This is a genomic window from Streptomyces sp. SID13666, from assembly GCF_010548325.1.
In the GTDB taxonomy this organism is placed as follows: Bacteria; Actinomycetota; Actinomycetes; order Streptomycetales; family Streptomycetaceae; genus Actinacidiphila; species Actinacidiphila fildesensis.
Window position 1 is genome coordinate 1 of the sequence record NZ_JAAGLX010000055.1, and the last position, 44,041, is coordinate 44,041.

General features: G+C 71.5%; 51 protein-coding genes and 2 pseudogenes. 30 read left to right on the forward strand and 23 right to left on the reverse strand.

Annotated elements, in window-relative coordinates; all coding sequences use genetic code 11:
• A pseudogene (locus G3I60_RS38455) lies at positions 1-745 on the forward strand (hypothetical protein); the annotation flags it as partial.
• A gap of 16 nt (positions 746-761) precedes the next feature.
• On the opposite strand, the gene G3I60_RS38460 reads toward G3I60_RS38455, so the two are convergent.
• On the reverse strand, positions 762-2,024 hold the full coding sequence (locus G3I60_RS38460; protein WP_343241829.1) for an MFS transporter: 1,263 nt from the start codon (positions 2,022-2,024) through the stop codon (positions 762-764).
• 476 nt (positions 2,025-2,500) lie between these two features.
• Between G3I60_RS38460 and G3I60_RS44795 the strand changes: the two genes are divergently transcribed.
• Entirely contained in the window at positions 2,501-2,674 is a 174-nt protein-coding gene (locus G3I60_RS44795) for a hypothetical protein (protein ID WP_244808988.1), read from the forward strand.
• Positions 2,675-3,052: 378 nt separating this feature from the next.
• Here the strand turns inward: G3I60_RS44795 and G3I60_RS38465 are convergent, their stop codons facing one another.
• Positions 3,053-3,601, reverse strand: a complete 549-nt coding sequence (locus tag G3I60_RS38465; protein WP_164298096.1) for an SRPBCC family protein — start codon at positions 3,599-3,601, stop codon at positions 3,053-3,055.
• 232 nt (positions 3,602-3,833) lie between these two features.
• Here G3I60_RS38465 and G3I60_RS38470 point away from each other — a divergent pair, with 232 nt between their 5' ends.
• Positions 3,834-4,295, forward strand: a complete 462-nt coding sequence (locus G3I60_RS38470; protein WP_164298095.1) for a universal stress protein — start codon at positions 3,834-3,836, stop codon at positions 4,293-4,295.
• On the opposite strand, the gene G3I60_RS38475 is transcribed toward G3I60_RS38470, so the two are convergent.
• Together G3I60_RS38475 and G3I60_RS44800 are read right to left on the reverse strand one after the other, a co-directional pair.
• Positions 4,279-4,863 carry a winged helix-turn-helix domain-containing protein gene (locus G3I60_RS38475; protein ID WP_164298094.1) on the reverse strand — a complete coding sequence of 195 codons (585 nt, stop codon included), beginning with the start codon at positions 4,861-4,863 and terminating at the stop codon, positions 4,279-4,281. The genes G3I60_RS38470 and G3I60_RS38475 overlap by 17 nt on opposite strands.
• A 373-nt stretch (positions 4,864-5,236) precedes the next feature.
• A complete protein-coding gene (locus G3I60_RS44800) occupies positions 5,237-5,473 on the reverse strand; it encodes a hypothetical protein (RefSeq protein ID WP_203674920.1) in 237 nt (78 codons plus the stop codon).
• Positions 5,474-5,640: 167 nt separating this feature from the next.
• On the opposite strand from G3I60_RS44800, the gene G3I60_RS38485 reads away from it, so the two are divergent.
• The 4 genes from G3I60_RS38485 (at position 5,641) to G3I60_RS38500 (ending at position 9,373) form a co-directional block, all read left to right on the forward strand.
• Positions 5,641-7,716 (forward strand): FUSC family protein, encoded by a 2,076-nt coding sequence (locus G3I60_RS38485; protein ID WP_164298093.1) that lies wholly within the window; start codon positions 5,641-5,643, stop codon positions 7,714-7,716.
• A 46-nt stretch (positions 7,717-7,762) separates the two neighbouring features.
• Positions 7,763-7,951, forward strand: a complete 189-nt coding sequence (locus G3I60_RS38490; protein WP_164298092.1) for a hypothetical protein — start codon at positions 7,763-7,765, stop codon at positions 7,949-7,951.
• Positions 7,952-8,004: 53 nt separating this feature from the next.
• A complete protein-coding gene (locus G3I60_RS38495) occupies positions 8,005-8,553 on the forward strand; it encodes a flavoprotein (protein WP_138354550.1) in 549 nt (182 codons plus the stop codon).
• 178 nt (positions 8,554-8,731) lie between these two features.
• Positions 8,732-9,373 carry a hypothetical protein gene (locus tag G3I60_RS38500; RefSeq protein ID WP_164298091.1) on the forward strand — a complete coding sequence of 214 codons (642 nt, stop codon included), beginning with the start codon at positions 8,732-8,734 and terminating at the stop codon, positions 9,371-9,373.
• A gap of 85 nt (positions 9,374-9,458) precedes the next feature.
• On the opposite strand, the gene G3I60_RS38505 is transcribed toward G3I60_RS38500, so the two are convergent.
• Positions 9,459-10,685, reverse strand: coding sequence for an acyl-CoA dehydrogenase family protein (locus G3I60_RS38505; RefSeq protein WP_164298090.1), 1,227 nt, complete (start codon positions 10,683-10,685; stop codon positions 9,459-9,461).
• A 147-nt stretch (positions 10,686-10,832) separates the two neighbouring features.
• On the opposite strand from G3I60_RS38505, the gene G3I60_RS38510 reads away from it, so the two are divergent.
• A complete protein-coding gene (locus G3I60_RS38510) occupies positions 10,833-11,477 on the forward strand; it encodes a TetR/AcrR family transcriptional regulator (RefSeq protein WP_164298088.1) in 645 nt (214 codons plus the stop codon).
• A gap of 61 nt (positions 11,478-11,538) precedes the next feature.
• Here the strand turns inward: G3I60_RS38510 and def are convergent, their stop codons facing one another.
• A complete protein-coding gene (gene def, locus G3I60_RS38515; protein ID WP_138354546.1) occupies positions 11,539-12,084 on the reverse strand; it encodes a peptide deformylase in 546 nt (181 codons plus the stop codon).
• A 180-nt stretch (positions 12,085-12,264) separates the two neighbouring features.
• Here def and G3I60_RS38520 point away from each other — a divergent pair, with 180 nt between their 5' ends.
• From G3I60_RS38520 to G3I60_RS38545, 7 genes are all read left to right on the forward strand, one after another.
• Entirely contained in the window at positions 12,265-13,503 is a 1,239-nt protein-coding gene (locus G3I60_RS38520) for a MurT ligase domain-containing protein (protein ID WP_138354545.1), read from the forward strand.
• Positions 13,504-13,524: 21 nt separating this feature from the next.
• Positions 13,525-14,253: a type 1 glutamine amidotransferase gene (locus G3I60_RS38525; protein ID WP_138354544.1), complete on the forward strand. Its 729-nt coding sequence runs from the start codon at positions 13,525-13,527 to the stop codon at positions 14,251-14,253.
• A gap of 128 nt (positions 14,254-14,381) precedes the next feature.
• Complete coding sequence (locus G3I60_RS38530) at positions 14,382-15,407, forward strand: 6-phosphofructokinase (RefSeq protein WP_138354543.1); 1,026 nt, start codon at positions 14,382-14,384, stop codon at positions 15,405-15,407.
• 185 nt (positions 15,408-15,592) lie between these two features.
• Positions 15,593-16,552: a cytochrome c oxidase assembly protein gene (locus tag G3I60_RS38535; RefSeq protein WP_138354542.1), complete on the forward strand. Its 960-nt coding sequence runs from the start codon at positions 15,593-15,595 to the stop codon at positions 16,550-16,552.
• Positions 16,553-16,578: 26 nt separating this feature from the next.
• A complete protein-coding gene (locus tag G3I60_RS38540) occupies positions 16,579-17,610 on the forward strand; it encodes a hypothetical protein (protein ID WP_138354541.1) in 1,032 nt (343 codons plus the stop codon).
• Between the two features lie 82 nt (positions 17,611-17,692).
• The gene (locus tag G3I60_RS44805; RefSeq protein ID WP_187144749.1) at positions 17,693-17,854 is read left to right on the forward strand and encodes a hypothetical protein; all 162 of its coding nucleotides are present in this window, start codon (positions 17,693-17,695) and stop codon (positions 17,852-17,854) included.
• Positions 17,855-18,011: 157 nt separating this feature from the next.
• Positions 18,012-18,761, forward strand: a complete 750-nt coding sequence (locus G3I60_RS38545) for a lysophospholipid acyltransferase family protein (RefSeq protein ID WP_164298084.1) — start codon at positions 18,012-18,014, stop codon at positions 18,759-18,761.
• Here G3I60_RS38545 and G3I60_RS38550 read toward each other — a convergent pair.
• Positions 18,758-19,369 (reverse strand): DUF1707 domain-containing protein, encoded by a 612-nt coding sequence (locus tag G3I60_RS38550; RefSeq protein ID WP_164298081.1) that lies wholly within the window; start codon positions 19,367-19,369, stop codon positions 18,758-18,760. The two genes, G3I60_RS38545 and G3I60_RS38550, sit on opposite strands and share 4 nt — an antisense overlap.
• 212 nt (positions 19,370-19,581) lie before the next feature.
• Here G3I60_RS38550 and G3I60_RS38555 point away from each other — a divergent pair, with 212 nt between their 5' ends.
• The 3 genes and pseudogenes from G3I60_RS38555 (at position 19,582) to G3I60_RS44815 (ending at position 21,287) form a co-directional block, all read left to right on the forward strand.
• Positions 19,582-20,412 carry a TIGR02452 family protein gene (locus tag G3I60_RS38555; protein WP_164298079.1) on the forward strand — a complete coding sequence of 277 codons (831 nt, stop codon included), beginning with the start codon at positions 19,582-19,584 and terminating at the stop codon, positions 20,410-20,412.
• A pseudogene (locus G3I60_RS44810) lies at positions 20,409-20,912 on the forward strand (YbaK/EbsC family protein); the annotation flags it as partial. The gene G3I60_RS38555 and the pseudogene G3I60_RS44810, both read left to right, overlap by 4 nt.
• Before the next feature lie 48 nt (positions 20,913-20,960).
• Positions 20,961-21,287: a cupin domain-containing protein gene (locus G3I60_RS44815; protein WP_138354567.1), complete on the forward strand. Its 327-nt coding sequence runs from the start codon at positions 20,961-20,963 to the stop codon at positions 21,285-21,287.
• A 108-nt stretch (positions 21,288-21,395) separates the two neighbouring features.
• Here the strand turns inward: G3I60_RS44815 and G3I60_RS38565 are convergent, their stop codons facing one another.
• On the reverse strand, positions 21,396-22,001 hold the full coding sequence (locus G3I60_RS38565) for a DUF1772 domain-containing protein (protein WP_164298075.1): 606 nt from the start codon (positions 21,999-22,001) through the stop codon (positions 21,396-21,398).
• A gap of 164 nt (positions 22,002-22,165) precedes the next feature.
• Positions 22,166-23,833 carry a discoidin domain-containing protein gene (locus G3I60_RS46965; protein WP_203674922.1) on the reverse strand — a complete coding sequence of 556 codons (1,668 nt, stop codon included), beginning with the start codon at positions 23,831-23,833 and terminating at the stop codon, positions 22,166-22,168.
• A gap of 170 nt (positions 23,834-24,003) precedes the next feature.
• Between G3I60_RS46965 and G3I60_RS38575 the strand changes: the two genes are divergently transcribed.
• A complete protein-coding gene (locus G3I60_RS38575; protein ID WP_164298073.1) occupies positions 24,004-24,756 on the forward strand; it encodes a Mut7-C RNAse domain-containing protein in 753 nt (250 codons plus the stop codon).
• A gap of 174 nt (positions 24,757-24,930) precedes the next feature.
• Here the strand turns inward: G3I60_RS38575 and G3I60_RS38580 are convergent, their stop codons facing one another.
• Together G3I60_RS38580 and G3I60_RS38585 are read right to left on the reverse strand one after the other, a co-directional pair.
• Positions 24,931-25,356: a PPOX class F420-dependent oxidoreductase gene (locus tag G3I60_RS38580; RefSeq protein ID WP_138354535.1), complete on the reverse strand. Its 426-nt coding sequence runs from the start codon at positions 25,354-25,356 to the stop codon at positions 24,931-24,933.
• A gap of 127 nt (positions 25,357-25,483) precedes the next feature.
• A complete protein-coding gene (locus G3I60_RS38585) occupies positions 25,484-26,539 on the reverse strand; it encodes a LacI family DNA-binding transcriptional regulator (RefSeq protein ID WP_164298071.1) in 1,056 nt (351 codons plus the stop codon).
• A gap of 203 nt (positions 26,540-26,742) precedes the next feature.
• On the opposite strand from G3I60_RS38585, the gene G3I60_RS38590 reads away from it, so the two are divergent.
• The 3 genes from G3I60_RS38590 to G3I60_RS38600 all read left to right on the forward strand — a co-directional run bounded on the left by G3I60_RS38590 (position 26,743) and on the right by G3I60_RS38600 (position 27,919).
• Complete coding sequence (locus G3I60_RS38590) at positions 26,743-27,210, forward strand: RICIN domain-containing protein (protein ID WP_343241828.1); 468 nt, start codon at positions 26,743-26,745, stop codon at positions 27,208-27,210.
• A 165-nt stretch (positions 27,211-27,375) separates the two neighbouring features.
• A complete protein-coding gene (gene rpmG, locus G3I60_RS38595; RefSeq protein WP_138354532.1) occupies positions 27,376-27,540 on the forward strand; it encodes a 50S ribosomal protein L33 in 165 nt (54 codons plus the stop codon).
• Positions 27,541-27,649: 109 nt separating this feature from the next.
• A complete protein-coding gene (locus tag G3I60_RS38600) occupies positions 27,650-27,919 on the forward strand; it encodes a type B 50S ribosomal protein L31 (protein ID WP_164298067.1) in 270 nt (89 codons plus the stop codon).
• A gap of 98 nt (positions 27,920-28,017) precedes the next feature.
• Here the strand turns inward: G3I60_RS38600 and G3I60_RS38605 are convergent, their stop codons facing one another.
• The 3 genes from G3I60_RS38605 to G3I60_RS38615 are packed head-to-tail and all read right to left on the reverse strand — an operon-like array spanning position 28,018 to position 30,609.
• Positions 28,018-28,482, reverse strand: coding sequence for a VOC family protein (locus G3I60_RS38605; protein WP_164608339.1), 465 nt, complete (start codon positions 28,480-28,482; stop codon positions 28,018-28,020).
• Between the two features lie 42 nt (positions 28,483-28,524).
• The gene (locus G3I60_RS38610; RefSeq protein ID WP_343241827.1) at positions 28,525-29,496 is read right to left on the reverse strand and encodes a helix-turn-helix domain-containing protein; all 972 of its coding nucleotides are present in this window, start codon (positions 29,494-29,496) and stop codon (positions 28,525-28,527) included.
• 48 nt (positions 29,497-29,544) lie between these two features.
• Positions 29,545-30,609, reverse strand: a complete 1,065-nt coding sequence (locus G3I60_RS38615) for a Ku protein (protein WP_164298063.1) — start codon at positions 30,607-30,609, stop codon at positions 29,545-29,547.
• 33 nt (positions 30,610-30,642) lie between these two features.
• Here G3I60_RS38615 and ligD point away from each other — a divergent pair, with 33 nt between their 5' ends.
• Positions 30,643-31,530 (forward strand): non-homologous end-joining DNA ligase, encoded by an 888-nt coding sequence (gene ligD / locus G3I60_RS38620; RefSeq protein ID WP_164298061.1) that lies wholly within the window; start codon positions 30,643-30,645, stop codon positions 31,528-31,530.
• 24 nt (positions 31,531-31,554) lie between these two features.
• Positions 31,555-32,457, forward strand: coding sequence for a DNA ligase (locus G3I60_RS38625; RefSeq protein WP_343241826.1), 903 nt, complete (start codon positions 31,555-31,557; stop codon positions 32,455-32,457).
• A 35-nt stretch (positions 32,458-32,492) separates the two neighbouring features.
• On the opposite strand, the gene G3I60_RS38630 is transcribed toward G3I60_RS38625, so the two are convergent.
• Positions 32,493-32,990: a GbsR/MarR family transcriptional regulator gene (locus G3I60_RS38630; RefSeq protein ID WP_164298060.1), complete on the reverse strand. Its 498-nt coding sequence runs from the start codon at positions 32,988-32,990 to the stop codon at positions 32,493-32,495.
• 137 nt (positions 32,991-33,127) lie between these two features.
• Here G3I60_RS38630 and G3I60_RS38635 point away from each other — a divergent pair, with 137 nt between their 5' ends.
• The 3 genes from G3I60_RS38635 to G3I60_RS38645 all read left to right on the forward strand — a co-directional run bounded on the left by G3I60_RS38635 (position 33,128) and on the right by G3I60_RS38645 (position 35,955).
• Positions 33,128-34,030: an ABC transporter ATP-binding protein gene (locus tag G3I60_RS38635; RefSeq protein WP_164298058.1), complete on the forward strand. Its 903-nt coding sequence runs from the start codon at positions 33,128-33,130 to the stop codon at positions 34,028-34,030.
• Positions 34,027-35,670, forward strand: a complete 1,644-nt coding sequence (locus tag G3I60_RS38640) for an ABC transporter permease (protein WP_203674924.1) — start codon at positions 34,027-34,029, stop codon at positions 35,668-35,670. Before G3I60_RS38635 ends, G3I60_RS38640 begins: the two co-directional genes overlap by 4 nt.
• A gap of 72 nt (positions 35,671-35,742) precedes the next feature.
• Positions 35,743-35,955, forward strand: coding sequence for a hypothetical protein (locus G3I60_RS38645; protein WP_138354526.1), 213 nt, complete (start codon positions 35,743-35,745; stop codon positions 35,953-35,955).
• Positions 35,956-36,006: 51 nt separating this feature from the next.
• Here the strand turns inward: G3I60_RS38645 and G3I60_RS38650 are convergent, their stop codons facing one another.
• Positions 36,007-36,342 (reverse strand): DUF1330 domain-containing protein, encoded by a 336-nt coding sequence (locus tag G3I60_RS38650; protein ID WP_164298056.1) that lies wholly within the window; start codon positions 36,340-36,342, stop codon positions 36,007-36,009.
• Positions 36,343-36,632: 290 nt separating this feature from the next.
• Between G3I60_RS38650 and G3I60_RS38655 the strand changes: the two genes are divergently transcribed.
• Positions 36,633-37,199 (forward strand): hypothetical protein, encoded by a 567-nt coding sequence (locus tag G3I60_RS38655; RefSeq protein WP_138354564.1) that lies wholly within the window; start codon positions 36,633-36,635, stop codon positions 37,197-37,199.
• 39 nt (positions 37,200-37,238) lie between these two features.
• On the opposite strand, the gene G3I60_RS38660 is transcribed toward G3I60_RS38655, so the two are convergent.
• Entirely contained in the window at positions 37,239-37,436 is a 198-nt protein-coding gene (locus G3I60_RS38660) for a cold-shock protein (protein ID WP_138354524.1), read from the reverse strand.
• A gap of 169 nt (positions 37,437-37,605) precedes the next feature.
• Here G3I60_RS38660 and G3I60_RS38665 point away from each other — a divergent pair, with 169 nt between their 5' ends.
• Entirely contained in the window at positions 37,606-38,046 is a 441-nt protein-coding gene (locus G3I60_RS38665; RefSeq protein ID WP_138354523.1) for an SHOCT domain-containing protein, read from the forward strand.
• 82 nt (positions 38,047-38,128) lie between these two features.
• Here the strand turns inward: G3I60_RS38665 and G3I60_RS38670 are convergent, their stop codons facing one another.
• A complete protein-coding gene (locus G3I60_RS38670; RefSeq protein WP_138354522.1) occupies positions 38,129-39,727 on the reverse strand; it encodes an alpha/beta hydrolase in 1,599 nt (532 codons plus the stop codon).
• 94 nt (positions 39,728-39,821) lie between these two features.
• Positions 39,822-40,616, reverse strand: a complete 795-nt coding sequence (locus G3I60_RS38675) for a hypothetical protein (RefSeq protein ID WP_164298054.1) — start codon at positions 40,614-40,616, stop codon at positions 39,822-39,824.
• 76 nt (positions 40,617-40,692) lie between these two features.
• Between G3I60_RS38675 and G3I60_RS38680 the strand changes: the two genes are divergently transcribed.
• The gene (locus G3I60_RS38680; RefSeq protein ID WP_164298052.1) at positions 40,693-41,565 is read left to right on the forward strand and encodes a LysR family transcriptional regulator; all 873 of its coding nucleotides are present in this window, start codon (positions 40,693-40,695) and stop codon (positions 41,563-41,565) included.
• Positions 41,566-41,615: 50 nt separating this feature from the next.
• Here G3I60_RS38680 and G3I60_RS38685 read toward each other — a convergent pair whose 3' ends face one another.
• From G3I60_RS38685 to G3I60_RS38700, 4 genes are all read right to left on the reverse strand, one after another.
• On the reverse strand, positions 41,616-42,077 hold the full coding sequence (locus tag G3I60_RS38685) for a type II toxin-antitoxin system PemK/MazF family toxin (RefSeq protein ID WP_164298050.1): 462 nt from the start codon (positions 42,075-42,077) through the stop codon (positions 41,616-41,618).
• Positions 42,074-42,937 (reverse strand): urease accessory protein UreD, encoded by an 864-nt coding sequence (locus G3I60_RS38690; RefSeq protein WP_164608340.1) that lies wholly within the window; start codon positions 42,935-42,937, stop codon positions 42,074-42,076. The genes G3I60_RS38685 and G3I60_RS38690 overlap by 4 nt, the downstream gene beginning before the upstream one ends.
• The gene (gene ureG, locus G3I60_RS38695) at positions 42,934-43,626 is read right to left on the reverse strand and encodes an urease accessory protein UreG (RefSeq protein ID WP_164608341.1); all 693 of its coding nucleotides are present in this window, start codon (positions 43,624-43,626) and stop codon (positions 42,934-42,936) included. The genes G3I60_RS38690 and ureG overlap by 4 nt, the downstream gene beginning before the upstream one ends.
• 62 nt (positions 43,627-43,688) lie before the next feature.
• Positions 43,689-44,041: urease accessory UreF family protein (locus tag G3I60_RS38700; RefSeq protein ID WP_275419011.1), on the reverse strand; the 353-nt coding region annotated here is incomplete at its 5' end.

The following is a 44,041-nucleotide window of genomic DNA, read 5'->3' on the forward strand; positions in this document are numbered from 1 at the left end:
CCTGCCGTTCGGCGGCGGAACGCCGCGGCGGCTGCCGCGCGGACGCGTCGCCGCGCTGGTGGGCGGCAGCGTCGCCCTGCTGGCCCTCGCGACGGCCGGCACGGTCGTCGCCCTCGCCGGCACCGGCAGGGCCCCGCACCACACCGACGGCCTCTCGGCCCCGCCCTCCGTCACCACACAGCTCACCGGAACCAGCGAGCCACCCGGCACCACGCCCCCGGGCGGCGCGACGGTCGGCCCGAGCCTCACACCGACGACATCAGCGTCGACGTCCACCACGCCGACACCGACGGACAGCACGACGGGCCTGACGACCCCGCCCACGACACCGCCGACGACCGCACCGACGGACCCGCCGACGACGGTTCCGACGACGGCGTCGACCACTACGTCGAAGCCGCCGCCCCCGGTGGTCAAATCCGCCTCGGTCGACACGTTCATGGCTACCCGTGGGTCGAACGCGACGGCCTCGTTCTCCATCGGCAAGGGCAGCACCGGCACCTTCACCATCACGTTGACGTGGTACGACGCGGACAGCAAAGGAAATCCCGTAGCGCAGGATGGGCCCTCGGAGACGTTCACCTTCACGGGGGAGTACAACTTCAGCAGGTCCCACACCTTCGACGGCCTCAACTGCAACCGACAGTGGGGTGTGCGGATCTCGACAAAGCCTGCCGCCGCTGCCCAGAGCATCGCCTACCGGTCCATCACGCGGGGTGCCTGCACTCCCCCACCCGTGGGCTGACCGCCCAGCGCGAGCGTTACGGCACGGGGTTGCGCGAGTCGTAGCGCGCAAATCCCGGCTGCAGGGCCGCCAGCGTGATGACGACCGCGATGCACGCCAGCCCCCCGCCCACGATGGCGGTGCCCGGGGAGAAGAGATCGGCGGCCGATCCGGCGAGGAAGTCGCCCAGGCGGGGGCCGCCCGCGACGACGACGATGAAGACGCCCTGGAGGCGGCCGCGCATGTCGTCGGGGGCGGCGGCCTGGAGCATGGTGTTGCGGAAGACCATGGAGATGGTGTCGGCGCATCCGGCCAGTGCGAGGAAGACGAGTCCGAGCCATAGGTTGCGGGTGAGGCCGAAGACGGCGACGGCCGCGCCCCAGCAGGCGACCGAGACCAGGACGACGAGGCCCTGGCGGTGGATGCGGCCGAGCCAGCCGGAGAAGAGGCCGCCGAGCAGCGCGCCGACGGCCGGGGCGGCGATGAGCAGGCCTACGGTCTTGGCGTCGCCCGCGAACCAGATGACGGCGATGGCCGGGAAGAGCACGCGCGGCTGAGCGAGCACCATCGCGGCCATGTCGGTGAAGAACGTCATCCGCAGATTGGGCCGGCCGGCCAGGAAGCGCAGTCCGTCCAGCACCGAGGCCCATCCGCGACGGGTGCCTGCGGCCGTCGACGCGTCGTGTTCCGGGGTCATCGAGGGCAGGCGCCACATGGCGTAGAGGGAGGCGGAGAAGGTGACCACGTCGATCAGGTACGCGGCCTGGTAGCCCCACAGGCCGACGAAGACGCCGCCGAGCATGGGCCCCGCCATCGTGCCCAGGCCACCGGCGAGCGAGGCCAGGGCGTTGGCTGCGGGCAGCTGCTCCGGCGGGAGCAGGCGCGGGATCATCGAGGAGCGGGCCGGGGAGTTCAGGGCGAAGCAGACGGACTGCAGGGCGACGATCGCGTACAGCAGCTCGACCTGTCGCAGGTCGAGCAGGGCGGCGCCCGCCAGGACACCGGACAGGACGGTCGCGCCGAGGGCGCTGGCCAGCCCGAGCTTGCGGCGGTCCACGGCGTCGGCGATGGCGCCGCCGTAGAGCCCGAATATGACGAGCGGGACCAGGGAGCAGAGGCCCACCAGCCCTACCGAGAAGCTGGACCCGGTGATCGCGTAGACCTGCAGGGAGACCGCCATCGCGGTCATCTGCTGGCCGATCCAGGAGACCATGTTGCCGAACCACAGCCGGCGGAAGTGCGGGGACTCGCGCAGCGGCGTCAGATCCGCGAACACACGACCGGCGGTACGGCGGGATATCCCGGCGGGTGGTGGGGTGGCGGCCGTGCCTGATGCGGTCTCCCGGGGTTCCCGAGGTTCCGCCGAATCGTCGGATCGCTTGCTTCGGAGCACCCGGCACGGTAACAACCGCTCTCCCGGCCCCTGAGCGGCGGGGTCGGACACCTCACGGGTGCCCAGGGCCCGCAACCCTTGAGGAGCCCTTGAGTGGCGCGCATGTGGACTGGGGTTCTCTTAGGGGTGACCCAGAGAGGAAATCGGCTGGTCGGAACCGTTCGGCGGGCTTACTCTGAGCGGAACGAACAGGCTCATAGGGCAGCAACCGGCGCCCAGAGCCTGTCCCGGGAAGCGTCCAGTCACCATGGCCGCCCTTCCGGCTCCGCACCAGGCGCCACCGCGTCCGCACCCGCTCGATACATATGCCCCACCGGGTGTCCGATGCCCGGTCGTAGGCCGCGTCGGCGCATCCGGTTCACTCGAAATGAATGGAGTGCGCGGTGACACCCGAGAAGACCAAGCAGCGCAACCAGGCCACGCCGGGACTAGGTGAATGGCCTCCGCCGCTGAAGGAAGTGCGAAACCTCGACGTCTGGGCCCGGTCCGCGCCGATCAAGCTGGCGGGCTACGAGGACGACGTGGCCGAGTCGCACATCCTGCGGAGCATCGACTAGATCTGCTGGATCGACCGGATCGACGAGTTCGACCTGGCGGACGGACAGCCGCGGTCGCAGGTGGCGTGGGAGCGGATCCCACGCCACCGCCGCATGTGTGGGGCCAGGAGCGGGCACGGAGCGCGACGCGGGCCCGGGACGCAAGCAGGCCCGGGACGGCAGCAGGCTCGGGACGGCAGCGGATCCCGGACGGCAGCAGGTCCGGAACAAAAAGGAGCCCCGGCCAGGACGGGGGGACCGGGCCGGGGCAACACGGGGGAAAGGGGCGGTTTCGCGCCACCCTTCGGACTTAGTTTAACACTCAATGAGTGATGTTCGACTCCACTGTTTCCTGCAATTCCGCCGCCTGCGGTTCCCCCGCTTCCCGCTCCGGGGGGTCTACGCTCCGACGCCGGGCTGGAACACCCGGGCGGCCGGGGCGTAGTCGAACGGCGGCTCGGGAGCCGGCACCGCCGGCTCGGCCGTGCGTACCGCCTCCAGCGCGCGCGGCGCGGCGTGCAGACCGCCGAGGGCCTCGCAGAGCTTCCGGGCGTCGACCGGCAGGTCCCGCCGCCAGGCCATCGCCACGACCGGCGAGAACAGCGCCATCCCGGCCCCCAGCGAGCTGTGCACCGAGAGCCGCACCAGCGTGCCGGCGCCGTACGGCAGCAGGTCGAAGCCGTACTCGGGGACCTGTGTGCCCAGCGGGCTCCACATGCGCTGGCCCCGGAACACGATGTGCCGGCAGGGCTCGTAGCCCGCGCACACCAGCCGGTGCTCCCGGTGCCGTCCGGGATAGCGGTAGCGGTACTCGGCGTTCGCGCCCGGCGGCACGGCATCCCCGTCGACCCCGGCCACGCCCGAGCTCCACAGCGAGAGATTCCGGGCGTCGGCAAGGAAGTCGAAGACCTCTGCGGCCGGCCTCGACACGATCACGCTTGTGGTCACCCTCGGCATCGCAAACCTCCCCGTTGCCGGCCGTGCCGGCTTTGGCTGTTGGCTCAGAGATGCGGGCGGCACGTCGGCGGCCCGGGAGCCACAGGACTGCAGGTTCTCTCTGGGACTCCTCACCGAAATCCTGCATCCCAAAAGCCCGCGTGTCGTGGCAATGCGGCCATTCGGGTGATCAAGGAAGCGGGGGCGCCGAACGGGGCCGTAAGGCGAGGGCTAGCCTCGAGACGTGGTGGACAAGGAACCCGCGCCGTTCGAGCGCGGAACGGACGGACCCAAGGTCATCGTCGTCGGAGCGGACGGCTCCGATTCCTCGTGGCGGGCGGTGTCCTACGCCGCCGGCCTGGCGCGGCGGCAGAACGCGCTGCTCGCCGTCGTCTATGTACAGCCGCTCATCGTCACCGGCACACTCCTCGGCGCCCCGGTGGCCGAGGTCACCACCGAGGTCGCCGACGAGCTGATGGCCGAGATCCGCCGGTCGGCGGAGCGGCTCCAGGGGATATTCGCCGTGCGCTGGGAATTCCACACCGTCCGCGGCGACCCCTACAACGGGCTGGTCACCGCGGCGGACTCACTGAAGGCCGACGCGGTGGTGGTCGGCGCCTCCGAGCACGCCGGACACCGCATCGTCGGTTCGGTCGCCATCCGGCTGGTCAAGGCCGGACGCTGGCCGGTCACCGTAGTGCCGTAGCCGCCACCGGTGCGTACTTGTAGCCCACCCGGCGGACGGTCACGATGCTGCCGCGGTGCTCGGCACCGAGCTTGCGGCGCAGCCGCGCCACATGCACGTCGACGGTACGGCCGTCGCCCACGTGACCGTAGCCCCAGACCGTGGTGACGAGCTGGTCGCGGGAGTGCACGCGGTGCGGGTTGGCGACGAGATGGGCGAGGAGTTCGAACTCCAGGTAGGTCAGGTCGAGGGGACGGCCGTCCACCGCCGCCGTACGGCGCTCGGCGTCGATCCGTACCCGGGCGCCGGGTTCGTGCGCGGGTTCGGGGACCGCCTCCACCGCGACCGGTCCCACTTCCGCGGGAACCAGGACCAGGTAGCCGACCATCCGCTGCTGGCCGGGAACGGTCGGCAGTACGTGGCCGGGCGCCGGCATCCAGGTGGCACCGGGCGGCAGGAAGTCGGGGGCGGGCGGGACCTCGTCGGGCCGTACGGCACGCAGCCGCGAGCGCAACGGGGTGGTGGTCCCGCCGGACCGCTGCTGGGAGAGGCTGACGGCAGGGAGGTTCAGGGACTGGGTGTTCGACATGGGTTCGGCTCTTTCGCGCGAGGGGTCGTTGGCTGGACGACGTATTGCGCGGTACCGGAATCCGTACTGCTGACGGCGACGGCCGGAGGCCGTGGTCCGCAGGTCAGCGGGGAGTGCGGGTCCGCGCGGTGATCGCGCGGCAACACTCTCGGTCGAAGTGGTGTCCCTGCCGGGACGGCCAGAAGGGCTCGAGGTCGGTGCGACCTGTCGCGATGTCAGTGTGGCTGGCCATGAGCCCTATTGAACCAGAAGCCACGCCCCGCGCGGCAGGGGGATGCCGGCGGAACGTGGATTCCGGTCATTTCGGGGCCACTACGGGGTCGCTACGGGTGCGTCACACGGCCTCGCGCGGCTCCACGCGCCTCGCAGGACCTCACATGGGCAGCGGAGCCGGGTCGGGCACCGGCTCCGGATGCGGTGTCGGCTCGGGCTGCGGCAGGGGTTCGGGCGACGGCAGCGGCGGGCCGGGCGGCATGGGACCCGGGCCGGGCTGCGGCGCCGGGCGCGGCACCGGGTCCGGCTGAACGGGGTCCGGGGGCTGCGGCGTCGGTTGCGGATCGGGCACCGGGGGAACGCTCGCCCGGATGACGGTCCGGTCGGGACAGTCCATGGACTTCTCCTTCGCGTCGTGTCGTTGTATCGCTCTGTCGGTTTGTCGTCGTTACCGACGCGGCCGCTGCCCGCGCCTACCCAACGGCCGGGACGCTACGCACGCGTACGCCCGCCCCGTCGACAGGGAAAGCCGGTTCTCCGGCGTTTCCACCTATCCTCTGGATCATGACCTGGTTGCGCGCGCTGAAGGAGACCGGGCGCTCCGGGTTGAGCGTCGAGCGGACCTGGCTCGAACCCCTGGTGGCCGTCCGTGGTGCGGCCGGGGTCGCGATCGTGATCGCGCTGTCCCTCTGGCTGTCCTCCCCCGCGGTGGCCGCGTCGTCGGCGTTCGGCGCCTTCGCCGCGGGCACCGCCACCTTCCAGCGCAGCTGGCGGTCCCGCCCGGTGCTCTCCCTCGCCGCGGGCACCGGCCTCGCCATCAGCACCTTCGTGGGCTACCTGGCCGCTTCCCATCTCGTTGTCTTCGTCCTGCTGCTGGCCGTGTGGGCCTTCCTGGCCGGGATGGCGTGGTCGCTCGGCCCGACATCCGGCATCGTCGCGGCGCTGACCGTCGCCGTCATGATGGTCGTCGTCACGCTGCCCACGTCCGTCAAGGACGCCCTGGGACATGCCCTGGTGATCGCCTTGGGCGGGCTGGTGCAGGCGGCGCTCATCCTGCTCTTCCCCATCCGCCGCTGGGGGAGGCAACGGGACGCTCTCGCGGACGCGTTCGCCGCCGAGGCGGCCTACGCCCGGCGGCTGCGCCAGGATCCGCACGCCCCGTTCGATCCCGAACCGCTGATGACGGCCCGCAGCGCGGCCGCGGTGACACCGTGGCAGGCCCGGCGCCGTCCGGAGGAGCTGCACGGCAAGCGGGCGCTGGCGGAGCGGATCCGGCCGGTGCTGGCATCGCTCGCCGACCCCGCGGTCGGCGCCGCGGAGGAAGGCCCGGAACGGGATCGGGCGCGTGAGCTGCTGGCGGCGGCCGCCACCGTGCTGGACGCGGTGGCCCGCGCGATCCGGCACGCGAAACCGGTGAAGCTGCCGAAGGAGGTCGACGCCTTCCTCGAAATCCCCGAGCCGGAGGCAGAACTGACCGGCTCGGCCCGCCGGGCCGCCGCCCGGCTGATCAGCCTGCTCGCCGCCGCTGTGGAGAGCGCCAACGGCTCGGGCCCCTCCGACACCACCGAGTCCGCACACCTGCTGCGCCCCACACTGCCGCGGCTCGTCCCGCTGGCCGCGCGGGCCATGCGCCATGAGATGCGCTGGAAGTCGGCGGTGTTCCGGCACACGGTGCGGCTGTCCGCGGTCGCCGCGACGGGCTACCTGATCGGCGCGGCGCTGCCGCTGGGCCATGGCTACTGGGCGCCGATGGCCTCGGTCATGATCATGCGTCCGGACTTCTCCCAGACCTACGCGCGCGGCGTGGCCCGCTTCGTCGGGACGCTGGTGGGAGTGACCGTCGCCACCGGAGTGATGCAGGCGGCGTCTCCGGGCGTCTATCTCTGCGCGGCCCTCGCCGTGGTGTGCATCGCCCTGATGTACCTGCTGATGCGCACCGGCTACATCGTTGCGCAGGCCTGTGTCTCGGCCTACGCGGTCCTGCTGCTGGGCATGGGCGGCAGCCTGTGGACCCAGACGGTTCCCGAACGTGTCCTGCTGACGCTGCTCGGCGGGGTGCTGGCGATGGCCGCCTATGCCGTGTTCCCCGCCTGGGAGACCCCGCGGCTGCGCGACCGGCTCGCGGAGCGGCTGGAAGCCACGGCCGGCTACACGGCCGCGGTCCTGGAGGGTTTCGCGGATCCGGCGAAACGGCGCTCCTCGACGGTCCGGGAGGCGCTGCTCGACGCCCGCGCGGCCAGCGCCACCTGGGACCAGGCCGTCGCACGCGCCGACGCCGAACCCGTCCGGCACCGCGGGCTGTCCCGGCGGGCCGCGCAGGACGCCGACACGGTCCTCTCCGCGATGGGCCGGGTGGGCATGCTGATGGAGGCCCATCTGCCCGGCCGGGACGCCGACCCCCTACCGTCCGCAGCGGAGTTCGCCCGCGTACTCCGCGAGGCCGTCGCCGAATCCGCGCAGGCGGTCCGCGACGGTGCGCCGCCGCGCTGGGACGCGGTCCGGGCCGTCCTCGACGGCTGGCAGGGCGACACCACCCGGGAACGCATGGTCCGCCGGGGCGCGGAACTGCAGATGGAGACACTCGACGAGTTCGAGGAGGCGTTGCGCTCCCGCTCCGGCACCCGGCCCCCGCCCCTGTGACGCGGATCCGGCTCCCCCGCGGCGGGTTGGTCCGTAAGGTGAGCGGATGGCCGTCCAGAACTGGAAGTTCGTCCTCGCGGCGGTGTCCGCGCTGCTCTCGCTCAGCGCCGTCGTGCTGGTCCTCCCGGCGCTGACGGGCGCCGTCGGCTGGACCTCCGTCATCGCCGCGGGCGCCCTTGCCGCGGTGACGGGAACGGTGGCCCTGCTGTCCGACGGCGGCGAACACCACAGCTGAGGCCGGTCCAGGGCTGGTTGCGCAAGATCGTCCGGCCAGGGTGTGATGGGACCATGGACTCTCGCACCCTGTACCTGTTCGGCTCGGCCGCCCCGCCCGTTTTCGACATAGCCCGGGTGATCGACGACGCGCAGGCCGACGGCTGGGACGTGTGTCTGGGCCTCACCCCCACCGCGGCCCACTGGCTCGGCGACCACCTCGACGGCCTCGCCGCACTGACCGGTCACCCGGTGCGGTCGCAGTACAAACTCCCGGGCGAACCGGACGTCTGGCCGCCCGCCGACGTGATCCTCTTCGCACCGGCCACGTTCAACACCATCAACCAGTGGGCTCTCGGGATCACCAACCACTTCGTGGTGGGCGTCGCCGCCGAGGCCCTGGGCAAGGGCATCCCCACGGTGGCCATGCCCTGCCTGAACTCCGCCATCGTCCAGCACCCGCAATTCGAGCGGTCCCTGGGCGAGTTGCGACTGGCCGGCGTGACGGTCCTGCACGGCGAGGGCGGCTTCGTCCCGAACCGCCCGGACGAGGACCAGCCGTCCGCGTACCCCTGGCACCTGGCCCTGGCAGCCGCAAGGAACGTCGCCCCCGCCATCCGCTGACCCATCGGCCGGGCCGGGGGCAGCGCTCGTGGGTCCGCACACCAGGCACTCATCGACGCCGAAGCCGGCTGCGTGAAGGGCGCCCGGCATCGTAAGGGACACGAATTGCCGCTCCACCCCATGGCGACGCACCGTAGCGCTACGGTCACGCGACCACCGTGCAGCACCAGGGGGACCCATGCGCATCCGCACCATCGCCGTTACCGCCGCCGTCATCATCAGCACCGCGGCGCTCAGCGCCTGCGACCCCAAGGCCACCGCGCCGGCCGGTGCCCCGGCCCCGTCCGGCGCGGCATCCGTCCCGTCCGCCTCAGCGGCATCGTCCGCCGCGGCTCCCGCCAAGACGGCGACCGTCCCCGTCTTCATCGGCATGGGGCTCCAGTCGGCGCAGGACGCCGCCCAGGCCGCCGGATTCGCCGGCCTCACCTCGCATGACGCCCTCGGCCGCGCGCGCCACCAGATCCTTGACCGGGATTGGCGGGTCTGCTCGCAGAACCACGCGGCGGGGAAGAGCATCCCCGTCGACACCACCCTCGACTTCGGGGCGGTCAAGCTCGAGGAGAAGTGCCCCGGCACCGACCGGACGCCGCCGAAGGAGGCCGGGGAGACCATGCCGGACTTCGTCGGCAAGTCCGTGAAGGCGGCGCACCAGGCTCTTCCTTCCAACGCATCCGTCGACTCCAAGGACGCCACCCAAGGACGCTTGATCATCATCGAGAGCAACTGGCAGGTGTGCACCCAGACGCCGGCGGCCGGCGCCGCGCTCAACGGACAGCCGGTGATGTTCACGGCGGTGAAGTTCGGTGAGTCCTGTCCATAGGAATCCCGTCCATGGACAGGTGGACGAACAGCCGCGTCCCCTTCGCCGGGGTGAAGGGGACGCGGCCATGGGAAGTGGATCGGCGTCAGCGGATCGGCATGCCCGACAGGGTGCGGGCGATGACCAGGCGCTGGATCTCGCTCGTGCCTTCGAAAATGGTGTAGATCGCGGCATCCCGGTGCATGCGCTCGACCGGGTATTCGCGGGTGTAGCCGTTGCCGCCGAGGATCTGCATGGCCTGGGCGGTGACGGTCTTGGCGGTCTCGCCGGCGTAGAGCTTGGACATGGAGCCCTCGGCCGAGGTGAAGGGCCGGCCGGCCGCGGCCATCCAGGAGGCGCGCCAGACCAGGAGGCGGGCGGCGTCGATCTGGGTGCGCATGTCGGCGAGTTGGAAGGCGATGCCCTGGTTGTCGATGATCGGGCGGCCGAACTGCACGCGGGTCTTCGCGTAGTCGAGGGCGACCTCGTAGGCGGCGCGGGCGATGCCGACCGCCTGGGCGCCGACGGCCGGGCGGGAGGCCTCGAAGGTGGCCATCGCGGCGTTCTTGACCCGCTCGCCGCCGGTCTTGGCGCGCTCGTGGGCGCGGGCGAGGCGCTCGTCGAGCTTCGCCTTGCCGCCCAGGAGGCATTCGCCGGGGATGCGGCAGTCCTCGAGGACGACCTCGGCGGTGTGCGACGCGCGGATGCCGTGCTTCTTGAACTTCTGGCCCTGGGACAGGCCGGGGGTGTTCGGCGGGACGATGAACGAGGCGTGTCCCTTGGAGCCGAGCTCGGGGTCGACGACCGCGACGACGACGTGGACGGCCGCGATGCCGCCGTTGGTCGCCCAGGTCTTGGTGCCGTTGAGCACCCATTCGTCCTTGGCCTCGTCGTAGACCGCGCGGGTGCGCATCGCGGAGACGTCGGATCCCGCGTCGGGCTCCGAGGAGCAGAAGGCGGCCACCTTGACGTCGTTGACGTCGCCGTACATCTGCGGGACCCAGGTGCCGATCTGCTCCTCGGTACCGTTGGCCAGGACGCCGACGGCGGCCAGTCCGGTGCCGACGATGGACAGGCCGATGCCCGCGTCGCCCCAGAACAGCTCCTCCATGGCCATGGGGATGCCGAGGCCGGTGGGGTCGAAGAACTGCTGGGCGTAGAAGTCGAGGGAGTAGAGACCGATCTTGGCGGCCTCCTGGATGACCGGCCAGGGCGTCTCTTCGCGCTCGTCCCACTCCGCGGCCGCCGGGCGCATCACGTCGGCCGCGAAGCCGTGGATCCAGTCGCGCACGGACTTCTGGTCGTCGTTGAGCTCGAGCGTGAAGTCGCCCATGTCCCCTCCACCTGGTTGTTACTTGCGGTAACATCAGTCTGTTACCCGTGAGTAGGGGCTGTCAACTCCCCGCCGTGAACCCGGCTGCCCCGACCGGGGTGTTACGTTGCGCAGAGTGCACGAAATCGAACAGACAGGGAGTACCGGGTGGACACCGGCCAGCGGCAGGACCAGCGGACGGCGACGGAGCGACGGCGTAAAGAGCTGCTCGAGGCCGCCGACCGCGTCGTACTGCGGGACGGACCCGAAGCCTCCATGAACGCCATCGCCGCCGAGGCCGGAATCACCAAGCCGATTCTCTATCGTCACTTCGGCGACAAGAGCGGCCTGTACCGGGCGCTCGCCCAGCGGCACACCGACGCGCTGCTCGCCTCGCTGCGCGCCGCCCTCAACTCCGGCAACGACCGCCGCGACCGGGTCGAGGCCACGCTGCACGCCTATCTCGCCGCGATCGAGACCCGCCCCCAGGTGTACCGCTTCCTGATGCACCCGGCCGAGGCGCCGGGCGACGGGGAGAAGGGCTTCGACGGCGGCCGGCACTCCTCCTCGCTGCTGCGGCGGATGGGCGAGGACCTGGCCGAGGTGATCGCCGAGCGGCTCGACCTGGGCCCGCAGAGCCAGGAGTTGGCACGGGTCTGGGGTCACGGCATCGTCGGCATGATGCACGCGGCGGGCGACTGGTGGCTCAGCGAACGCCCGGTCTCACGCGACCAGTTGGTCAGCCACCTCGCCGACCTGCTCTGGGGACGGCTGGCCGCGGCCGGCGACCGGGCGGGCAGCCCGGGGCTGTAGAACCCGGAATCCGGGGAACCCGGAATCCGGGGAACCCGGAATCCCGCCGGGCAGGCCCTACCTAGTTCTGCCGCGCCCAGGGCGCCCGGCGCGCGGCCCGCAGGGCGCGGCGGCGGCGCAGCCCGCCGAGGCGGTCGGTGAACAGGCCGCCGTCGAGGTGGTCGCACTCGTGCTGCAGACAGCGGGCGAAGAAGCCGGTGCCGGCGATCCGCACCGGCTCACCGCGGACGTCGAAGCCCTCCACGACCGCGTGGTCGTGGCGGGTGGTGCCCGCGTTGATGCCCGGCAGCGACAGACATCCCTCGGAACCCGTGACGGTGACGCCGTCCACCTCCGCCAACCGCGGGTTGACGACATGTCCCAGGTGCCGCACGTCCTCGTCGTCGGGGCAGTCGTAGACGAACACCCGCAGGGCCGTACCGATCTGGTTGGCGGCCAGCCCGACGCCGTCGGCGGAGTACATGGTGGCGAACATGTCCTCGACGAGACGGGCCAGTTCGGCGTCGAACGCGGTGACCTCGGCGCACGGCGCATGGAGCACCGGGTCGCCGATCAGACGCATCGGACGGATGGTGCCGGTACTGCCGGGGATGGTGCCGCGTCGCATGCCGGCAAGCGTAGAGCCTGTACGTGGCGGGGCGGACGGTGCGGGGGCCGCGCGGGAATGTAGATAGGCTGCTCCGAGACCGAGGCCTCCCGGGTGTTGGATCGGCGTGGAGGGGCGGACACTCGGCCACCGCGAGGCTTGTGCAGGTGTGGGGGCCGGACGCGAGGAGGATGTTAGACGATGGCAGGCAACTCGGAGCCACTGACTCCGCGGGCCAAGCTGGCCGTGACGGCGGGCAAGGCGGCTGCGGCGGTGTCCCGTGCGGCGGGTCGCGGCAGCGGATCGGTGATCGGCGGACGGGTGGCCCTGAGGGTCGACCCCGATCTGCTGGCCCGGCTGGCAGGGCACCTCGATGTCGTGCTGGTGTCCGCCACCAACGGCAAGACGACGACGACCCGGCTGCTCGCGGAGGCGCTGCGGGCCAACGGCCCGGTGGTCTCCAACGCTCTGGGCGCGAACATGCCGGCCGGTATCACCTCGGCGCTCGCCGGCGGCGCGGACGCCCGCTACGGCGTGATCGAGGTCGACGAGAAATACCTGGCCGGTGTCGCCCGTGATGTCGCCCCCAAGGCCATCGCCCTGCTGAACCTCTCCCGCGACCAGCTCGACCGCGCGGCCGAGACCCGCATGCTCGCCGAGCACTGGCGCGAGGGCCTGTCCGGTACGGACGCCATCGTCATCGCCAACGCCGACGACCCGCTGATCACCTGGGCCGCCTCCTCCTGCCCCACCGTGGTGTGGGTCGCAGCCGGCCAGGAGTGGAAGGACGACGCCTGGTCGTGCCCGTCGTGCGGCGGCGTGCTCCAGCGCCCCTCCGACGACTGGTTCTGCGGTGACTGCGGCTTCCGCCGTCCCACGCCGACCTGGGCGCTCTCCGGCGACCACGTCATCGACCCGTACGGCGCGGCCTGGCCGATCCGCCTGCAACTGCCGGGACGGGCCAACAAGTCCAACGCGGCCGTGTCCGCCGCGGCCGCGGCCGCCTTCGGGGTGGAGCCGAAGGTCGCGCTGGAGCGGATGTACGCGGTGCAGGCGGTGGCCGGACGTTACGACGTCGTCACCTACCTGGAGCGCGAGCTGCGGCTGCTGCTGGCGAAGAACCCGGCCGGCTGGCTGGAGACCTTCTCCCTCATCGACGGCCCGCCCACCCCGGTGATCCTGTCCGTCAACGCCCGCGGCGCGGACGGCACCGACACCTCCTGGCTGTGGGACGTGGACTACACCCGGCTCGCCGGGCACCCGATCTACGTCATCGGCGACCGCAAGCTGGACCTCGCGGTCCGCCTCGAGGTCGCGGGACTGGACTTCCGCGTCTGCGCGGACGTCGACGAGGCGGTGCGCTCCGCGCCCCCCGGCCGGATCGAGACCATCGCCAACTACACGGCCTTCCAGGACCTGCGCCGCCGCGTCGGCAACTGACCCGGACAAGGAGAAGCAAGCATGAGCGATTCCAGCCTTCGCCTGGTGTGGGTCTACCCGGACCTGCTGAGCACCTACGGCGACCAGGGCAACGCCCTGGTCGTGGAGCGGCGTGCCCGCCAGCGCCGCCTCAACGTCAGCCGGATCGACGTCCGGTCCGACCAGCCCATCCCCACCTCCGGGGACATCTATCTGATCGGAGGCGGTGAGGACCGCCCGCAGCGCCTCGCCGCGGAGCGGCTGCGCCGCGACGGCGGACTGAACCGCGCGGTCGCCAACGGCGCGATCGTCTTCTCCGTGTGCGCCGGCTACCAGATCCTCGGCCATGAGTTCGTGAACGACCTGGGCCGCCCCGAGGCCGGCCTGGGGCTGCTCGACGTCGTCAGCGTGCGCGGTGACGGCGAGCGCTGCGTCGGCGACGTCCTGGCCGACATCGACCCGCGGCTCGGCCTGCCGCCGCTGACAGGTTTCGAGAACCACCAGGGCATCACCCACGTCGGCCCGAGCGCGCGCCCGCTGGCGACCGTCCGGTACGGCAAGGGCAACGGGACCGGCGACGGGACCGAGGGCGCGTACAACGACACCGTCTTCGGCACGTACATGCACGGCCCGGTCATGGCCCGCAATCCGCAGATCGCCGACCTGCTGCTGAAGCTGGCGCTGGACGTGAACGCCCTGCCGCCGGTCGACGACCAGTGGTACGAGGCGCTGCGCACGGAGCGGATCGCGGCGGCGGGCCAGCCCGCCTGAGGCGGTGAGCGGTGTCCGCAGTGCGGGCGGCTGTGCGCCGTCCGCCTGCGGCTGGCTAAGGTAACGGGGGTTCCATCCGGACGACGGGGTCCGGCCGTCCGTTTGGAAATCGCGGGAGTGCGAGAGCAATGCGTATTGGTGTGCTGACGAGCGGCGGAGACTGCCCCGGACTCAATGCCGTCATCCGGTCGGTGGTGCACCGCGCCGTGGTCGACCACGGCGATGAGGTCATCGGGTTCCACGACGGCTGGAAGGGCCTGCTGGAGTGCGACTACCGCAAGCTGGACCTGGACGCCGTCAGCGGCATCCTGGCCCGCGGTGGAACGATCCTGGGCTCGTCCCGGGTGCAGCCCGCGCATCTGCGCGGTGGCGTGGAGCAGGCCAGGGGCCATGTACGGGACCTGGGCCTGGACGCGATCATCCCGATCGGCGGTGAGGGCACCCTCAAGGCGGCCAAGCTGCTGTCGGACGCCGGCCTGCCGATCGTGGGCGTGCCCAAGACGATCGACAACGACATCGCGTCGACGGACGTCACCTTCGGGTTCGACACGGCCGTCATGGTCGCCACCGAGGCCCTCGACCGCCTCAAGACCACCGCCGAATCGCACCAGCGGGTGCTGATCGTCGAGGTCATGGGCCGGCACACCGGCTGGATCGCCCTGCACTCGGGCATGGCGGCCGGCGCGCACGCCATCGTGGTGCCGGAGCGGCCCTTCGACATCGGCGAGCTGGCCGATCTGGTCGGCAAGCGGTTCGCGGCGGGCAAGAAGTTCGCGATCGTCGTGGTCTCCGAGGGTGCCAAGCCGCGTGAGGGCTCGATGGAGTTCTCGTCCGGTGCCAAGGACATCTACGGCCACGAGCGGTTCACCGGAGTCGCCACTCAGCTGTCGGTGGAGCTGGAGCAGCGCCTCGGCAAGGAGGCGCGGCCGGTGATCCTGGGCCATGTGCAGCGCGGTGGCACGCCCACCGCCTACGACCGGGTGCTCGCCACCCGGTTCGGCTGGCACGCGGTGGAGGCCGTCCACAACGGTGACTTCGGGATGATGACGGCGCTGCGCGGCACCGACATCAAGCTGGTGCCGCTGGCCGAGGCCGTCGAGCACCTCAAGACCGTGCCGGCCGAGCGCTACATCGAGGCCGAGTGCGTCCTGTAGCCGGGCCCGTCCGCCTTCCGGTGGACGCTGTGCCGGGCTGCCGCCCGCTTCCGACGTAACGGGGCCGCCCCCGGCCGCATCACCGGCCGGGGGCGGCTCTAGTCTGGTGCGGGCGCACGGGTCGAATCGGCACAATGCCGGACGGCGCGGGCGGGGCAGTCGGCACGAACAGGAGAGAGTGACCCATGGACCACGGCGGACACGGCATGCCGATGGACTTGCCGCCGTTCACCCTCGGTCGGGGGCTGGAGTTCAGCGGCGACCCGGTGTTCCTGGCAGGCTGCCTGCTGGCGCTCGGGCTGTACGGGTGGGGCGTGGTGCGGCTGTGGCGGCGCGGCGACCGGTGGCCGGCCGGCCGGATCGTGGCCTTCGTGCTGGGCGTACTGACCGTGGCCTCGGTGATGTGCACCGCGATGAACGACTACGGCATGGTCATGTTCAGCGTGCACATGGTGCAGCACATGGTTATCAGCATGCTCTCCCCCATCCTGCTGCTGCTGGGCGCTCCGGTGACGCTGGCCCTGCGGGCGCTGCCGGCGACCGCGCACGGACGCGGCCGCAAGGGGCCGCGTGAGCTGCTGGTGGTCTTCCTGCACAGCCGGTACATGCGGCTCGTCACCCATCCCGCGTTCACGATCCCGCTGTTCATCGCGAGCCTGTACGCGGTGTACTTCTCGCCGCTCTTCGACTTCCTGATGGGCAGCAGGCTGGGACACATCGCGATGATGACCCACTTCCTCGCCGTCGGCCTGGTCTTCTTCTGGCCGATCATGGGCGTGGACCCGGGGCCGCACCGCCCCAGCCACATCATGCGGATGCTGGAGCTGTTCGCGGGAATGCCGTTCCACGCGTTCTTCGGCATCGCCCTGATGATGGGCACCGAACCGATGGTGACCACGTTCCTGCATCCCCCGGCGTCCCTCGGGGTAGATCCGTTGCAGGACCAGAGCGCGGCGGGCGGCATCGCCTGGGCGTTCAGCGAGATCCCGTCGGTCCTCGTGCTGGTGGCGCTGCTGTTCCAGTGGTACACCTCCGATCAGCGGCAGGCGCGGCGGTCGGATCGCGCGGCCGACCGGGACGGGGACGCGGAGCTGGTGGCGTACAACGCCTATTTGGCATCCTTGGATGCTCGCGGTCGCGGCTGACACAGCTGACCAAGGGGAGGCGCGAGATGGGGGACCAGGTGCGGATATCGGGCGGAGCGCTGGAGCTGCCGGGCGGAGTGACGGTGCGGTTCATGCGCACGTTGCGGCTGCCCGAGACCGGGACGCATCCGCTGCCGCCGGGGATCGGCACGTTTCCGCTGCGCCGGGTGGCGGACTATCCGGACCGGGCGCCCGCCGAGTGGCTGACCCGCGGCGGTGTGGTGCTGCCGGTCTACCAGCGCGAGGCGATGTGGCTGAGCTTCTCCTCGCCGGTGCCGGCCGCGCTCCAGGTGGGCGTGGGCAAGGTGTGTGCGGTCTCGGGGCAGCCGTGGAGCGACCGGCTGTCACAGGATCCGCAGAACTACGTGGTGCTGCCCCGGCAGCCCTGGCTGGACGGCATCAACTCCGGATCCGGCACGATCCGGCAGTTCGTGGCGGTTCCGCTGGGCCTGGGGGCGACGGTGGAGGGCCAGGTCTCCGGCGAGGAGGTCTGGGGCGGGGTGCAGCTCCAGGTCTTCGAGCTGCGGGACGAGCCGCTCGCGGTCTGGCGCGCGGAGCAGGAGCGGCGCGCGGTCGCCACCCGCGGGCCCTGGGGCGTCGCCGCCGAGGAGGACGAGGGAATGCCGCCCATGGCGGGCTACGGCGCGGCGATGCCGATGGAGGCCATGGCCGCCCCTGCCGCACCATCGATGGGCCTGGGCGCGGGCGGCCGGATGCGCCAGGAGGTGTACCGCGACGAGCGGCTGCCGGGCGACTGGCGGCCGACCCCGTCGGGCCGGGTCTTCGTCCATCTGGCGACCGCCCCGCAGTGGCGGCAGATCACCGGCGAGGCGCCGCCGCCGTCCCCGGTGGACCGGGCGGCCTACAACGCGGCGGGCCTGCCCTGGTTCGACTACTACGACGCGGACGCCGCCGATCTGGCGGCCGCGGCACCACTGGCGGACGTGAAGCCGGTGGGCGACTGGCTGGGCGACGACCAGCAGCCGTGGGCGCCGGTCCAGCCCGGCCAGGTGAAGAAACTCAAGGACGACGGCCAGGTGACCGACGGCGACTGGTAGCGCCGGAGGCGGCGGCCGGTCACCATGGAGACCGGGCCGCCACCGGGCGGGTCGTCCTGGGATTCTCGGGGAGGAGGGCCTCATGCCGACACCCGCGAAGGCGATGGCGGTGTGCACCGCGGCATCTCTGGTGGCCGTGTCCGCCTATACGGTGGCGCTGGGCGCGAACGGCTGGCTGTGGTTCGCCTGGGTGCTGCTCGGGCTGTGCACCGCCGCGGTGTTCGCCATCCGGCTCCCCCGCTGACCTCTGGGAGCACTCCGCGGCCACCCGGTTCACCCGAAGGGCCCCGCGCCCCCGCACCGCCGATACCGGTACTCTCGCGCCCCGCCCGTATCGGCACTACTGTGCCTGGTCACCGGGGTGCGGGCGCTCCCCGGCGTGGAGGGGGGAAACGGGCCGCGTGTTTTACCACGTGCTCAAATACGTGATCCTTGGGCCGTTGCTGCGGCTGCTGTTCCGGCCGCGGATCGAGGGGCTGGAGCACATTCCGGACGACGGTGCCGCGATCGTCGCGGGCAACCATCTGTCGTTCTCCGATCACTTCCTGATGCCGGCGATCCTGCCGCGCCGGATCACCTTCCTGGCCAAGGCCGAGTACTTCACCGGCGCCGGGCTGAAGGGCCGGCTGACCGCCGCGTTCTTCCGCGGGGTGGGCCAGATCCCGGTGGACCGGGCGGGCGGCAAGGCCTCCCAGGCGGCGCTGAAGTCCGGGCTCACGGTGCTGCGGCGGGGCCAGCTGCTGGGCATCTATCCGGAGGGCACCCGGTCGCACGACGGCCGGCTGTACAAGGGGCGTACCGGGGTCGCGGCGATGGCGATCACGGCTCAGGTACCGGTGATCCCGTGCGCGATGGTGGGCACCTTCGAACTGCAGCCGCCCGGCCGCAAGCTCCCCCGGCTGGGCCGGGTCACGATCCGCTTCGGCACGCCTCTGGAGTTCAGCCGGTTCGAGGGCATGGAGGGCGAGCGGTACGTGGTGCGGTCGGCGACCGACGAGATCATGTACGCGATCCTGGCGATGTCCGGGCAGGAGTACGTCGACCGCTACGCGAACGAGGTCAAGGCCGAGCAGGCACGCGGCGTCGCGGCGCTGCTGCGCCGGCCGCCGGGAAAGGGCGAACCGCGCGACGAGCCGCCGTCGCCGCGCTAGCGCCCGTCCCGCCAGGGGTACTTGTAACTGCGCATGACCCGGACATGGCCGAACACGGACCGGCCGGTGATGTGCACCACGGGGCCGTCCTCGTCCCAGTCCTCCTTGGTCCTGTCGTGTCCGCCGAGCTGGGAGCGCTTGCCGAACAGGGCGGTCCCGGTGTCGTAGACCCGCGCGTTGTCGGGGACCAGGATCTCGACCTTGCCGCAGAACGAACCGGCCTCGATGACGACTTCACGGCGGGTGAACACCGCCTGCCGCAGGTCGATCACGACGGCGCCGAACCGGGCGCGCGCGACGGTGTGCGGCGGGACCGGCCACTGGCCGCCGCGCCGGATCTTGCTGAAGAGGGCGTCGACGGGATCCGTGTCGGTGGGGGCGACCAGGTGCGCGCCCGCCGCCGGCTCCGGCAGATCGCCGGTGATCGGGGCGAGTTCACCGCGGGTGCGCGCCGAGTACGTGGCTTCGAGCCGCTCGGCGTGCTCGTCCGTGGTGAGCCGGCCGGTCGCGAGCGCGTCGGCGAGAATCGCGGCGGTCTGGTCGCGCTCCTGGTCCGACGCGCGCACGTCGATGTCGGCGGAGCGGGGCTCCGCTGGGGTGTCGGACACCGGGCAACCTCCTGATCGGACGCGGACCAGACTTACGCTATATCGCGACTGTCGCGTTCGCAAGGTCCGCGTCCGCCGACGGGCCGGAGCCGTCCGGAACGCAGCCGAACCCGGTCCACGACCGGGCCCGCAGGAGGTAAACCGCTGGCTCCGCCGCAGGTGAGGGCCATAGGGTCGGGAGCCGTGAACACCAACAGAACAAGGCGCGCGGCATGAGCGCGCGGCTGCGCGGCATCGCCCGGCACACCCAGGAGATCGTCGCGGCGGGCCGGTATCCGGCACCCAGCGGCCGGGACGTTTCGATCGCCGCCGGCGTCGCCCGCGCGGTCGCCGGGACCCGGCTGTTCGGGCCCGAGCCGGTGGACGTGCCTCCGCCGTCCGCTCCGCCGGCGGCCACCGCCTTCGGCGTGACCGGTGAGAGCAGCCTCCAGGCCGCACGCCGGCTGAGGGCGGCCTCGGACGGGCCCGTCGCCGTCCTCAACTTCTCCTCGGCCCGCAACCCGGGCGGCGGTTACCTCAACGGCGCCCAGGCGCAGGAGGAATCACTGTGCCGCGCGTCGGCCCTCTACACGTGCGTGGTGAGCACGCCGGACTTCTACGCCGTCCACCGTGCCGACCGCGACCCCTTCTACACGGACCGGGTCATCCACTCCCCCGCCGTACCGGTCTTCCGCGACGACCGCGGCGCGCTGCTGGAGGAGCCGTACGAGGCGGGTTTCCTGACCTCTCCCGCGCCGAACGCCGGGGTGATCACCCGCAATCTCCCCGACCGGGTGGACCTGATCCCGCGGGCGCTGCTGACGCGCGCGGAGCGCGTCCTGGAGGTCGCCGCCGCCCAGGGCTACCGGCGGCTGGTGCTGGGCGCCTGGGGCTGTGGGGTCTTCCAGTGCGATCCGGCGCAGGTCGCGGACGCCTTCCACCGCCATCTGACCGGCTCCGGGCGCTTCGCCGGCCGGTTCGACGAGGTCGTCTTCCCGGTGCTGGACCGGCGCGAGGACTCCCCCACCCGCGCCGCTTTCGCCGCGAGGTTTAATGAGTCATGACCGACACCGAGGACACGGCGGAAACGAACGAGCACGGGACGTACAACGGGCTGATCGCACTGCTCGACGAGCACGGTGCGGTCTACCGGACCATCGACCACGCGCCGCAGGGCGCCACCGAGTTGGTCAGCGAGCTGCGGGGCAACGCGCTGGCGCAGGCGGCGAAATGCATCATCGTCATGGTCAAGCTCGGCAAGAAGACCACCAAGTACGTGCTCGCCGTCGTGCCCGGTGACCGGCGGCTGGACCTCGGCGCGGTGAAGGCGCTGTTCGGCGGGACGTACATCTCGTTCGCGCCGAAGGAGACCGCCGAGCGGCTGGCCGGCAGTGTCAGCGGCACCGTGCTGCCGTTCTCGTTCGACGAGAAGCTGGAGCTCATCGTGGACCCGGCGCTGCTGGACCACGATGAGATCTTCTTCAACGCGGCCCGGCTGGACCGTTCCCTGGCGCTCTCGGCCAAGGACTACGCGGAGATCGCCGCGCCGCGCGTCGAATCCATCACGGAGGCACCGGCCGTCCCGGGCGGGAAGCGCAACATCGACACCGTCATGGACGCCGTCCCCGAGAAGTGGCTTCCGCACGTCCTGGCCCAAGTGAACGACTACGACGTCAAGGTCGCCAACGTCGAGGGCGAGTTCTCCGAGCACCGGCACGCGGACACCGACGAGTTCTTCCTCGTCCTCGCCGGCCGGCTGCGGCTGGAACTGCCGGACGGAACCGTCGAGCTGGGCCCGCACGAGGTGTTCACCGTGCCGCGCGGCACCCTGCACAAGCCGGTGGCCGAGCCGGGGACCCGGATCCTGATGTTCGAACCGCGGGGCACCGTCAACACCGGTGACGGCAACGAGGGAACGACCGGCGTCGTCCTGCCCTGACCATCCGTCCCCCGCGCCGCGCACCGTCCCACGCCCGGTCCCCGCGCCGCCTCCCGCAGCGGTCCCACAGCCGCTTCTCGCGGTGCGGGACCGGCCCGTCGGGGGCTCTCAACGGCTGCCCGCCCCGGCGTCGCCCCGGCCGTGCAGGAACAGGGCGCGGCTCAGGCAGCCCACGGCCACCGTGCACGCCGCCGTACGCACCATGTTGAGCGCGATCCAGGTGTTCTCGAACTTGTCGCGCACCGCGGCCAGATCGCGGATGTGCGCGGGGTCGCCGGCCTTCGCGAGCTCGTCGTTGAGCGGGATGTTCGCGCCCATCGTGACGAGGAGCGCCACGACGTACAGCGCCACCGACGCCAGCACCCAGCCGAACACGGCGCGCCGCCCCAACCGCCGCTGCTGGAAGGCCGCGACGCCCGTCAGCACCAGGGCGCCGAAGAACGCGAGGAAGAACACCGGGTTCTCGATGGCCACGTTGATGTTCTGCATCGCGCCGATGAACGTCCGGTCGTCACCGCGGCCCAGGCCCGGCATCACCGCGACGTCGAAGCTGAAGAAGACACCCGCCATGAGTGCCGTGGCGACGGTGGCGGCACCCAGCACCGGACCGGCCGCGCTCTTGCGGGCGGGGACCGGAAGCGCCGGGTGGTGCAGCGGAGCCTGGGGCGTCGGGTGGATGTTCGGGGCGCCGTTGGTGTGGTGGGCAGCACTCATCGCTTCGCTTCTCCCTGCGGGGTGTCGGACGGCTACGTTCGGCTGGTTGCTCATGGCTCCAGTCAAGTCCCCGGCGGGACTACGGACCATCGCTCAGACGCGCACCCGCATAAGCAACCGTCCACGCGCGGGCGCGTGGACGGTTGCCGTCACCCCAGGATCCGCTACGAGGCCGTCGTGCCGTACACCTGCATCTCGTAGAGGGAGTAGCCGTAAGCGGTGCCCCGGGCAGTGCCGTTCACCCGGACGTAGCGGCCGGTGCCGGTGAGCCCGGTCAGGTCGTCGGTGGCACCGTTGCCGGTGGTGGTGGAGTAGATCGTCGTCCAGGTCGTACCGTCAGGGGAGGTCTGGATCGTGTACGCCTTGCCGTACGCGGCCTCCCAGAGGAGCTTGACGTGGCTGACGTTCGCGGTGGCGCCCAGATCGACGCGCAGCCACTGCGGGTCGGTGCCTTCCTTGCTGGCCCACCGCGTGGTGGTGAGGTTGCCGTCGAAGGCGGCCGCCGCCGCGAAGGATGTCGATTCGACCGAGGAGGCCGTCGCCGTCCGGCCCTGGGACAGCAGCACCGGGCCGCCGCCGGGAGCGGTGACGGTCAGTGCGTAACCCGCCGAGTGCGCGGCCGATGCCGAGGTTCCGGTGACCGTGAGCGCCGCGGAGCCGGAGGTGGCAGCGGCGTTGGCCGACACCGTCATCACCGAAGTGCCCCCCGCGGTCACCGTCGAGGGCGCGAAGCTCACACTGACACCCGACGGAGCGCCGGTGGCGGAGAGCGTCACCGGCTCCGCCGTACCGGAGGCCACCGGCACGGACACCGTCGAGGTCGTGGACGCTCCCGCGTTGACCGAACCCGCCGCCGGGTTCAGCGACAGCGAGAAGTCGTTGGTGGTGGAAGCGGCTGTGAAGGCCCACTGGCTCGCAGTGCCGGAGCAGCTGCCGGCGACCACCTTGGCGCTCGAGGTCCGGAAGCACTTCTGCCCGGTCTGCATGTCGGAGATGGTGCCGTTGGGGTTGACCGACCACTGCTGAGTCGGGCCACCGGTGCAGGTGTTGAGGACGATGTTGCTGCCGGACGTCGCCGCGCAGAGGTTGTTGATCACCATGAAGGCGCCGTGGAAGGTGAAGCGCTGGGCCGCCGAGCCGTTGCAGGCGGCGGTCTTGAGGGCGGTGCCGGGAGTGGAGCTGTTACCGGGATCCTCCATGCACTGCGCGTTCGAGCCGTTCTTGTACTGGCCGATGGTGGTGTTGGGCTGGGCGCCGCCGTAGCACTTGCCGGTGCTGGTGTTGAAGATCGGCGTCGGGTCGTAGGGCTCGTTGGCGCCGGGGTTGACGACGACCGGTTCCATCGTCGGCGTGCTGTCCGCGTTGTAGTGCGTCAACGCGTCCTCACAGTCGATGGCGTTCATCGCGTTGCCGCCCTTGCCGCCCAGCCACAGGTCGATGTGGTGCAGGCCGGGGCCGCCGTTGGGCCCCTCCTCGCTCCAGTCCGCCTCGCACTCCTGGCAGCTGTCCTCCATGATGAAGTACTTCCTGACCCGCTCGACCCACACCTTCGTGCCGGCCGGGAGCTCCGCCTTGGAGGTCGCGAAGGTGATCGGATCCGCGAACGTGCCGGTACCGCCGGCCGTGTCGTGGATCTGCGGGTACGAGATGTCGCCGCCGGGCGGTGTGTTGTCGTACCAGCCGTAGAACGTCAGGAACGTCTGTTGCGTCGCGGCCGCGGGGGCCGCGGAACTCGGCGCCGCGTTCACCAGTCCGGCGAACGCCGAGATGAGGACGAGACAGGCGGTCGCGAAGAACGCGACAAGAGCACGCCGACTCATGGTGCGGCTCATGGTGCCTCCGTTGCCAGGGGGATCCAGCAGGGTCACCGCAGAGTCGGTCCGAGCACCGGCGCAAGTCAATAGTCTGTTAGGAAAGTTATCTAACAATCACTCGGTGTCCGCTGGGGACACCCAGCGGAATCAACTGGCCCGGCCCCGCCCCGTGATGACATCCTGACCGCGTGAACGGACCGGAGATCGACATCATTTTCGCCCCTGAGCTGCACCTCTTCGTCCCCGCGGAACGGCGTCAGGGCCCGAGCACGGTCGTCACCGACGGCACCTCGACGCTCGGCCATGTCGTCGAATCGCTCGGCGTCCCGCTCACCGAAGCGGGGCTGCTGCTCGTCGACGGCAGCGCGGTGCCCGTCTCGCACATCCCCGGCGCGGGCGAGACCGTTCACGTCCAGGCGGTCGAGCGGCCCCAGCACGTGCCGGGGGCGCCCCTGCGGTTCCTGCTCGACGTCCACCTCGGCACTCTCGCGCGGCGACTGCGCCTGCTGGGCGTCGACGCCGCCTACGAGAACGAGGACATCGGCGACCCCGCGCTGGCCACGCTCTCCGCGAAGGAGCAGCGCGTCATGCTCTCCCGCGACCGCGGGCTGCTCCGGCGGCGGGAGATCTGGGCCGGGGCGTACATCTACAGTGACCGCCCCGAGGATCAACTCCGCGACGTCCTGCAGCGCTTCGCGCCCGCGCTCACCCCGTGGTCCCGGTGCGTGGCCTGCAACGGCCCGCTCGCCGACGCCGACAAGGAGTCGGTCCAGGACCAGCTGCGGCACGGCACGCAGCGCTCGTACGACGTCTTCGCGCAGTGCGCCGCCTGCGAGCGGGTGTACTGGCGGGGTGCGCACCACGCCCGCCTGGAGGCGATCGTCGAGGAGGCACTGCGCGAGTTCGGCGGCGCGGCCGCCCGAGACCGGCGCTTCGCCTAGGGCGTGTTGCGAAAGTCCCGCCTGGCCCACGACGCCTGGCACGCGCCCTCGCCGCGTTGTCGGGCTCGTCCACGTACGTCCAAGTACGAGGACGACCTTCCGCCATGCGAGCGCACCCACCAGCCGCCGTGGACCACGCCCTCCGGGCGAACGCCGCTCCTTCCGAAACACGCCCTAGTCGGCCACGCCCCTGACCGCGATGACCTTGTCGATGTGCACGCGTACGAGGAGTTCACCCGGGACGCCGTTGCGGGCGCCGTACACCTCGGCCTGCTCGGGGCCCATGTAGCGATGGGCGATACGGGTCGCCCAGTCGCGGACCTCCGGCAGCTCCTCGCTGATCCGGGCCTTGCCCTCGATGACCACGAACGAGAACGGCGGACGGTCGTCGTCGACGCAGATGCTCACCCGGCCGTCACGGGCGAGGTTGCGGCCCTTGACGGTCGCCTTGCCGGTGTTGAGGACCAGGTCGTCCCCGTCGAGGAGGAACCAGACCGGCGCGAGGTGCGGGCGCCCGTCGGCGCGGACGGTGGCGAGCTTGCCGGTACGGGTTCCCTCGCTGATGAATGCGCGCCATTCGGCGTCGATCATGGTGGCCATGCCACCCATGGTGCCCGAAGGGGGCCGGCTCCCGGCACAGGACGCCCCGGCGTCTCCCGGCAGATCCTGCCCGATGGATTGGAGAGCGCTCTCCAGCGTACTGAGTCGGGACGTGGGGCCCGAGATCTCAGGCGGACTGCCGGATGACGAGGGTCGGTTCGAAGATGACGGAGGTGATGCGCTGCTGTGGTGTGGTGATGCGGTCCAGGAGGAGACGGGCCATTTCACCTGCCATGTCTTCCACGGGCTGGCGAATGGTGGTGAGTGCGGGGCGTGACGCGGTGGCGGCGCTGCTGTCGTCGAAGCCGATGACCTTGACGTCGTCGGGAACGTGGCGGCCGTGGTCGCGCAGAACGAGCAGGGCGCCCTGGGCCATCAGGTCGTTGGCGGCGAAGACCCCGTCGAGGCGGGGATGTTCGGCCAGCAGGCGTTCCATCGCGGCCTCGCCGCTGTCCTGGGTGAAGTTGCCCTCCGCGCACGGCACATAGGGGAAGCCGTGGCGGGCCATCGCCTCGCGGAAGCCGGTCAGCCGGTCCTGACTGGCCGGGACGTCCAGCGGACCGGAGATCGTCACCACCTCCCGGCAGCCGCGCTCCACCAGCCGGTCGGCGGCCAACCTGGCCCCGTCCTGATGCGCGACATCGACATAGCTGATCGGGATCGGTCGGGCCGGCCGGGCGAACAGCACCGCGGGCACCCCCGCCTCGGTGATCTGCTCCGGCAGCGGGTCGCCCGCATGCGTGGACACCACCATCGCCCCGTCGGCGTTGCCCTGCCGCAGATACGCCACCACCTGGTCGCGCGCCGTGCCGGTCTCGGCCAGCATCAGCACCGGATGCATTCCCAACGGCCGCAAGAACCCCACCACACCACTGACCACCCGGCCGAAGAAGGGGTCGACGAACACCTCGCTCCGCACCGCGTCGTCCGGCCCGGGACCGCCCGCACCGGACACCACCAGCGCGATGGCCCCGGTACGCCGGGTCACGAGCGACCGGGCCGCGGTGTTGGGCACGTAGCCGGTCGCGGCGATGGCCTGGCGGACCGTCTCCTGGATGGCCGGGTCGACATTGCGGGTCCCGTTGATGACCCGGGAGACCGTCGCACGCGAGACACCCGCCACGCGGGCCACATCCTCCAGCGTGGGAGGTCCCGAAAGTGCCGGTCGGAGGACTTCGCTCATGTCGGTCTTTATAGCACGCCCTGGAGAGCGCTCTCCAGGAGTCACTTCCCGGGAGCCGTCAGCGTATCGAACACCGCACCCCACCGCCCCCGCCTCGGCGCATTGGGACCTCCTCGCGCCGCATGCCGCGTCGATCTTGCACCGCTGCCGCACGGCTGGCAGGGTCGGCAGTCGGTGAACCATGGACACGGGGGCTGGAAACGGTGAGCGGTTCGCAGTGGCCGGCAGCGGTCGAAGAGGGCCTGTACCGCGTGCGCAACGTGGGCAGCGGCCTGTTGCTGGAGGTCGCCGACGGCCGCAGGAACAGCGGCGCCAACGTCCAGCAGGGCATGGAGAACGGAACCGACGCGCAGCTCTGGCGGGTGCTCCCGATCCACGAAGGCAGCGCGCTCTACCACCTCGAGAACGTCCGGAGCGGCAAACGGCTCGACGTGGCGGGCGCCGCCACCGAGAACGGGGTGAATGTCCAGCAGTGGCGGCCCAACAACTTCGGCGCCCAGGAATGGCTGATCGAGCAGCACCTCGACGCACCCGGCACCGTCACCCTCGTGAGCGGCATCAGCGGCAAGACGCTGGAGGTCGCCGACGGCAGCAAGGAGGACGGCGCGAACGTTCAGCAGTGGGAGGACAAGGACGTCGCCTCCCAGTGGTGGACGCTGGAGCCGCAGTAACCTTCGGGATCTTCGATCACACACAGTGAACGATCGTCGCTTTGAGCGAGTTCCCGGATCGGGAATGTGCGGGCGGTGGGTCGCGTTGAGACGAGCAGATACCGAATGACAATGACAATCATTACGTTCGGTGTCCTGGAGACCACCGCATTGGAAGGGAATTCCATGGCACGCAATGACGCCCGCCCGGTCATCACTCTGCGTTCGACGGCCGGCACCGGTCAGAGCTACGTCACGCGCAAGAACCGTCGCAACAACCCCGACCGTCTGGTGCTGCGCAAGTACGACCCGGCCGCCGGACAGCACGTCCTCTTCCGCGAGGAGCGCTGACCGCACGGATCAGCCGGATCACGCGAACACCGCGGATCAGGCCGCGCGCATCCCGCCGGCAACGAGGACCGGCCGCCCCACCCGTTCCGCACAACGGAAGGTATCTCCCATGAAGTTCGGCATCCACCCCGTCTCCCGCCCGGTCGTCTTCCGCGACCGTTCAGCGGACTTCGAATTCCTGACGCGTTCGACCGCGGACAGTGACAAGACCGTGGAGTGGGAGGACGGCAGCACCTACCCCGTCGTCGACGTGGAGACGTCCTCGGCGAGCCACCCGTTCTACACGGGCACGTCCCGCGTGCTGGACACCGCGGGCCGCGTCGAGCGCTTCGAGCGCCGGTACGGTTCGCCCTCGTCCGGCGCGGGCTCCGCGAAGTAAGCACCACGCACCCACGAGGGGGCGGTACCGCCGGTATTCCTGGCGGTACCGCCCCCTCCCCCGTTCGCGGTTCCCTCCGCGGGTCCCTTGCGCGGTCCCTACTTCCGCGGCGCACCGCGGTAGGTGCCGAAGAACCACCGGTTTCCCTCGGGGTCACGGGCGGCGAAGTCACGTGAGCCGTAGTCGGTATCGGTCAGTTCCATGATGATCTCGGCTCCGGCCGCTCGGGCGCGGTCGTACAGCGCGTCGGGCTCGTCGGTGACGACGTAGGCGCCGAAGGTGCCCGGCACCAGGGCGACATGGTCCGCCGCGCCGTCCTCGGGGACGCTGCCGAGCATGATGCCGCCGCCCGGCGGCCAGTCGAGCTGGGCATGGTCGACGCGGTCGCCCTCGCCGTAGACGACGGTCTCCTCGAAGCCGAACGCCTCGACCAGGAACCGGATCAGCGCGCGCGCATCACGGGCGCGCAGACTGGGCCACACCTGGGGCGCGGGCTCCTTGCCGTCCGTGGCGGTGGTGGTGTCGGTCGTCTCGGTGGCATCGGTGCTCTCGGTGGCGTCCATGCGGGCCGGACCTCCTCGGGTCGGTGCTGCGGCGGAGCGGCTTCAGTGCTGGACGGCCCCGCTGTCCTCGTCCGATGTCCACTCTGCCGCTGAGGGGGCGGCGAAGGCTTGGACGTTTCGGAACTCCTCGGCCAGCCAGCGGCTCGGCGCGCAGCCGGCCAGGGAGCGGAACTCGCGCGCGAGGTGCGCCTGGTCGAAGTAGCCGCAGTCGGCCGCGAGATCCGCCAGACCGTTCGGAGTGCCGGGAGCGTACGCATCCGGCAGGCCGTCGCGACCGTCCAGGACGTCGCGTCCCCGGCCGCAGGCCCGGACGACCAGCAGCCGCCGCGCCCGGTCGAAGCGGATGACCCGGGCCGCCGCCTTGGGGCTCAGTCCGATCTCGGTGTGGAACCGGCCGGCCAGATGCCTGCCGCTCCAGCCCACGTCCTTCGCGAGCGCCGACGCGGACAGCGCGCCCCCGGAGCGCAGCAACAGGTCCCAGGCGCGGACCACTTGTGGCGGGACAGCGGATTCCGGGCGCGCGTACCGCCACAGGATCCGGTCGAGGACGGCGAATCGCTGCCGCCAGTCGGGGGCGTCGCGCAGCCGGGCCCGTACCTCGTCGGCGAGCCGTCCCAGGACGGCGTCGGCCGGGATGTCGGCATTGGCGAGTTCACCCGCGGGGAGATGCAGCAGGGCGCGCGCGCCGAGCGGGCTGAGCGCCACCTGGATACCGGACTGCCGTCCGCCGTGGGTGATCAGCGCCGACGTGGTGTGCAGGCCGCCGAGCAGTGCGTCGTAGCGGCCGGGCGCCTGCCGTGGGTCGGGGTGCACTTCCACGGTCAGCGGGTCGTCGAGGGTGAAGATCAACGTCAGGAAGGGCGAGGGCATGCCGCGGTGCCGCGTGGGCGGGACGCCGTCCTGCCGGTAACCGCAGTACCCCGCGATGTAGGGCCGCAGGGCGGGCGCGGGCAGGCACTGGACCGCCTCGTCGATCACGCCGGAGGGCGCGGTTGCCGTACGACCACTGTCCACCTGACCAGTATCGGCCGGACGGGACACGGATGCGCGATGGACGGCGGTTCAGGCGCTGCGGGTGTTCTTGCCGGCTGCGGTCTTCTTCGCCGGCTTCGCCGCGGTCTTCTTGGCGGTCGCCTTCGTGGCCGTCCCGCCCGCCGATTTCGTCGTCGTGGTCTTCTTCGCCGTGGTCTTCTTCGCCGTGGTCTTCTTCGCGGTGGACTTCTTCGCGGTGGACTTCTTGGTGTCGCTGCTCTTGGGTGGCGATTTCTGCGCCGGGGCCGCGCGCTTGGCGGCGGTCTTCTTCGCCGGCTTCTTGATGGGCGTGACGGTCGCGTCGGTGGCGTTGTCGGGGCGGGCGCTCCTGGCCTGGGCGACGCTGGCCTCCAGGGCGGCCATCAGGTCGACGACCTTGCCGCCGCCTCCGGTTCCGTCGGCCGCGGACGGCGCTTCGCCGCCCTCGACCTTCGCACTGACGAGGGCCTGTACGGCTTCGGCGTAGTTGTCCGTGTACTCCTCCAGGTCGGCTTGGCCAAGGGCGTTGATGAGGGTGTCCGCGAGGTCGAGTTCGGCGTCGGTGATGTTCACCTTGCCGGTCGGGGCGGCCTCGGACGTCGACTTGACCTCGTCGGGCCAGCGCAGGGTCTGCAGGATCAGCACGTCGTCGTGGGCGCGCACCAGTGCGAGGTGCTCGCTGTTGTGCATCGCGAGCTTGCCGACGGCCGCCTTGCCGGACCGCTGGAGCGCTTCGCGCATCAGGACGTAGGCCTTGTTGGCGGTGGCATCGGCCGGGGCGAGGAAGTAGGGCGTGTCCAGCTTCAGGAAGTCGACGCTGTCGGCGTCGAGGAACCCGCTCACCTCGATGGTCTTGGCCGTGGGGAGCGGCAGGGCCTTCAACTCGTCGTCGGAGATCTCAATCAGCTGATCGTCGGCCGTCTCGTACGCCCTGCCGATCTCGGCCTGGGTGAGGACCTGCTCGTCGAGTGCACAGACCTTTTGGAGACGCACCCGCCCGTGGTCGGCTGTATGGATCTGCCGGAAGCCGAGCTTGTGACTGCTGACGGCCGAGCCGAGCTTGACGGGTACGGCGACCAGGCCGAATGACAGAGTGCCGCTCCAGAGCGATCTCATCGTTTTGTCCCTAAATGTGAGAGATTTCATACTATGCCGATCACGGAGATCGAGGGCCGCGAGCTGTCCCTCACCCACTTGGAGCGGATCCTGTATCCGCGGACCGGCACGACCAAGGGCGAACTGGTGCACTACTACGCCACCGTCGCCCCCGTCCTGCTGCCTCACCTGCGCGGCCGGCCCCTGTCGTTCCTGCGCGCCCCCAGCGGGGTGGACGCCACGTCGTTCTTCGCCAAGAGACCGCCGTCAGGTACCCCCAGCTGGGTGACGACGTCGGTCACCGAGCGCAGCAGCGGCGAGGAGATGGAGCAGGTGCAGATCAACGACCTCGCCACCCTCGTGTGGGCGGCGAACCTGGCGTGCATCGAGCTGCACGTCCCGCAGTGGAGGGCCGCCGCGCCCGGAACGGCGGACCGGCTCGTGTTCGACCTGGACCCCGGCGAGGACCGGACCGTGGTCGACTGCTGCGCCGTCGCCCTCCTGCTGCGTGAGCGGATGCGCGCCGACGGCATCGAGTCCTGGGCGAAGACGTCGGGCTCCAAGGGCCTGCATCTGTACGCGCCGCTGACCGGCGCCTCGCCCGAGCAGGCCGCGGCCTACGCCAAGGCGCTCGCGAAGGAGCTGGAGGCGGACCATCCCGACCAGGTGGTGTCGAGGATGACCAAGAATCTGCGCACCGAGAAGATCTTCATCGACTGGTCGCAGAACTCGGCGAAGAAGACCACCGCCGCCCCGTACACCGTCCGCGCCCGCGCCATGCCCACCGTGTCCACGCCCGTGTCGTGGGACGAGATCGAGGAGTGCGACGATCCGGGGCAGCTCTCGTTCACCATCGCCGACGTCCCCGACCGGGTGGCAGAACACGGAGACCTGCTCGCTCCGCTCCTGGAGCGCAAGCGGGCCGGGAAGCTGCCGTCATGACGCGGCCCTCATGAGGCGGCCCTTGTGAACGGTCCGGATCCGGTCGTCCTGCGTCCGCGGGTCGACGTGATGCGCCCCCGCACGGAAGCCGGCATCCCGGCCGAGGACGCGCTGCCCGGCGGCGTGCAGTACAGCGTCAAGCTGGACGGATTCCGCACCGTCGCGTTCGCCCTCGGTGGCCGCACGGTCCTGCAGACCCGCTCCGGGCGCGACATCGCCGCCGAGTTCCCCGGCCTCGCCACCACCCTCACCCAGGCGTTGCCCGCCGGGCTCGTGCTCGACGGTGAGATCTGCGCCTGGGCCGACGGGAAGTTCGCCTTCACCGAGTTGCTGCGCCCCGACGCGCAGCGCCGTGCGGCGGGCATCGTCGTGGCGTACGTCGCCTTCGACTGCCTCGCCGTTCCCGGCAGCGACATCCGGGACCTGCCGCTCGCCGACCGCTGGAAGCTGCTGCGCACGGCGTTGCGCGACCTGGCACCGCAGGTGCAGACCGTGCTGGCGACCACGGACCGCGCCGTGGCGCTGGACTGGTACGAGACCCTGGTGCCGCACGGCGTGGAGGGCCTGGTCTGCAAGGGGCTCGGCTCCGCCTACCGGCCCGGTGCCAGGCCGGGGTGGATCAAGGTGCGGCACGCCGAGACCGTCGACGCCCGGCTGGTCGGCGTCATCGGCTCGGAACGGCGCCCCGACTCGGTGCTGGTCGAGTTCGACGACGCGACCCGCGCGCAGACCTCACCCCGTCTCGACCCGGTCACCGCAGGGCGGATCGCGGCGGCGGTCGCCGGCCTGCTCGGTCCGGAGGTCCGGGACGAGGACGGATCGCCCCTACGACCGGTGCGCGAGGGCCCGTTGGTCGAGGTCCGTGTGCGCACGGGACGGCAGGCGACCGTACGGTTCGTCCGGATCCGGGACGACGACGCCGTCTGACGGGTGCCCGTCCTCGGTGACGCACGCCCGCAGAGCTATGCCTTGTGCTCGCGGAGCTGTTCCTTGTGGTCGCGCCAGCGGTCCATCATCGAGTGCAGTTCCTTCTGCAGGAAGGCGAAGAACTCCGCGGTCTCCTCGAGGCGGGAGCCGGCCTGAGTGCCGGAGCCGAGCGCCTCGACACCGGCGCGCAGGGTGTGCTCCCACCGGCCGATGATCGCGTCCCGGCGGGTGAACGTCTCGTACCACTGGTCGTTGTGCAGCCGGTAGCGCTCGCGGCGGGAACCGGGATCCCGCTCACGGCTGATCAGGCCGACCTGGGCGAGGTAGCGGACCGCGCCGGAGACGGCCGCCGGGCTGACCTGGAGGCGTTCGCCCAGTTCCGCGGAGGTCAGCGCGCCCTGTTCCGAGGCCATCAGGGCGGCGAAGACCCGGCCGGGCATCCGCGGCATTCCGGCCTCGACCAGTTCGGCGGCGAACCGCTCGACGAACGTCAGCACCCCCGCGCCTTCGCTGTGGCTGTGCTCCTGTGCCATGTCCGCCTCCCGATCGCCCGCCGGACGGCTGCCGCCTGGACCGTTGCCGCCGGGCCCGCTGTCGCCGCCTGCCCGGTCCGGAGTTTATACAATTCCCTATCTTCACAACTTTGTGAATCTACTGTACGTTCGGAATCATGACGACGGCAATCAGCGTGGCCGGACTGCACAAGTCGTTCGGCCGCACCCATGCTCTGGACGGGCTCGACCTCAGTGTCCGCACGGGGGAAGTGCATGGCTTCCTCGGGCCGAACGGGGCGGGGAAGTCGACCGCTATCCGGGTCCTGCTCGGCCTGCTGCGCCCGGACGGCGGCACCGCCCGGCTGCTCGGCGGAGATCCCTGGCGTGACGCGGTCGCCCTGCACCGCCGGATCGCGTACGTGCCCGGCGATGTCACCCTGTGGCGCAATCTCAGCGGCGGTGAGGCCATCGACCTCCTGGGCCGGCTCCGCGGCGGTCTGAACACCGACCGCAGAGCCCGGTTGCTGGGCCGCTTCCAGCTCGACCCCACCACCAAGGGGCGCGCCTACTCCAAGGGCAACCGGCAGAAGGTCGCGCTGGTCGCCGCCTTCGCCTCGGAGGCCGAGCTGCTCATCCTCGACGAGCCGACGTCGGGCCTGGACCCCCTGATGGAGGAGGTGTTCCAGGAGTGCGTGACCGATGCCCGCGAGCGCGGCGTCACCGTGCTGCTGTCGAGCCACATCCTCAGCGAGGTCGAGGCCCTCTGCGACCGGGTCAGCATCATCCGCCAGGGCCGCACCGTCGAAACCGGCACCCTCGGTGAACTGCGCCATCTCACCCGCACCGCGATCACCGCCGAACTCGACGGCTCCCCGCACGGGTTGGCGGACCTGCCCGGAGTGCACGGCCTGGACATCCGGGGCCACCGGGTCAGCCTGCAGGTCGACACCGATCAACTCGACGCCGTTCTGCGGCAGCTCGGCGAGTCCGGGGTACGCGGTCTGACCAGCCGGCCGCCGACCCTCGAAGAGCTCTTCCTGCGCCACTACCAGGCCGTGCCGGACGCGGTGTCCCGATGAGCGCCACCGACGTCGGTGTCCGGATGGGCAGCGGGGGCAGCGTCACCGGCACCGGTGTGCTGACCCGGCTGGCGCTGCGCCGGGACCGGATCATGATCCCGGTCTGGGTCTACGCCCTGACCGCCGCGGTGCTCAGCACCTGCCTCTCCCTGGGCACGTTGTACGGCACGCTCAAGGAGCGGACGGACTTCGCCCGCAGCATGAACGTCAACAGTTCCCTGCGGGCGCTGTACGGACCGGCGTTCAGCGGGGAGAGCATCGGTGCGCTCACCGCTTGGCGGATGGGGTGTATCGGTGCCGCGCTCACCGGTCTGATGAGCATCCTCATCGTGGTCCGGCACACCCGCGAGGAGGAGGAGAGCGGCCGCCAGGAACTGCTCAGCTCCGGCGTGGTGGGACGGCATGCCCCGCTCACCGCGGGACTGCTGACCGCTCTGACGGCCAATGCCGCCCTCGCGCTGATCGTCGCCACCGCACTGTCGGTGCTCGGCCAGTCGGTCGCCGGATCGGCCGCCCTGGGCCTCGCCCTCGCGGGCAGCGGGCTGATGTTCGCGGGCGTCGCGGCGGTCACCGCCCAGCTCACCGCGAGCGCTCGGGTCGCCAAGGGGCTTGCCGGGGCTGTGCTCGGGCTCACGTTCCTGCTCCGCGCCGCCGGCGACGCGGCGTCGGCGGACGCCGCGTCACCCCTCGTGTGGGCCTCGCCGCTCGGCTGGACCGAGAACCTCCGGCCGTTCGCCGGGGACCGGTGGTGGGTGCTCGGGCTCGTCGCCGCCTTCACCGCGGTGATGACCGGGGCCGCCTACGTCCTGGTGGCGAGACGTGACCTGGGCGCCGGGCTGCTCCCGGCCCGCCCCGGGCCGGCCGAGGGCGCGGCGGCACTGAACGGCCCGTTCGCCCTCGCCTGGCGGCTGCAGCGCGGCGCCCTGTACAGCTGGGCCGCCGGATTCGCCGTCGCGGGAGCGCTCTACGGCTCGGTGGGCAACTCGATCTCCGGCATCGTCGAGGACAACGCGCAGCTGGGGGACATGGTCCGCCGGATGGGAGGACCCGGGGCCCTGACCGACTCCTTCTTCGCCACCGCCATGGGACTGCTCGGGATGCTCGCCGCGGCCTACGCCGTGCAGAGCACATTGCGGCTGCGCTCGGAGGAGACCGGCCGACTGGCGGAACCCCTGCTGGCCAACGCCGTCGGCCGCGTGCGCTGGGCCTGCAGCCACCTGGTGTTCCCCGCCCTCGGCACGCTCGTGCTGCTCGCGGTCGGCGGACTGTCCGCGGGGCTGGCTTACGGCGCCACCATCGGCGACATCAGCGGGCAGCTGCCCACGCTGACCGGAGCGGCGCTTGCCGAGGCTCCGGCGGTGTGGCTCACCGCGGCACTGACCCTGGTGCTCTTCGGCTGGCTGCCGAAGGCCTCCGCGGCGGCCTGGGGAGTCTTCGCCGCCTTTCTCCTGTGCGGGCAGCTCGGTCCCGTGCTGCATCTCCCCCAGCTGATGCTGGATCTCTCACCGTTCACCCACCTGCCCAAGGCGCCGGGCGGACCGCAGGTGGCGGCGCCTTACGTATGGCTCGTCCTCGTCGCTGCCGTGGCGGCGGCCGTGGGTCTGACCGGTTTCCGCTGCCGTGACCTCGCCGGCGATTGAGAGGAGTGAAGGGAGTGAACGCAATACGCCACAAGAGATGCGCCGGGCCGCTCGAACGCGCAGCCTAGGGATATGGATCCAGAAGCGCAGCAGGTCGTCGTCTACCCGCTGGAGAACGGCACCCGGCGGGTGACGATCGGCGGGACGCCGGTCGGCCGCGCGTACTCGCTCCCGGACATCGTGGAGTTCCTGCGCCGGGCCGGTCTGGACGACGTGGAGGTCGAGGACCATCCGCTCATCGACTGGCGTGGTGGCGGGCCCGAGGTGCAGGCCCGGCCCGAGTGACCGCTGGGGCGCTCTGCCCGGTTTCCGTCCCCGGCCCGGTGAAGACCGCTGCTAGAAGGGCAGTTTGGCCAGCGCCTCGGATCCCCGGTAGCCCTCGGGCACGCCCTCGGCGAAGATGACGTCCATCTCGATGTGGTCGGTCCTGAACGGGAGGATCGCCTGGTAGGCCTCCGAGTCGTACCAGGCGCGGGCCTTGGCCCGGTCGGGGAACTCGATGATGATCAGGCCGCCGGTCCAGCTGCCCTCCAGGACCTCCCGCTCGCCGTCGTGCACGAGGAACCGGCCGCCGAAGGGGTCCATGGTGTCGGAGACGTGGCGCAGGTACTCCGCGATCTCCGGACTCGGGTTGACGATCTTGCGGACATAGGCGACGGCGTAGGTGGACATCGATCCTCCAGGGATGCGGTTGCTCCGGCTGTCACAGGTGCCGCTTCCGGCCCCTGCTGCTGAGCCCGACACTACGATCGGCCGCGCCCTGCGGAATCCGTCGTCCTTAGGTACTTCCCGACACCCGTCGGCCCGCGCGTCCCCGCCGCGGGGCGTGGCTCTACCCTGAGCTGGTGCGCCACTTGATCAAATCCCCCGCCACCGAAACCCCAGCCGCCGAGACCTGCGCGGTACCCCCGCAGCGGTCCGTCACAGCAGCCGGTCCTGTCCGTGGAGCGGCCCGTACGAGGCTGGAGGCCACGGCGCGCATCGTCACCGATGTCCTGCAGCCCCGCAACGTCCTGCTCGCCGGTCTGGTCGGCGTCGGGACGGCCGCGGGGGGCAACGTGAGCGGTGCGGCGTGGGGGCTGTTCGCGGCACTGTGCGCCGGGGTCATTCCGGCCGCTTACATCGAGTGGGAGCGCAAGCGCGGCACCTGGGGCGACCGGCATGTCGTGGACCGTACGCAGCGGGCACCGATCTTCGCCGTCATCCTCGGCTCCATCGGGGTCGGTTCCGCGGTGATGCTGCTGGCCCACGCGCCGGCCGACATCCTCATCGCGATGGTCTCGCTGTGGGCGGTGACCGTCGTCCTGCTGGCCGTGAACACGTTCTGGAAGATCAGTGTGGACTCGGCGGTGGCCTCCGGCGTCGTCGCGCTGCTGGCCGCCGTCGCCTCGCCCTGGTGGCTCCTCGGCTACGTCCTGGTCGCCGCCGTGTGCTGGTCGCGCGTCGCGCTGACCTACCATTCCGTCGCCCAGACCGTGGCCGGCGCGTCGGTCGGCGCGGCGAGCGCCGCGATGTTCGTACTGCTGTAGACGCAGCCGATCCGCCGGGCGCACCGACCGCCGCGGTGGCTAGACGACCTTCACATTCAGCGCGTGCGGGCCCTTGGGGCCGTCGCCGAGCTCGTACTCCACCGCTTTGTCGTCGGCGACGTTGCCCTCGATGTTCTTGCCGTGGACGAAGACGTCAGGGCCGCCGTCGGCCGGGGTGATGAAACCGAAGCCCTTCCCCGGGTTGAACCACTTGATCTTGCCGTTGAGCTTCGCCATCGATGTGCCTTCGCCTCGCCTGGATGATCCAGCCAAGTTACCCGCTCCGCCGGGGTCCCCCGCGACACGCGGGCGTCCGCCCGCCCGCCGGCCTGCCCGATTCGTCGTATCGCCCCACGCGGACCTGCGCCGTGGAAGGATTCCGGTCCATCGGCGCTCAGGGGGCGACATGGATGCCAGCAGCAGGAATGTGCACGTCGATTTCGACGGTGAGCAGGTGACGATCCAGCGGCCCGGCCTGCTCAGCAAGCGGGTGGAGCGGCTTCCGGTCGCCCGGATCGGCGCCGTCCGCTGGAAGGCCGCCGGCTGGACCGGCTACGGGAGCATCCGCTTCATCCTGCTGGGCGGAAACACGGGAGGCACCGGCAGCGGCCCTGCTCCGAGAACCGACTCTTCGGTGTCCTTCGGCAAGGAGCAGCAGGCGGACTTCGAGGTGCTGTGCAGGGCCGTCGAGGCCGCGATCGGCAAGCAGTCCCGGGCCCCCAGAACGCCCGCCGCGCCGCCGCCCGTCTCACTGGCGGACGAGTTGGAGCGGCTCGCGGGTCTGATGAAGCGCGGCCTGCTGACCCGGCCGGAGTTCGAGCGGGCGAAACGCAAACTGCTCCGCTGACCTGGCCCGTCACGGCTCCCGGAAACGCCTCGCCCCGGTCCACGAGGACCGGGGCGAGGCGTTTCCGACCGAGCCGGGAGACCTAGGAAGCAGCGGGCACGGGAACGGCGTGCGGAGTGCACACGACGTCGTGACCGTCGAGCTTGCCCTTGATCAGGTAGTCGTCCACCCGGCTGTTGATGCACGGGTTGACCAGACCGGTGACGCCGTGCGAGCCGGCGCCGTTCTCCGTGATGAGCTCCGAGCCCTGCAGACGCCGGTGCATCTCGAGCGCCCCGGTGTACGGCGTGGCCGCGTCACGGGTGCTCTGCACGATGAGGACACCGGGCAGCCCGCGGTGCGACCGCACGTCGACCGGGGTCTGCTGCTTGACGCCCCAGGTGGCGCACGGCAGGTTCATCCAGGCGTTGGACCAGGTCAGGAAGGGGTAGTTCTTGTGGAGCTCCGTGTTGTCACGGTCCCACTTCTTCCAGCTGGTCGGCCACTTGGTGTCGGTGCACTCCACCGCGGTGTACACCGCGGTGCCGTTCTCCGACGAGATGTTGCCCGCGGTGTCGGACATGTCCGGTCCCGCGGCACCGACGAGCGCCTGGGTGTCACCCGCGCGGTACTTGCTCCACACGCCCGCGACGCTGGCCCACGACGAGTCGTAGTACGCAGCGCCCTGGAAGAAGCCGAGCAGCTCGGCCGGGCCGACGACCCCGCCGATCGGGTTCGCCTTGGCGGCGGCGCGCAGGGCTTCCCATTGCGTCTGCACCTTCGCCGGGGTGTCACCGATGTGGTAGACGGAGTCGTACTTGGCGACCCACGCCTTCCAGTCGTCCCAGCGACCCTGGAAGGCCACGTCCTGGTCCAGGTTGTTCTGGTACCAGACCTGGTCGTCGTCCGGGTTGACCACACTGTCGATGATCATGCGGCGCACGTGGGTCGGGAAGAGCGTGGCGTACACACCACCGAGGTAGGTGCCGTAGGAGACGCCGATGTAGTTCAGCTTCTTCTCGTGCAGGGCGGCGCGCACCACGTCGATGTCGCGGGCCGTGTTGGCCGTCGTCATCTGCGAGAGCATCTGCGCGCCGGTGCGCTCCAGGCAGCCCTTGGCGTACGCGGCGGCGAGCTTGCGCTGCGCGAGCTTGTCCGCCTCACCGCTGGGCACCGGGTCGGCCTTGGGGGCCTTCACGTACTCCTGCGGGTCCTGGCAGGAGATCGGCGCCGAGTGGCCGACGCCGCGCGGGTCGAAGCCCACGAAGTCGTACGCCTTGGCGGTGTTCACCCACAGCGCCGACTTGTTGGTGATCCGGAGCGGGAACCGCATACCCGAACCGCCGGGGCCGCCGGGGTTGTAGAGCAGTGCGCCCTGGCGCTCGGCCGGGGTGCCGGTGCTGCCGGCCCGGTCGACCGCGATCTTGATGGTCTTGCCGAACGGCTTGGCGTAGTCCACCGGAACGGTGACGTAGCCGCATTGGACAGGGGCCGGGAAGCCCCAGTCGGCCGGACACGTGGCCCAGTCGATGCCCTTCTCGGCCGCACGGGCGGCCGCGATCTGCACGCCGATGGACTCGGCGAGTCCGCTCGGCCGGTGCTGGCCGGTGGGCCGCTTGTCTCCGGCGGTGGCCGCCGGAGCGGCGGCTATGGCGCCCGCTATGAGGGCGCCGGTGGAGACGAGCACAACAGTGCGTCTCAAGGAAATTCCTCCCCCTACTGACCCGCGACTTGTGGCCACGGTGATCACAGAGATTCGAAAGGATCCTTTCGGCTGTGAGGTGGCTGTGAACAGGTCACACCGGCGATTCTTTACCAACCCGTGACATGGTGTGCGACCTGGCGGCCTCGGCGAGCCCGCGGATGTAGGGATGCGGCACCGAGCCGTCCCCCGCGAGTTCCGGCTGGAAGAGCGTGGCCAGGAAGAAGGGGTGCTCCGGCAGTTCGGCGATCCTCGGCTGCCCGTCGGTGTCATGTCCGGTGAACCGCAGCCCGTGCTCCCGTAGTCGCGGCAGCAGGTCGGTCACCGGCCCGTAGTCGCAGTGGAAGCGCTCCTGCGTCCCGCGGCTGCCGAGCAGCCGTTCGGCGAGCGAGCCGGGCGTGGTGTGCACCGCTCCCTCATGGCCCACGAGGGAGCAGGCGAGCGGCGCGATGAGCAGATCACCGTCCCCGTCGGGGTTGTTCTCCGCGTGCCGGGCGTCGCCGAGGCCGCAGACGGTGCGGGCGAACTCCAGCAGCGCGTGCTGGAAGCCACCGCAGGTCCCGAGGAACGGGATGCCGTTCTCCCTGGCCGTGCGGACCGCAGCCAGCGCGCCCGCCTCACTGCGGTACGGGCTGCCGGGCAGCAGCCAGACGGCGTCGAAGCCGGCCACGGCGCCGGGCCGGGCGGCCTCCTCCGTCGGGATCCAGTACCCGTCGGCCGGCAGCCCATGACGCTCGCGCAGCGCGTCCAGCAGGACAGGGACCCGCTGGTGGGAGCGGACGGACGGAGAGCGGTCGCCGACCAGGGCGATCCGCGGGGCGGGGTACGGGGAGGGGTGCGCGGCAGGAACGGCGGCGGTGGCGGCGATATCCGCAGGTTCGGTGGTCATGGAGTTCATCCTGCGACCGGCCGGGCATCACGTCCAACGATGATGAGTGGTCCCCCCATCAGTGATACTGATGCTCATGGATCCGCATCTGCTGCGCACCTTCACGGCCGTCGTCCGGCTCGCGTCGTTCTCCGCCGCCGCAGGGGAACTGGGCTACACCCAGTCCGCCGTCTCGCAGCACATCGCCGCCCTGGAGTCCGATCTCGGGGTGGAACTGCTGGGCCGCCGGCCGGTGGCGCCCACCGAGGCGGGCACCCGGCTGCTGGAGCACGCGGGTCCGCTGCTGCTGCGGATGGCGGCGGCCCGCGCCGAGGTGGTGCGGGCGGCGCACTCCCCCGCGGCGCGGCTGGTGCTCGGCGCGTCCCCGCTGGCGTTCGGCGACCGTACGGCACTCGCTCTCGCCCGGCTCCGGGCCGCGGTGCCGCGCACCGACGTGACCGTACGGCTGCTGGAGCGGGCCGGAGTCGTCGCCGGGGTGGCCTGCGGTGACGTCGATCTCGGCCTGGTGGACGGCGCGGCGGCGCCCAGCGATCCGCTGCGGCTGCCCGACGCCGGTCCGCTGCGCTCGGCCGGCGTCGGCGAGGAGCCGCTGGCCGTCCTTCTGCCGGACGGTCATCCGCTGGCCGCACGGGACGGCCTGCGGCTGCCCGACCTGATCGACGCGCTGTGGCTGGACGCCCCGGACGCCGCGATCCCGCTGGGTGAACTGCGCGCGGCGTGCGGCAACGGCTTCCGCACCGGGCCGCGTTACGACGGCACGGACGTGCGGGCCGTGCTCGCCCTGGTGCGGGCCGGGCACGGACTGGCGCTGCTGCCGGCGTCGGTCGCCGGGGCCGGCGGCGTGCCGTTGTCCGCTCCGCGGCTGGTGCACCGCACGGAGACGCTGCACCGGGGCGACCCGGGCCCGGCGGCGCTGCACCTGACGGAACTGCTCAGCGCGTCGGAGTGAGTGCGACCTGGCAAGGGCGCCCATGCGGGAGGGTCAACTCGCGGGCGCGGTCAGCTCCACCCGTAACGCTCCGTCAGTCGTTCCACCACGCGGTCGAAGCGCGGACGGTCCAGCGCGCAGGCCTCCCGGCGCATCCCGTCGGGGTGCACGCGCAGCACGCGGTCGAGGTCGACCCAGGACTCGCGGCCGGCCGCGTCCCAGGAACCGGTGCCGATCGGCACCCATTCGCGGTCCTCGTCATGGCGCTTGCTGGACAGCTGGACCGCCAGCAGCGTGCCGGCCGACTCGCGGGCCACCACCAGCACCGGCCGGTCCTTGCCGCGGCCGTCGTTCTCCTCGAACGGCACCCATGTCCAGACGATTTCGCCGGGATCCGGGTCGCCGTCGCGGTCGGGCGCGTACGTCGTGCGTACCGGTCCGACCTCGTGGGGCTGTGCCTCGCGCGTCGCGGTCGGGCCTTCGCGGCCGGGGGACGGGGCCGGTACCGCTGCGTCGTTGATCGAAGTGCTCATCCGGCCACGCTAACGCGTCCTGCCGCGGCCGTCTTCGGGTGGTGGGCACCGGAACCGTCACCGTTCGGCATCACCGTGCGTATCGCCGTGTCGAGCAGCCGGCGCAGGCACAACGCGTCGGGTGCCACGGCCGTGACCAGGACGGCGGGGCCGGCGAGCGGGGTGCTGACGGCCTGGCCGGCGTCCGGGTCCGCCGCGAGGATTGCGGCCGCCGGCGGCTCATGGACGAAGTCGGGTGACACGACGAGCAGTTGGCCGACGGCACGGTACCGGTGCAGGACCGCAGGACCGTCCCAGCCCGGGACGCCGGGACCGAACGACAGCTCCTGGTCCAGCAGGGGCTCCCCGGCGCGGTGGACGGTCAGCCGGGTGGTGAGCCGCCCCGGCCGCTCCCCCGCGCGGCCGAGGACCTGCTCGTCGCGGTAGACGAGCCGGGCGTCCGCCGCGAGCTCGACACGGGTGGTCATCCGCAGGTCGCTGCCCGCGGCCGCGATGACCTGCTCGGGCAACCAGCGCAGGACCGCGTCCTGGCCGACGTCCAACCGCACGTCGTACGTGGCGGGTTCACCGGACGTGCCCGGCAGCGAGATGGTCGCGGCCGCGCTGGTCACCGTCAGCTCGGCGCCCGCGCCCACCTCGGCGGACAGCTCCAGCCGGTCGCCGCCCAGCGGGGCGCTCATCGCGCCGATGACCGTGACCTGGGCGCCGCGGCCGGTGGCCCGGGTGCGGCGCAGCGCGAACGGACCGTCGCCGGCGAGCACCGGCAGGGCGGTTCCGCCGCGCCCGTCGGCCACGGCGGTGATGCGGGCGGCGGCGCGGACTCCACCGGCGCGCAACCCGCCCGCGACAGCGGCGGTCATGCCCGGTCCGCGGTCCAGGCGGCGAGCCGCTCGCGGACCGAGTCGGCGACCGGGGCGATACCGCCCTCGGCGGTCAGCGCGGTGAAGACGACCGGGAGGTCGCCGCGCTGGGCCGCGGCGTCGCGCGCCATGACGCCGAGGTCGGCGCCCACCAGCGGGGCGAGGTCGGTCTTGTTGATGACCAGCAGGTCCGAGGTGGTCACGCCGGGCCCGCCCTTGCGCGGGATCTTGTCGCCGCCCGCGACGTCGATGACGAAGATCTGCGCGTCCACCAGTCCCTTGGAGAACGTGGCCGTGAGGTTGTCGCCGCCCGACTCGACCAGGACGAGGTCCAGCGGCCCGACCGCGTCCTCCAGGTCCTCGACGGCTTCGAGGTTGGCGGAGATGTCGTCACGGATCGCGGTGTGCGGGCAGGCGCCGGTCTCCACGGCGCTGATGCGCTCGGGGGGCAGGACCGCGTTGCGCAGCAGGAACTCCGCGTCCTCGCGGGTGTAGATGTCGTTGGTGACCACCGCGATGGACAGCTCGTCGCGCAACCGGCGGCAGAGCGCGGCGACGGTGGCGGTCTTGCCGGAGCCGACCGGTCCGCCGAGGCCCACCCGCAGGGCCCGGCGGGTGCCGTCGGGACGCCGGGCGGGGGTGCCGTAGGTGTAGCGCTCGGGATAGGTGTCCGGGTGGTCGAGGTGCATGGTCGGCTCCGGGGTCGGTCGGATGGCGGCGGACGGTCGGGAGGTTCGCGGTCGTCCCGGGGTCAGGAGGCGAAGAGGCGGACGGGCCACGCGGCGTGCTGCTCGGCGTGGATGTCGAGCAGCGGGGCGGACGCGGCGGGCAGCGCTTGGAGACCCTCCGTCGCGGCGCGGGCGGCGGCCAGGGCGGCACGTTCGGCCACGGCGTCGAGTTCGGGGGCGAGGCGGGCCAGGACGGCGCCGACGGAGAAGGGGTCGAGACCGAGCAGCCGGACGGCGGCGGTGGTCGGGCCGGTGACGGATTCGTAGGCCGCCACGTGCGCCGCGTCCAGTGGGGTCAGGCCCGCGGCGCGGGCGGTGACGCCGAGCACGATCGGCTGATGGGCGCCGCGCGGGCGGGCGGCGGCGAGCCGTTCGA

What these genes read in the sequence shown, in the direction of transcription:
- G3I60_RS38475 (WP_164298094.1), bottom strand. Translation starts at nt 4,863, where the DNA reads ATGTCGAACACCCAGTCCCTGAACCTCCCTGCCGTCAGCCTCTCCCAG.
- G3I60_RS44800 (WP_203674920.1), bottom strand. Translation starts at nt 5,473, where the DNA reads ATGGACTGTCCCGACCGGACCGTCATCCGGGCGAGCGTTCCCCCGGTG.
- G3I60_RS38485 (WP_164298093.1), top strand. Translation starts at nt 5,641, where the DNA reads ATGACCTGGTTGCGCGCGCTGAAGGAGACCGGGCGCTCCGGGTTGAGC.
- G3I60_RS38490 (WP_164298092.1), top strand. Translation starts at nt 7,763, where the DNA reads ATGGCCGTCCAGAACTGGAAGTTCGTCCTCGCGGCGGTGTCCGCGCTG.
- G3I60_RS38495 (WP_138354550.1), top strand. Translation starts at nt 8,005, where the DNA reads ATGGACTCTCGCACCCTGTACCTGTTCGGCTCGGCCGCCCCGCCCGTT.
- G3I60_RS38500 (WP_164298091.1), top strand. Translation starts at nt 8,732, where the DNA reads ATGCGCATCCGCACCATCGCCGTTACCGCCGCCGTCATCATCAGCACC.
- G3I60_RS38505 (WP_164298090.1), bottom strand. Translation starts at nt 10,685, where the DNA reads ATGGGCGACTTCACGCTCGAGCTCAACGACGACCAGAAGTCCGTGCGC.
- def (WP_138354546.1), bottom strand. Translation starts at nt 12,084, where the DNA reads ATGCGACGCGGCACCATCCCCGGCAGTACCGGCACCATCCGTCCGATG.
- G3I60_RS38520 (WP_138354545.1), top strand. Translation starts at nt 12,265, where the DNA reads ATGGCAGGCAACTCGGAGCCACTGACTCCGCGGGCCAAGCTGGCCGTG.
- G3I60_RS38525 (WP_138354544.1), top strand. Translation starts at nt 13,525, where the DNA reads ATGAGCGATTCCAGCCTTCGCCTGGTGTGGGTCTACCCGGACCTGCTG.
- G3I60_RS38530 (WP_138354543.1), top strand. Translation starts at nt 14,382, where the DNA reads ATGCGTATTGGTGTGCTGACGAGCGGCGGAGACTGCCCCGGACTCAAT.
- G3I60_RS38535 (WP_138354542.1), top strand. Translation starts at nt 15,593, where the DNA reads ATGGACCACGGCGGACACGGCATGCCGATGGACTTGCCGCCGTTCACC.
- G3I60_RS38540 (WP_138354541.1), top strand. Translation starts at nt 16,579, where the DNA reads ATGGGGGACCAGGTGCGGATATCGGGCGGAGCGCTGGAGCTGCCGGGC.
- G3I60_RS44805 (WP_187144749.1), top strand. Translation starts at nt 17,693, where the DNA reads ATGCCGACACCCGCGAAGGCGATGGCGGTGTGCACCGCGGCATCTCTG.
- G3I60_RS38555 (WP_164298079.1), top strand. Translation starts at nt 19,582, where the DNA reads ATGAGCGCGCGGCTGCGCGGCATCGCCCGGCACACCCAGGAGATCGTC.
- G3I60_RS44815 (WP_138354567.1), top strand. Translation starts at nt 20,961, where the DNA reads ATGGACGCCGTCCCCGAGAAGTGGCTTCCGCACGTCCTGGCCCAAGTG.
- G3I60_RS38565 (WP_164298075.1), bottom strand. Translation starts at nt 22,001, where the DNA reads ATGAGTGCTGCCCACCACACCAACGGCGCCCCGAACATCCACCCGACG.
- G3I60_RS46965 (WP_203674922.1), bottom strand. Translation starts at nt 23,833, where the DNA reads ATGAGCCGCACCATGAGTCGGCGTGCTCTTGTCGCGTTCTTCGCGACC.
- G3I60_RS38580 (WP_138354535.1), bottom strand. Translation starts at nt 25,356, where the DNA reads ATGGCCACCATGATCGACGCCGAATGGCGCGCATTCATCAGCGAGGGA.
- G3I60_RS38585 (WP_164298071.1), bottom strand. Translation starts at nt 26,539, where the DNA reads ATGAGCGAAGTCCTCCGACCGGCACTTTCGGGACCTCCCACGCTGGAG.
- rpmG (WP_138354532.1), top strand. Translation starts at nt 27,376, where the DNA reads ATGGCACGCAATGACGCCCGCCCGGTCATCACTCTGCGTTCGACGGCC.
- G3I60_RS38600 (WP_164298067.1), top strand. Translation starts at nt 27,650, where the DNA reads ATGAAGTTCGGCATCCACCCCGTCTCCCGCCCGGTCGTCTTCCGCGAC.
- G3I60_RS38605 (WP_164608339.1), bottom strand. Translation starts at nt 28,482, where the DNA reads ATGGACGCCACCGAGAGCACCGATGCCACCGAGACGACCGACACCACC.
- G3I60_RS38615 (WP_164298063.1), bottom strand. Translation starts at nt 30,609, where the DNA reads ATGAGATCGCTCTGGAGCGGCACTCTGTCATTCGGCCTGGTCGCCGTA.
- ligD (WP_164298061.1), top strand. Translation starts at nt 30,643, where the DNA reads ATGCCGATCACGGAGATCGAGGGCCGCGAGCTGTCCCTCACCCACTTG.
- G3I60_RS38630 (WP_164298060.1), bottom strand. Translation starts at nt 32,990, where the DNA reads ATGGCACAGGAGCACAGCCACAGCGAAGGCGCGGGGGTGCTGACGTTC.
- G3I60_RS38635 (WP_164298058.1), top strand. Translation starts at nt 33,128, where the DNA reads ATGACGACGGCAATCAGCGTGGCCGGACTGCACAAGTCGTTCGGCCGC.
- G3I60_RS38640 (WP_203674924.1), top strand. Translation starts at nt 34,027, where the DNA reads ATGAGCGCCACCGACGTCGGTGTCCGGATGGGCAGCGGGGGCAGCGTC.
- G3I60_RS38645 (WP_138354526.1), top strand. Translation starts at nt 35,743, where the DNA reads ATGGATCCAGAAGCGCAGCAGGTCGTCGTCTACCCGCTGGAGAACGGC.
- G3I60_RS38650 (WP_164298056.1), bottom strand. Translation starts at nt 36,342, where the DNA reads ATGTCCACCTACGCCGTCGCCTATGTCCGCAAGATCGTCAACCCGAGT.
- G3I60_RS38660 (WP_138354524.1), bottom strand. Translation starts at nt 37,436, where the DNA reads ATGGCGAAGCTCAACGGCAAGATCAAGTGGTTCAACCCGGGGAAGGGC.
- G3I60_RS38665 (WP_138354523.1), top strand. Translation starts at nt 37,606, where the DNA reads ATGGATGCCAGCAGCAGGAATGTGCACGTCGATTTCGACGGTGAGCAG.
- G3I60_RS38675 (WP_164298054.1), bottom strand. Translation starts at nt 40,616, where the DNA reads ATGACCACCGAACCTGCGGATATCGCCGCCACCGCCGCCGTTCCTGCC.
- G3I60_RS38680 (WP_164298052.1), top strand. Translation starts at nt 40,693, where the DNA reads ATGGATCCGCATCTGCTGCGCACCTTCACGGCCGTCGTCCGGCTCGCG.
- G3I60_RS38685 (WP_164298050.1), bottom strand. Translation starts at nt 42,077, where the DNA reads ATGAGCACTTCGATCAACGACGCAGCGGTACCGGCCCCGTCCCCCGGC.
- G3I60_RS38690 (WP_164608340.1), bottom strand. Translation starts at nt 42,937, where the DNA reads ATGACCGCCGCTGTCGCGGGCGGGTTGCGCGCCGGTGGAGTCCGCGCC.
- ureG (WP_164608341.1), bottom strand. Translation starts at nt 43,626, where the DNA reads ATGCACCTCGACCACCCGGACACCTATCCCGAGCGCTACACCTACGGC.